The organism is Marinobacter sp. NSM (assembly GCF_052380025.1).
Lineage (GTDB): Bacteria > Pseudomonadota > Gammaproteobacteria > Pseudomonadales > Oleiphilaceae > Marinobacter.
On the sequence record NZ_JBQTCK010000005.1, the window covers coordinates 1 to 55,719 of the forward strand.

At 57.8% G+C, this 55,719-nt stretch carries 59 protein-coding genes and 2 pseudogenes (1 of these 61 only partly in view); 28 read left to right on the forward strand and 33 right to left on the reverse strand.

The features are described from left to right. Positions 1–217, reverse strand: a pseudogene (locus tag ACTZWX_RS11910) (type VI secretion system tip protein VgrG); the annotation flags it as partial. Positions 218–385: 168 nt separating this feature from the next. Between ACTZWX_RS11910 and ACTZWX_RS11915 the strand changes: the two are divergent. Beyond that, positions 386–814: an SRPBCC family protein gene (locus ACTZWX_RS11915; RefSeq protein ID WP_444714124.1), complete on the forward strand. Its 429-nt coding sequence runs from the start codon at positions 386–388 to the stop codon at positions 812–814. Between the two features lie 189 nt (positions 815–1,003). Continuing rightward, on the forward strand, positions 1,004–1,804 hold the full coding sequence (locus ACTZWX_RS11920; RefSeq protein WP_058091691.1) for an oxygen-binding di-iron domain-containing protein: 801 nt from the start codon (positions 1,004–1,006) through the stop codon (positions 1,802–1,804). Between the two features lie 25 nt (positions 1,805–1,829). Here ACTZWX_RS11920 and ACTZWX_RS11925 read toward each other — a convergent pair whose 3' ends face one another. Then, complete coding sequence (locus ACTZWX_RS11925; RefSeq protein ID WP_444714125.1) at positions 1,830–2,252, reverse strand: tetratricopeptide repeat protein; 423 nt, start codon at positions 2,250–2,252, stop codon at positions 1,830–1,832. A 182-nt stretch (positions 2,253–2,434) separates the two neighbouring features. Here ACTZWX_RS11925 and ACTZWX_RS11930 point away from each other — a divergent pair, with 182 nt between their 5' ends. The 5 genes from ACTZWX_RS11930 to ACTZWX_RS11950 all read left to right on the forward strand — a co-directional run bounded on the left by ACTZWX_RS11930 (position 2,435) and on the right by ACTZWX_RS11950 (position 6,919). Further along, a complete protein-coding gene (locus ACTZWX_RS11930; protein WP_444714126.1) occupies positions 2,435–3,163 on the forward strand; it encodes a YebC/PmpR family DNA-binding transcriptional regulator in 729 nt (242 codons plus the stop codon). 15 nt (positions 3,164–3,178) lie between these two features. Next, positions 3,179–3,922, forward strand: a complete 744-nt coding sequence (locus tag ACTZWX_RS11935) for a glutamine amidotransferase (RefSeq protein ID WP_444714127.1) — start codon at positions 3,179–3,181, stop codon at positions 3,920–3,922. A gap of 37 nt (positions 3,923–3,959) precedes the next feature. Beyond that, positions 3,960–5,405 (forward strand): phospholipase D family protein, encoded by a 1,446-nt coding sequence (locus tag ACTZWX_RS11940; RefSeq protein WP_444714128.1) that lies wholly within the window; start codon positions 3,960–3,962, stop codon positions 5,403–5,405. A 93-nt stretch (positions 5,406–5,498) separates the two neighbouring features. After that, positions 5,499–5,900 carry a PA2779 family protein gene (locus ACTZWX_RS11945; protein WP_444714129.1) on the forward strand — a complete coding sequence of 134 codons (402 nt, stop codon included), beginning with the start codon at positions 5,499–5,501 and terminating at the stop codon, positions 5,898–5,900. Positions 5,901–5,929: 29 nt separating this feature from the next. Then, positions 5,930–6,919, forward strand: a complete 990-nt coding sequence (locus ACTZWX_RS11950) for a PA2778 family cysteine peptidase (protein WP_444714130.1) — start codon at positions 5,930–5,932, stop codon at positions 6,917–6,919. Here ACTZWX_RS11950 and ACTZWX_RS11955 read toward each other — a convergent pair. Continuing rightward, entirely contained in the window at positions 6,916–7,575 is a 660-nt protein-coding gene (locus ACTZWX_RS11955; protein ID WP_354447554.1) for a class I SAM-dependent methyltransferase, read from the reverse strand. The genes ACTZWX_RS11950 and ACTZWX_RS11955 overlap by 4 nt on opposite strands. Positions 7,576–7,767: 192 nt before the next feature. On the opposite strand from ACTZWX_RS11955, the gene ACTZWX_RS11960 reads away from it, so the two are divergent. The 3 genes from ACTZWX_RS11960 to ACTZWX_RS11970 all read left to right on the forward strand — a co-directional run bounded on the left by ACTZWX_RS11960 (position 7,768) and on the right by ACTZWX_RS11970 (position 11,798). Further along, positions 7,768–8,790: a helix-turn-helix domain-containing protein gene (locus ACTZWX_RS11960; protein ID WP_444714131.1), complete on the forward strand. Its 1,023-nt coding sequence runs from the start codon at positions 7,768–7,770 to the stop codon at positions 8,788–8,790. Between the two features lie 248 nt (positions 8,791–9,038). Further along, positions 9,039–10,853, forward strand: coding sequence for a choice-of-anchor D domain-containing protein (locus ACTZWX_RS11965; RefSeq protein ID WP_444714132.1), 1,815 nt, complete (start codon positions 9,039–9,041; stop codon positions 10,851–10,853). Between the two features lie 102 nt (positions 10,854–10,955). Continuing rightward, positions 10,956–11,798, forward strand: coding sequence for a DUF6160 family protein (locus ACTZWX_RS11970; protein ID WP_444714133.1), 843 nt, complete (start codon positions 10,956–10,958; stop codon positions 11,796–11,798). A gap of 33 nt (positions 11,799–11,831) precedes the next feature. Here ACTZWX_RS11970 and ACTZWX_RS11975 read toward each other — a convergent pair whose 3' ends face one another. The 3 genes from ACTZWX_RS11975 to ACTZWX_RS11985 all read right to left on the reverse strand — a co-directional run bounded on the left by ACTZWX_RS11975 (position 11,832) and on the right by ACTZWX_RS11985 (position 13,903). Next, entirely contained in the window at positions 11,832–12,491 is a 660-nt protein-coding gene (locus tag ACTZWX_RS11975; protein WP_072677818.1) for a hypothetical protein, read from the reverse strand. Between the two features lie 3 nt (positions 12,492–12,494). Continuing rightward, positions 12,495–13,496, reverse strand: coding sequence for a CobW family GTP-binding protein (locus ACTZWX_RS11980; RefSeq protein ID WP_444714134.1), 1,002 nt, complete (start codon positions 13,494–13,496; stop codon positions 12,495–12,497). Between the two features lie 92 nt (positions 13,497–13,588). Then, a complete protein-coding gene (locus ACTZWX_RS11985) occupies positions 13,589–13,903 on the reverse strand; it encodes a putative signal transducing protein (protein WP_444714135.1) in 315 nt (104 codons plus the stop codon). A gap of 85 nt (positions 13,904–13,988) precedes the next feature. On the opposite strand from ACTZWX_RS11985, the gene ACTZWX_RS11990 reads away from it, so the two are divergent. Next, positions 13,989–15,044, forward strand: coding sequence for an alpha/beta hydrolase (locus ACTZWX_RS11990; protein ID WP_444714136.1), 1,056 nt, complete (start codon positions 13,989–13,991; stop codon positions 15,042–15,044). Between the two features lie 7 nt (positions 15,045–15,051). Here ACTZWX_RS11990 and ACTZWX_RS11995 read toward each other — a convergent pair whose 3' ends face one another. The 3 genes from ACTZWX_RS11995 to ACTZWX_RS12005 all read right to left on the reverse strand — a co-directional run bounded on the left by ACTZWX_RS11995 (position 15,052) and on the right by ACTZWX_RS12005 (position 18,623). Next, positions 15,052–17,343 carry a putative bifunctional diguanylate cyclase/phosphodiesterase gene (locus tag ACTZWX_RS11995; protein WP_444714137.1) on the reverse strand — a complete coding sequence of 764 codons (2,292 nt, stop codon included), beginning with the start codon at positions 17,341–17,343 and terminating at the stop codon, positions 15,052–15,054. Between the two features lie 98 nt (positions 17,344–17,441). Next, entirely contained in the window at positions 17,442–17,924 is a 483-nt protein-coding gene (locus ACTZWX_RS12000; protein WP_444714138.1) for a DUF4442 domain-containing protein, read from the reverse strand. 93 nt (positions 17,925–18,017) lie between these two features. Beyond that, a complete protein-coding gene (locus ACTZWX_RS12005) occupies positions 18,018–18,623 on the reverse strand; it encodes a LysE/ArgO family amino acid transporter (RefSeq protein WP_444714139.1) in 606 nt (201 codons plus the stop codon). 88 nt (positions 18,624–18,711) lie between these two features. Between ACTZWX_RS12005 and ACTZWX_RS12010 the strand changes: the two genes are divergently transcribed. After that, positions 18,712–19,611 carry a LysR family transcriptional regulator ArgP gene (locus tag ACTZWX_RS12010; RefSeq protein WP_444714140.1) on the forward strand — a complete coding sequence of 300 codons (900 nt, stop codon included), beginning with the start codon at positions 18,712–18,714 and terminating at the stop codon, positions 19,609–19,611. Here ACTZWX_RS12010 and ACTZWX_RS12015 read toward each other — a convergent pair. The 3 genes from ACTZWX_RS12015 to ACTZWX_RS12025 are packed head-to-tail and all read right to left on the reverse strand — an operon-like array spanning position 19,601 to position 21,452. Next, entirely contained in the window at positions 19,601–20,185 is a 585-nt protein-coding gene (locus ACTZWX_RS12015; RefSeq protein ID WP_444714141.1) for a lysostaphin resistance A-like protein, read from the reverse strand. The two genes, ACTZWX_RS12010 and ACTZWX_RS12015, sit on opposite strands and share 11 nt — an antisense overlap. 3 nt (positions 20,186–20,188) lie before the next feature. Beyond that, positions 20,189–21,043: a crotonase/enoyl-CoA hydratase family protein gene (locus ACTZWX_RS12020; RefSeq protein WP_152437536.1), complete on the reverse strand. Its 855-nt coding sequence runs from the start codon at positions 21,041–21,043 to the stop codon at positions 20,189–20,191. A gap of 37 nt (positions 21,044–21,080) precedes the next feature. Then, complete coding sequence (locus ACTZWX_RS12025) at positions 21,081–21,452, reverse strand: YidH family protein (RefSeq protein WP_058090609.1); 372 nt, start codon at positions 21,450–21,452, stop codon at positions 21,081–21,083. Between the two features lie 71 nt (positions 21,453–21,523). On the opposite strand from ACTZWX_RS12025, the gene ACTZWX_RS12030 reads away from it, so the two are divergent. Further along, positions 21,524–22,495 carry a ribonuclease Z gene (locus ACTZWX_RS12030; RefSeq protein WP_444714142.1) on the forward strand — a complete coding sequence of 324 codons (972 nt, stop codon included), beginning with the start codon at positions 21,524–21,526 and terminating at the stop codon, positions 22,493–22,495. Here the strand turns inward: ACTZWX_RS12030 and ACTZWX_RS12035 are convergent, their stop codons facing one another. Beyond that, the gene (locus ACTZWX_RS12035) at positions 22,496–22,816 is read right to left on the reverse strand and encodes an antibiotic biosynthesis monooxygenase family protein (RefSeq protein ID WP_152437535.1); all 321 of its coding nucleotides are present in this window, start codon (positions 22,814–22,816) and stop codon (positions 22,496–22,498) included. It abuts the gene before it with no gap. A gap of 86 nt (positions 22,817–22,902) precedes the next feature. Between ACTZWX_RS12035 and ACTZWX_RS12040 the strand changes: the two genes are divergently transcribed. Together ACTZWX_RS12040 and ACTZWX_RS12045 are read left to right on the forward strand one after the other, a co-directional pair. Beyond that, positions 22,903–23,322: a universal stress protein gene (locus ACTZWX_RS12040; protein ID WP_444714143.1), complete on the forward strand. Its 420-nt coding sequence runs from the start codon at positions 22,903–22,905 to the stop codon at positions 23,320–23,322. A gap of 42 nt (positions 23,323–23,364) precedes the next feature. Continuing rightward, a complete protein-coding gene (locus ACTZWX_RS12045; RefSeq protein WP_444714144.1) occupies positions 23,365–24,198 on the forward strand; it encodes a zinc-dependent peptidase in 834 nt (277 codons plus the stop codon). Here ACTZWX_RS12045 and ACTZWX_RS12050 read toward each other — a convergent pair. Further along, positions 24,195–24,422, reverse strand: coding sequence for a hypothetical protein (locus ACTZWX_RS12050; protein ID WP_156137785.1), 228 nt, complete (start codon positions 24,420–24,422; stop codon positions 24,195–24,197). The genes ACTZWX_RS12045 and ACTZWX_RS12050 overlap by 4 nt on opposite strands. 23 nt (positions 24,423–24,445) lie before the next feature. Here ACTZWX_RS12050 and ACTZWX_RS12055 point away from each other — a divergent pair, with 23 nt between their 5' ends. Then, positions 24,446–26,638: an OsmC domain/YcaO domain-containing protein gene (locus ACTZWX_RS12055; RefSeq protein ID WP_444714145.1), complete on the forward strand. Its 2,193-nt coding sequence runs from the start codon at positions 24,446–24,448 to the stop codon at positions 26,636–26,638. Positions 26,639–26,653: 15 nt separating this feature from the next. On the opposite strand, the gene ACTZWX_RS12060 is transcribed toward ACTZWX_RS12055, so the two are convergent. After that, on the reverse strand, positions 26,654–27,973 hold the full coding sequence (locus ACTZWX_RS12060) for a serine hydrolase domain-containing protein (protein WP_444714146.1): 1,320 nt from the start codon (positions 27,971–27,973) through the stop codon (positions 26,654–26,656). Between the two features lie 282 nt (positions 27,974–28,255). Between ACTZWX_RS12060 and ACTZWX_RS12065 the strand changes: the two genes are divergently transcribed. Next, entirely contained in the window at positions 28,256–28,534 is a 279-nt protein-coding gene (locus ACTZWX_RS12065; RefSeq protein WP_106693606.1) for an Rdx family protein, read from the forward strand. 113 nt (positions 28,535–28,647) lie between these two features. Here ACTZWX_RS12065 and ACTZWX_RS12070 read toward each other — a convergent pair whose 3' ends face one another. Beyond that, positions 28,648–28,863, reverse strand: a complete 216-nt coding sequence (locus ACTZWX_RS12070) for a hypothetical protein (RefSeq protein WP_444714147.1) — start codon at positions 28,861–28,863, stop codon at positions 28,648–28,650. Positions 28,864–28,902: 39 nt separating this feature from the next. Further along, positions 28,903–29,055, reverse strand: a complete 153-nt coding sequence (locus ACTZWX_RS12075; RefSeq protein ID WP_444714148.1) for a hypothetical protein — start codon at positions 29,053–29,055, stop codon at positions 28,903–28,905. A gap of 50 nt (positions 29,056–29,105) precedes the next feature. Between ACTZWX_RS12075 and ACTZWX_RS12080 the strand changes: the two genes are divergently transcribed. Continuing rightward, complete coding sequence (locus tag ACTZWX_RS12080) at positions 29,106–30,833, forward strand: alkyl sulfatase dimerization domain-containing protein (protein WP_444714149.1); 1,728 nt, start codon at positions 29,106–29,108, stop codon at positions 30,831–30,833. A gap of 74 nt (positions 30,834–30,907) precedes the next feature. On the opposite strand, the gene ACTZWX_RS12085 is transcribed toward ACTZWX_RS12080, so the two are convergent. The 4 genes from ACTZWX_RS12085 to pdhA all read right to left on the reverse strand — a co-directional run bounded on the left by ACTZWX_RS12085 (position 30,908) and on the right by pdhA (position 34,735). After that, positions 30,908–31,405: a copper chaperone PCu(A)C gene (locus ACTZWX_RS12085; protein WP_444714150.1), complete on the reverse strand. Its 498-nt coding sequence runs from the start codon at positions 31,403–31,405 to the stop codon at positions 30,908–30,910. 114 nt (positions 31,406–31,519) lie between these two features. Further along, on the reverse strand, positions 31,520–32,644 hold the full coding sequence (locus tag ACTZWX_RS12090; RefSeq protein ID WP_444714151.1) for a dihydrolipoamide acetyltransferase family protein: 1,125 nt from the start codon (positions 32,642–32,644) through the stop codon (positions 31,520–31,522). 10 nt (positions 32,645–32,654) lie between these two features. After that, positions 32,655–33,659, reverse strand: coding sequence for an alpha-ketoacid dehydrogenase subunit beta (locus tag ACTZWX_RS12095; protein ID WP_444714152.1), 1,005 nt, complete (start codon positions 33,657–33,659; stop codon positions 32,655–32,657). After that, positions 33,656–34,735 (reverse strand): pyruvate dehydrogenase (acetyl-transferring) E1 component subunit alpha, encoded by a 1,080-nt coding sequence (gene pdhA / locus ACTZWX_RS12100; protein ID WP_444714153.1) that lies wholly within the window; start codon positions 34,733–34,735, stop codon positions 33,656–33,658. Before pdhA ends, ACTZWX_RS12095 begins: the two co-directional genes overlap by 4 nt. 250 nt (positions 34,736–34,985) lie before the next feature. Here pdhA and ACTZWX_RS12105 point away from each other — a divergent pair, with 250 nt between their 5' ends. Continuing rightward, entirely contained in the window at positions 34,986–35,705 is a 720-nt protein-coding gene (locus tag ACTZWX_RS12105; RefSeq protein ID WP_444714154.1) for a tellurite resistance TerB family protein, read from the forward strand. A 79-nt stretch (positions 35,706–35,784) separates the two neighbouring features. Here ACTZWX_RS12105 and ACTZWX_RS12110 read toward each other — a convergent pair whose 3' ends face one another. Together ACTZWX_RS12110 and ACTZWX_RS12115 are read right to left on the reverse strand one after the other, a co-directional pair. Beyond that, the gene (locus ACTZWX_RS12110; RefSeq protein WP_058090623.1) at positions 35,785–36,123 is read right to left on the reverse strand and encodes a zinc ribbon domain-containing protein YjdM; all 339 of its coding nucleotides are present in this window, start codon (positions 36,121–36,123) and stop codon (positions 35,785–35,787) included. 40 nt (positions 36,124–36,163) lie between these two features. Beyond that, positions 36,164–36,703 carry a histidine phosphatase family protein gene (locus ACTZWX_RS12115; protein ID WP_444714347.1) on the reverse strand — a complete coding sequence of 180 codons (540 nt, stop codon included), beginning with the start codon at positions 36,701–36,703 and terminating at the stop codon, positions 36,164–36,166. A gap of 299 nt (positions 36,704–37,002) precedes the next feature. On the opposite strand from ACTZWX_RS12115, the gene ACTZWX_RS12120 reads away from it, so the two are divergent. From ACTZWX_RS12120 to ACTZWX_RS12155, 8 genes are all read left to right on the forward strand, one after another. Beyond that, positions 37,003–37,455: a YaiI/YqxD family protein gene (locus ACTZWX_RS12120; protein ID WP_444714155.1), complete on the forward strand. Its 453-nt coding sequence runs from the start codon at positions 37,003–37,005 to the stop codon at positions 37,453–37,455. Between the two features lie 84 nt (positions 37,456–37,539). Beyond that, on the forward strand, positions 37,540–39,342 hold the full coding sequence (locus ACTZWX_RS12125) for an ABC transporter ATP-binding protein (RefSeq protein WP_444714156.1): 1,803 nt from the start codon (positions 37,540–37,542) through the stop codon (positions 39,340–39,342). 62 nt (positions 39,343–39,404) lie between these two features. After that, the gene (locus tag ACTZWX_RS12130) at positions 39,405–40,178 is read left to right on the forward strand and encodes an ABC transporter ATP-binding protein (RefSeq protein ID WP_152437518.1); all 774 of its coding nucleotides are present in this window, start codon (positions 39,405–39,407) and stop codon (positions 40,176–40,178) included. A 43-nt stretch (positions 40,179–40,221) separates the two neighbouring features. Beyond that, entirely contained in the window at positions 40,222–41,106 is an 885-nt protein-coding gene (locus ACTZWX_RS12135; protein ID WP_444714157.1) for an ABC transporter substrate-binding protein, read from the forward strand. Next, positions 41,096–43,126, forward strand: a complete 2,031-nt coding sequence (gene fhuB, locus ACTZWX_RS12140) for a Fe(3+)-hydroxamate ABC transporter permease FhuB (protein WP_444714158.1) — start codon at positions 41,096–41,098, stop codon at positions 43,124–43,126. Before ACTZWX_RS12135 ends, fhuB begins: the two co-directional genes overlap by 11 nt. After that, complete coding sequence (locus tag ACTZWX_RS12145) at positions 43,113–43,943, forward strand: (2Fe-2S)-binding protein (protein ID WP_444714159.1); 831 nt, start codon at positions 43,113–43,115, stop codon at positions 43,941–43,943. The genes fhuB and ACTZWX_RS12145 overlap by 14 nt, the downstream gene beginning before the upstream one ends. Before the next feature lie 68 nt (positions 43,944–44,011). Further along, positions 44,012–46,150, forward strand: coding sequence for a TonB-dependent siderophore receptor (locus tag ACTZWX_RS12150; RefSeq protein ID WP_444714160.1), 2,139 nt, complete (start codon positions 44,012–44,014; stop codon positions 46,148–46,150). Between the two features lie 134 nt (positions 46,151–46,284). Continuing rightward, positions 46,285–47,406: a PQQ-dependent sugar dehydrogenase gene (locus ACTZWX_RS12155; RefSeq protein WP_444714161.1), complete on the forward strand. Its 1,122-nt coding sequence runs from the start codon at positions 46,285–46,287 to the stop codon at positions 47,404–47,406. On the opposite strand, the gene ACTZWX_RS12160 is transcribed toward ACTZWX_RS12155, so the two are convergent. Then, on the reverse strand, positions 47,407–47,820 hold the full coding sequence (locus ACTZWX_RS12160) for a GFA family protein (RefSeq protein ID WP_072677847.1): 414 nt from the start codon (positions 47,818–47,820) through the stop codon (positions 47,407–47,409). A 92-nt stretch (positions 47,821–47,912) separates the two neighbouring features. Continuing rightward, complete coding sequence (locus ACTZWX_RS12165) at positions 47,913–48,683, reverse strand: glutathione S-transferase N-terminal domain-containing protein (RefSeq protein WP_444714162.1); 771 nt, start codon at positions 48,681–48,683, stop codon at positions 47,913–47,915. 266 nt (positions 48,684–48,949) lie between these two features. Here ACTZWX_RS12165 and dacB point away from each other — a divergent pair, with 266 nt between their 5' ends. Then, complete coding sequence (gene dacB, locus ACTZWX_RS12170; RefSeq protein ID WP_152437512.1) at positions 48,950–50,524, forward strand: D-alanyl-D-alanine carboxypeptidase/D-alanyl-D-alanine endopeptidase; 1,575 nt, start codon at positions 48,950–48,952, stop codon at positions 50,522–50,524. A 23-nt stretch (positions 50,525–50,547) separates the two neighbouring features. On the opposite strand, the gene ACTZWX_RS12175 is transcribed toward dacB, so the two are convergent. From ACTZWX_RS12175 to ACTZWX_RS12210, 8 genes and pseudogenes are all read right to left on the reverse strand, one after another. Beyond that, on the reverse strand, positions 50,548–51,132 hold the full coding sequence (locus ACTZWX_RS12175; RefSeq protein WP_444714163.1) for a NapC/NirT family cytochrome c: 585 nt from the start codon (positions 51,130–51,132) through the stop codon (positions 50,548–50,550). Further along, on the reverse strand, positions 51,132–51,602 hold the full coding sequence (locus ACTZWX_RS12180; protein ID WP_444714164.1) for a nitrate reductase cytochrome c-type subunit: 471 nt from the start codon (positions 51,600–51,602) through the stop codon (positions 51,132–51,134). The genes ACTZWX_RS12175 and ACTZWX_RS12180 overlap by 1 nt, the downstream gene beginning before the upstream one ends. Before the next feature lie 12 nt (positions 51,603–51,614). Continuing rightward, positions 51,615–53,977 (reverse strand): annotated as a pseudogene (napA, locus tag ACTZWX_RS12185) (nitrate reductase catalytic subunit NapA). Further along, positions 53,974–54,297, reverse strand: coding sequence for a chaperone NapD (locus ACTZWX_RS12190; RefSeq protein WP_444714165.1), 324 nt, complete (start codon positions 54,295–54,297; stop codon positions 53,974–53,976). Before ACTZWX_RS12190 ends, napA begins: the two are co-directional and overlap by 4 nt. Further along, the gene (locus ACTZWX_RS12195; RefSeq protein WP_444714166.1) at positions 54,290–54,511 is read right to left on the reverse strand and encodes a 4Fe-4S binding protein; all 222 of its coding nucleotides are present in this window, start codon (positions 54,509–54,511) and stop codon (positions 54,290–54,292) included. Before ACTZWX_RS12195 ends, ACTZWX_RS12190 begins: the two co-directional genes overlap by 8 nt. Before the next feature lie 6 nt (positions 54,512–54,517). Then, complete coding sequence (locus ACTZWX_RS12200) at positions 54,518–54,787, reverse strand: 4Fe-4S dicluster domain-containing protein (RefSeq protein WP_444714167.1); 270 nt, start codon at positions 54,785–54,787, stop codon at positions 54,518–54,520. 8 nt (positions 54,788–54,795) lie between these two features. Then, entirely contained in the window at positions 54,796–54,972 is a 177-nt protein-coding gene (locus tag ACTZWX_RS12205) for a periplasmic nitrate reductase, NapE protein (protein WP_319635457.1), read from the reverse strand. Positions 54,973–55,116: 144 nt separating this feature from the next. After that, a protein-coding gene (locus ACTZWX_RS12210) for a DUF4397 domain-containing protein (RefSeq protein WP_444714168.1) crosses the window boundary here: on the reverse strand, positions 55,117–55,719 show its final stretch. It continues 795 nt past the right edge of the window; 603 of the gene's 1,398 nt are visible here — the last part of the coding sequence; the start codon falls outside the window, past its right edge — the gene reads right to left on this strand; the stop codon is at positions 55,117–55,119.

Consider the following 55,719-nt stretch of genomic DNA (forward strand, 5'->3'; position numbering starts at 1 on the left):
AACGCCGCAGGGGTTGGCCGTCTTGCCACACCACCAGGTCCACTGGCTGTTCCAGGATATCCGCCGCTTGTACGTGCGGGTCGGTACTGGCCAGGTGCAAACGGCCCTGGAACAGCTGAGAGAGGCTTTCGGTCAGCGCGAAGCCGACAACTGCGAAGTGATCTGAGGGGAATTCGCCTACACGGGCGGTAAACTGCAATCCGCTTGCCTGGGGCATGACTTCGGTCCCTGAAGATTAATAATGAACTGCTTACTCGTCCTGAGCGTGCCTGAGTATAACCAGTGTGGATTGTAAGGCCAACCTTGCATCTGCCCACATCTACGACTTTTGTTGAACACTGTGAACAGTTACTCTTGTAGCAACGATTACAACAAGAGAGCAACCATGGCTATGTACACCATTGAAATCAATGAGACTATTAATGTCCCGCGCAGAAAGGTTTTCGCCCTGTTTGCAGACCACCAACGCTTCGGGAAAATGCTTGGCGCACCCGTAAAACGCATCAAAGACAGTGACCAGGCAGACCCAAACGGCCTGGGCTCCGTACGCAAGATCGGCATCGGCCCCCTCTTTCTCGAGGAGACCGTACTGAACTTTGAGCCCGACTCGCTGATTGAATACGCCATCACCAGCATGAGCCCGATCAAGAACCATCTGGGCAGAATTCGCTTTTCGGAGACTCCGGACGGCCAAACCCAGCTGAACTACACCATCACCTTTGAGGACATAGTGCCATTCTCTGGAAAAGTGGTGAGCGTCGCTCTGGAACAAGGTCTGCGTCGCGGTATTAAACGGGTGCCCAAACTGGCCTGATGCCAGATAACACCCCGCTAAAAGTACCTAAGCAACAAACCGTTACTTGATGAATATCAGATAATTGACCTGAGGCAACACTTCACATTTGTCAATTCTGTAACCTCCCGCGCAGCTTGCAATATCCGGCCATCAGTAAGCCTGACTCGGCTTTCTGATGGCACAACCAATCCTCTGCGGGAGAGCGAAATGGCGGCTGAACCGATTGTGCTTTTCGACAACGGACACCACAAGTGCCTGATGTTTGATTCACTGGTGACTGGCGAAGGCGTTCAGTCGAACCAGTTCCTGGTTGTCGACGGCAAACATGAAGCCCTGATTGATCCCGGCGGAGACCTCACTTACACGCCACTGTCAGTAGCCGCCTCGAAGTATATGAACATCCGCGACATGGATTATGTCTTTGCCTCTCACCAGGACCCGGACATCATTGGCGCCATCGACCGCTGGATTGTTCATACCCGCGCCAAGATTGTGACCTCCAAGCTGTGGGCCAGATTCCTTCCACACCTGGTGTCCAGCTATGTCACCAATCAGCTCAGCGGAAGCGTTTACGACCGCATCGTCAGCATTCCTGATGGCGGCGCTAACGTCCGGTTCGGTGACAGCTACCTTCAGTGCCTGCCTGCGCACTTCATGCACTCCGTGGGCAACCTGCAGTTCTATGATCCGGTCTCCAAGATCCTGTTCTCAGGCGATCTTGGCGCCTCTATGGGCGGTGAAGATGACCACGAGCCGGTCAAGGATTTCGACAAGCACATCCCCAACATGATCGGTTTCCATCGGCGCTACATCGCCTCCAAGAAGGTGTGCGGCCTTTGGGCCAATATGGTTCGCGGCATGGATGTGGCCATGATCGTGCCCCAGCACGGCAAGCGCTTCGAGGGCCCGGTGATGGTTGACCGCTTCCTGAACTGGGTCAGCGAGATGGACTGCGGGATTGATCTGGTATCACAGGATAACTACCGACAGCCGGTGGAATACGTCTGATTCGCTCGGTCTATAGTTACGTGAATCACGGCTGGCGCGCAGCCTGTGCTCGTGCCAGCCATTCATCGGCCAGATTTTCATCTATGGGCACACCCAGGCCCTGGCGATAGGCACTGGCCACTTCCTCCATGCCGATGGCATCGCCAGCTTCCGCGGCTTCCAGATACCACTCGAACGCCTTTTCCAGGTTCTTCTCAGTTCCGAGACCGGCAGCATACATGTTGGCCACGTTCAGCATGCCCTGGCTGTTGCCCCGCTCGGCAAGCTCGCAATAGCGATCAAAGGCTTCGTCATATTGCCCCATTTTGTATACGGCATAGGCCTGCAACGCCTTGACCATATCCCGGGCTATGCGGGTTTGTTCATCATTTTCCTCGGCATTGATCCCCGTAACGGGTGCCAAGGCCATGGCAATGACCAGTAAAACCGTTGGCCGGATAACATTCATAGCGAAACTCCACCGAGACTGACACACCATGACAACCTAACAGCCAGTACCAGCCAAGTCGCCGCTACCAAAGCACCATTCAACTGGTACCTTCGAACCACCAGCCGGCAAAATAGGCTGTCACCCAGGCCGCTAGTTGAGTAAAATCCGTCCTTTTACCGAGAGCACGAGAGGCACCACAGATGGGCAGAGCCTACCAGAACCGCAAAGAATCCATGGCCAAGACGGCCGCGGCAAAAACCAAGGTCTACAGCAAGTACGGCCGGGAAATCTACATGAGCGCCAAGTCTGGCGGCACAGATCCCCAGGCCAACCTGTCGCTTCGCGGGCTCATTGAGCGGGCAAAGAAAGACCAGGTTCCCGCACACGTGATTGAAAAAGCCATCGACAAAGCCAAGGGTGGCGCGGGCGAAGATTACTCCCCGGCTCGTTATGAGGGTTACGGCCCCGGCAACTGCATGGTGATTGTCGACTGCCTGACCGACAACCCCAACCGCACTTTCGGCGATGTGCGCCTGGCCTTCACCAAAACCAAATGCAAAATCGGCACCCCTGGTGTTGTGGCACACATGTTTGACCATTGCGCCATTTTTGCCTTCTCCGGCCAGGATGAAGAAGCCGTTCTGGAAGCGCTGATGGAAGCCGATGTCGATGTAACCGACATCGAAAATGAAGATGGCAAGATCACTGTCTTTGCCCCCAACACCGAATACGCCAAAGCCAAACAGGCCCTGGAATCGGCGTTTGAAGGCATTGAGTTTGATGTCGATGAAATCCAGTTCCTGCCCAAGACCACCACAGTAGTGCAGGGCGACGATATTCCCCTGTTTGAAAAGTTCCTCGACATGCTGAACGATCTGGACGACGTACAGAACGTGTTCCACAACGCGGAACTCCCGGAAGAGTCATAAGAGTTGGAGCTGACTATGGCTGGAACAGAAGCACCCCACAAAGCCCGCGTGGTGATCCTGAAAACCGGGTCTACCTACCCGCAGATCAGGGATCAGTTCGGGGACTTTGATGCCTGGTTTTCGCGGGCGCTTTCCAGCCAATTAGAACTCACGATTGCAGACGTCACTCAAGCACCGCCGCCTGGGCAACCTGGCGACTGGCAAGGCATCGTCATTACTGGTTCACCGGCGATGGTGAGCGAGCGTGCGGCCTGGAGTGAAACGACGGCAGCGTGGGTTCGGCAAGCGGTTGAAGCGGGCGTTCCGCTTCTGGGCGTGTGTTATGGGCATCAATTATTGGCCCACGCGCTTGGCGGCAAAGTGGATTATCACCCAGACGGCCGGGAAACCGGCACCCAGGCGGTAACCCTGTTTGACAGCGCCCAGGACGACCCACTGTTCAGCCAGCTGCCGAAACAGTTCCCGGCCCAGCTGACTCACAAACAGTCGGTAATAGAACTGCCTCCGGGCGCTGTGCTTTTGGGCCGCTCCACCTTTGAACCCCATCAAGCCTTCCGGGTTGGCAAGAATGCCTGGGGCGTTCAGTTCCACCCGGAGTTCAACGAACAGATCATGAAAGCCTACCTGGAAGTCCAGTACCCTGATCTTGAGACCGAAGGCCTGGACGCAAACGCCTTGCTGAGTTCCGTTCAGCCAGCACCCACGGCCAGCCAATTGCTCCGGCTTTTCGCCGACTGGGTGATCAAACAGCAGCACTGAACCAGCACCCATGCCCATTCGATGGAACGAACCCACCATGATCCTCAAGTTCATTGTCGGCGTTGTCCTGCTCAGCCTGATCGGCCTTGGCCTCTGGCATTCCTTCAAGCCCCTGCCGCCCGGCATTCGTTATCAGGGCGATGCCGCACCACTGGAAGACGCTGAGCTGCTGACAGACACCACCCGCCATTTCAGTGATGGGCAGTCAGCGCTGGATCATGAGATATTCGACGAAATCTTCCGCCTGATCGAACAGGCAGAAACCTTCATCTTGCTGGACATGTTCCTGTTCAACAGTACCGGCCCCGAGGACATCCACCTTCGCCCCCTGGCCGAACAGCTCACCCAGGCTTTGCTTGAGCGAAAGAATGCTCAACCAGATATGGATATTGTTCTGATTTCAGACCCCTTGAACACCTTTTACGGGGGCACCCACTCACCTCACTTTGATACCCTGTCTGCCGCTGGCGTTGAGGTTGTTGTCACGGATCTGCAACCGCTGCGCGACAGCAACCCGGCCTGGTCATCCCTATGGCGATTGTGTTGCCGGTGGCTGGGCAACAACCCGGATGGTGGCTGGCTGCCCAATGCCCTTGGCAACCAACCCGCCACCATCCGAAGCTATCTGGCGCTACCGAATTTCAAAGCCAATCACCGGAAGCTTCTGGTGGCCGACGAAGGCGACCGGTTCCGGGCGGTTGTCACCTCTGCAAACCCCCACAATGGCAGCAGCCGGCATAGCAATATCGGGCTGGCCTTCAGTGGCCCCGCGGTTCTGGATGTCATCCGAAGCGAACAGGCTGTTATCCGGATGTCCGGTGCCGACAGCAGCACACTCGAGCGCTGGCTGGAACGGATGACTCAAGACAGCCAGCTGCCCGACCCTTCACAGGGCACCATCAAGCTTCTTACCGAGTCCGCCATCCGGGACGCCGCTCTGGATATGATCAATCGAAGCCAGCCGGGGGAGCAGTTAGACATGGCCATGTTCTATCTGTCGCACCGTCCAATCATCAACGGGTTGCTGGAAGCACAGCACAGGGGCGTCGAGATCCGCCTGCTGCTGGATGCCAACAAGGATGCCTTTGGCCACGAGAAGAACGGCATTCCAAACCGACCTGTTGCCCGTGAGCTGCACGAGGCCGGCATTCCGGTTCGCTGGTGCAACACCCGGGGCGAGCAGTGCCACAGCAAACTTGTCATCTACCGTGGGCCGAATGAGCAAATCGAACTGCTGCTGGGCTCCGCTAACTTTACCCGTCGTAATCTGGATGACCTGAACCTGGAGTCCAACGTGTGGCTGGCCGTACAACAGGATGACCCTGTCGCGCAAAAGGCCAACGCCTTCTTTGACGACTACTGGACACACGGCCCAGACAAAGAACAGGCCCTGAGCCTGCCCTATTCAGCCTGGGCCGATCACTCGAGGCTGAAGTACTGGCAATACAGGGTTATGGAAGCCACGGGACTCTCCACATTCTGAGCTTTAGCATGAAAGCGTGAACGTTTTGTATGTTGAATCAGTACACATTCCCATCTAAGGTTTTTCGATAACCCAAGAACCAAGGATTCTGATATGAACAGCCTGAGACGACACATGAAACGGCTTTCCCTGATCATGGTCATCTTGATGTCGTTCGCGACCACCTTCTCCGTCTCGGCCCATGCCGGCATGGTGGGCACGGGCGAGCTGATTCAGCAGCAACAGACCGACCTTGACCGCCAGCAACTGCTGGACATGCTCGATGACCAGAACGTGAAGGACAAACTGGCGCAGATGGGTTTCAGCGAAGCTCAGGTTGCCGAACGTATCCAGAACCTGACACCGGCCGAGCTGGCAGACTTCGAGCAACAACTGGCGGAGGCCCCCGCCGGGGAAGGCGTTGTCGGCGTTATCGTGCTGTTCCTTCTGGTATTCATCATCACCGACATGCTGTGTGCCACGAACCTGTTCTCCTTCGTCAATTGCATTCGTTGATACCCTACGCCCCCATCAACAAGTCCGGTTTGGCTGGCAGGTTTGCAGCCCTTCTGGGGCTGATCCTGCTGGCAGGCTGTGCCAGTACACCGCCCTGGCCAGAGACTGCAGCCCCTGCGCAACAGGACAGCACAACGCTGGACCAGGCGTTGCTGGATCACGTCCCTTTCTACCCCCAGGAAAAGTACCAGTGTGGGCCGGCCTCATTGGCAACCATGCTGAACACCCAGGGCCTGGCAACGGACCCGGAGATCCTGAAAGAACTGGTTTACCTGCCCGGCCGCCAGGGTTCACTGCAAGTTGAAATGGTCGCGGGCGCCCGCTCCCACGACATGGTGGTGTATCCACTGAAGCCCAACCTTGAGGCAGTACTGGGCGAGGTGAATGCAGGCAACCCCGTTCTGATCATGCAGAACCTCAGGTTCAATTGGTGGCCACAATGGCACTTTGCGGTAGTGGTGGGCTACGACAGTGAAGAGGAAATCCTGATTCTGAATACAGACACCCGGCGCCATTACCGGATGCCCTACAAGGTGTTTCACGCCACCTGGAACCGGGCCGACCGTTGGGCGGTGGTCGTTCTGCCGCCAGACACACTGCCCGCAACAGCGGAAACCCTGCCCTACCTGCGAGCGGCCCACGATCTGGAAAGCACCGGCCACACCCGGGCCGCTCAGCAAGCCTACCAGGCCGCCGAACAGCAGTGGCCAGACCAACCCGCACCGATCATGGCCCAGGGTAATCTGGCGTACGACCAGGGCAATGCTGAGGGCGCCGCATCACACTTCCTGCGCGCCGTTAACCGATTCCCCGGATTCTCGGAGGGTTGGAATAACCTGGCTTACGCCCTCAGCGCCCGGTCTTGCCCGGAGCAGGCCAGCAAGGCTCTGGCCTGCGCGGCCAACCTGAACCCGGAACGTTTTGGCCAGGCGCCTGAGCTGCCAAAAGGCACAACCGGAGGCAGCCGAAGCTCCTGCCCACCGATACCGGATTGCCCCGCTGACACGATAGAGCGCTAGCCCGGCTTGCGAATCAGTACCACGTCTTTACGAGGCACTTCATACTGCCAACCGTAGCGGTCAGCCAGCCAGGCGAACGTCTGTTCCCGGTAAAATACCACGTGGGTTGGGTCGCGCCGATAGTGCCAATGATCAAACCGATCATCATCGGTCTGGAAACACGTCATAATCCCCAGCCAGCCCCCCGGCTTGAGCAACGAATCCAGTTGCCTGAACACCTCAGCAGGGCGGTACAGGTGCTCTACCACCTCGGTACAGGTAATGAAATCGTACTGCTGCTCGAGGGCCGACGTGGCAGGGTGGAAGAACGGATCGTACAGCGCCATGTCAAAACCTGCCTCCCGCATCATGTCCGTAAGCGCCGGCCCAGGCCCGCAGCCGAAATCCAGCCCCCGGGCACCATCAGCCAGCTTCGCCAACAGGGGCTCTGACAGCTTCGACAGAAACCGGCGATAGCCGGCGTCCCCGGTGTCATTGTTATGCAGCGCGTATATGGCGCGCTCCTCATCTGCCGTCAGGTGACACTCAGGGGCCATAACCGTTGCCAGGCATTGCCCACAGCGCAGGTAGCGTTTTTCCATAACCGTGCGAAACGGCTGCAAAGTGCCCGATTCACACACCGGGCACAGGAGCCGGCCGCCATCACCCTCTACCATTTTGGCAATTCCCAACCTATCGAAAGTTTCATTGTCATATCCGGCCATGAAACCAGTTTGTGACCAGCTGCCGGAAAGCCACTCCCTTACGGTGCCTATACTGGCGCCTGAAGCAGCCTGTAATAGGCATGAATGATAACAACTGTATGGTTTATGACGAAACGCCGGGGTAATCCGGCCCAGAGACAAAACATGGATACGTTGAACAGTCTTGCCCTGGAAGTGCCAATTGTGTCGGCCCGCTATGCTTACCGGTTCATCCGGTTCATGGAAAACCGGGGCGTAAAGCGCCACACCATTCTTGAGGATACCGGCGTTACTGAAGACATGCTCGAAAGTCCGGAGGCCAGCCTGTCGATAAATCAGGTTCTGGCGGTGCTCGGCAAAGCGGACTGGTTAATGACCGATGAACGAGCCGCCTTCGAGTTCGGCCAGCAACTGGATCTCCCAAGCCATGGGCTGCTGGGGTTCGCGGTACTTGGCCAGGAGAATCCGAGGCGGTTGATCAGCATGATCGTGCAGTATCTCCGGGTGGGGCTGCCATTGATGGATATGGAACTGGCTTCCACCGGCTCTACCTTTCGAATCCGGCTGATAGATACCTGGGGGCTTGGGAGCCTTCGCCCCTGCCTGACCAAAATTTACATGGGTAGCATTCACCGGGTATCCAGCCAGGTGTGCAGCCATTTCAGCTTCCAGTTCGACTTCCCCAGTGTCATACCCGAAGAGGACTGGAAACGGCTCGCGCCCGGCTGCGAGTTTGAATTCAATGCCAACGTAAGCCAGGTAACCATGCCGCTCAACGGACTACCGATCCGAAAAGACGACGCCAGCCTGGAATTCCTGGTGGCCCGCACCCGCCACGACCGCAATCAGCAAACTCTGGAGGCCGACGAAACGGTTATGCAGGTACGGGAACTGATCATGAGCCAGCCAGGCCGCCCCTGCACCACTGAAAACATTGCCCGGCGCCTGGACATCAGCCCCAGGACGCTCAGGCAACACCTGGCCAGCGCAGGCACCTCGTTTCGCGAACTGAGAAACGACATCCGGGAAAGCTTTGCCACGCTGTACCTGAAAGACACCAATGTGCCACTGGAATCGATTGCGGAAAAACTGGGCTTCAGTGACCAAGCCGGCTTTACCAAAGCGTACCGGTCATGGACCGGCAATACGCCCGGCGACGTTCGTCGCAAGGCCCGCAAAAAAAAGTGAACAGGGTTCAGCTATTAGGTTGATGCTGTTCACGCTTTAGGCAATCCCTCCCTTCTTCTCCGTTTTGGACAAAAACCCTGCCGGGGCAAGCAATGACCCGCGCCACCCCAAGACCGTTAAATGACCCTGCACTCATGCGTGCCCTGCACGTGTGGCAAAGGGATCTTTGCAAGTCCGATCGAGCTGTCCGTCATCGGTGTTGTCTGCAACCCAACTACAACAACTACAGATAGACAGAGGACGAACTCATGAAACTCAGGAACCTCAATACGAGTGTCCGCAAGCTCGGCCCGGCCGTTGCGGCAGCGGCCTTGTTAGCCGGTGGTGCAAGCAACGCAGCGGCAGAGCCGGTATCCATTGAACTGGCGTTCGAATGCCCGTTCCCCCTGATCGGAACCCAACCCATCCGCGCCCAGATCAGTGCAGACATTCCCACGGTAGCCAACGTTGGTGAGCCCACCCCGCAGTTTGAAGTCACCGCTATTACCGTAGTGAACGACGACGCCCGCACCGGGCTCAAGCTGGTTGGCTCGGAAACGGTCGAAGGCATCGCAACCAGCTTCAACACCGTGGTAACCGCCAATCGCAGCCTGGAACAGATTGTCGAACTGACGATTCCGCCCACATTCATTCCTAACGTAAGCGGCGAATTCAATGTTCCAGCCTCTGGCCTGGCACCTGAAGTGCTCTTTACCGAAGACGATATCGGTGAGGCTGAGATTCGCGTCGGCGGGCTTACCCTTGACCTGACAGCCCGCACCCCGAATGGCGATATTGCGCCGGCTCCCATTGGCGAGATTCTCACCGACTGCGTGCAACTTCCGGATCAGGACAACCTGCTGCAAACCATTCTGGTTAGCGGTGAGGTGTCCGAAGCACCGCGTATTGGCGTCAACCGGGAAGACCTGGCCTTCGGAAACGTACAGGCCGGTTTGACGGCAGAGCAAACCGTCACCGTTTCCAACACGGGTAACGCTGCCCTGGGGATCAATAACGTTACCATCAGCGGCACCGATGCCGACGCGTTCCTGCAGACCAACAACTGCGCAAGCCTGGCTCCGAGTGAGTCCTGTGACGTGAACGTAACCTTCGCGCCGAGTACCGAAGGCACTCGCAATGCAACCCTCACCATCGAGTCGACCGATGCCGACAACCCTGCTGTTGATGTGGCATTGACCGGCCGTGGTGTACTGGCCCCGACACCTGAAATCGGCGTTAATCCAGACGCCGTTGACCTGGGCCGAATCCAGCTGGGCCAGAGCGCATCGGCTGAAGTGACCATTAGCAACAGCGGTAACGAAGTCCTGCTGATTGACAGCATTGCGCTAGAGGGTGCCGGCGCTGCAGACTTTGTTCAAACCAACAACTGCACAACCATTGCCGCCAACGCAAGCTGTACCGTTGAGTTGAGCTATACCGCCAACGCGGTGGGCGTCAGCAACGCCAACCTGGTGATCCGTTCAGACGACCCGGAAACACCGGAAGTCAGCGTTCCTGTCTCCGCAGAGGCCTTTGAGCAAACCGGTTCAGAACTTGAGCTGCTGCTCGGCCTGGAAGGCTCTACGTTCATCAAGTCCTCGGGCGGCACCTTGCCCCTGAACGGTTCCATTGCCACCCTGCTGGATCTGGCGGCGGGCACCTTCGAAGCCGACCTGGAACTGGACCCAACCTATGGCAACTTTTCCATCAAACTACTTTTCAGCAGGCTGAATGCCTCAGCCAATGTTGAATTTGAACAGGCAGGCGTCACCACCGGCACGCTGATTAACGGCAAGCTCACCGCCAACTCACAGCTGTACGTGAAAGTGCCCAAGGTGGCGATCAAGATCTTCGGCCTGCCGCTCCGGGTTGGCGGGGGGGCCGAGTGTATGACTCGCGAGCCCGTCAGCATCGACCTCGCTTCGGTTGAAGGCTCCAACTTCTCGCCAGCGACCGGCGGCACCGTCAACGGTGTCTACGATCTGCCACCGCTGGAGAACTGCGGACTGCTGACCAGTCTGCTCAACCAGTTCCTCACCGGTTCCGGCAACACCATTGAACTGGAGTTGACCCCGGAACAGTAAGGAAATCCGGCTTAGCCGGATAACACAGCCACAGCTGGCGATCGCCGGCTGTGGCTACGTCGTTGGAAACGTCGAATAACAAATCCAAAAAGGAACAATACAATGAAAAGCCTGAAAAAAACTGCGTTAGTGCTGGCCATGACGGGCTTGCCGTTTGCCGCACAAGCCGACCTCAAGCCTCTTGACGACGCCCATATGGGCAACATCACCGGTCAGGCCGGTGTCACCATTGAGCTGGAAACCCGGGTAGACATCGGCGAATTCCGGTACACCGATGAAGGCTCACTGTCCATCAAAGACATCAAGATTGGTGGTGCCAACCGTACAGATCTGTTCGAGGAGATCACGGATTTCCGCGACGCCCTGTTCGGTCAGACCAGTGATCTGATCGACAACATCAAGATCGACATCGACATCGCGGATGACGGTGACGCACTGATCAATATCTTCCCGATCACCGCGGCGCCGATCGATTTCGGTATCAGCACCGGTGACTGGACCCTTGAAGGTCACACCGATACAACCTTGCTGGCCAGCAACTTCAACATGGCGGGCGCCTTCACCAAGGTTGGCATCCGCGTTGATACCACCACCGACACCCTCAACCTCAATACTCAGGTAGGCATCTCCGAGCTGAACGTTGATTTCGACTTCCTGGCCTTGGGCATCCGCGGCCTGAAGATGACCGGCGCTGACTACATGGGCACCCGGCTCGACGGCTCCGCCGCGAACCCGGGCGTTCTGACTCTTGGCGCCACCATTGATATGGACGTGTACAAGGGTACCCGCCTGGGTGGTGCCGGCGACGCCCTGGCCATCGATCTGAACACCTTCGCGGCAGATATGTCGATTGACCAGGTGCTGGTGGGCGGCACCTCTATCGGCTCGGTGATGATGGACAACCTGGTGGTTCAAGACACCACCATGCGCATCTACGGCCATTAAAACCGAAAAGCCCGGCGCTTGCCGGGCTTTCACTCACTTCCTGAAAAAGCGTGGATTACGCTCGATAAACGAATCAATCCAGCGCTCCAGGAACGAGTTCCGCTCAGGGTTCTTCAGGTATCGCCAGCCAAGGATCGAAATAATCAGCGCGCCCAGCGCGTCAACGATCAGATCCCACATGGTATCGGTCAGCCCCGAGGGATCGCCCAGCATCGGCTTCTGCATGTTCATGCCAAACAGGCTGTCCATGGTAAATTCGAAAATCTCCCATAGGGCGCCAACGCCCAGCGCGAACATAAAGGCAAAGAACGCTACAAACCCGGGCTTCATGTGAACATGGATCTTTTCGGTCTCGTTCATGATGTGAACCAGCAAGAAACCGAGTATCCCCAGAAGGAAGCCAGACATGGTATGCAGCGCCATGTCCCACCACCAAAACCGGTTGTAGTAGTCGTGAATCTCTCCGAGAAACAGTGACGCGAACACGAACCCGATGGCCGCCAACTGCAGTTCCGGGGGAATGTGAATCCGGAACCGCCGCTCAAACAGTATCGGAAACAGCGTGATCACAATGATCATGCTGGTCAGGAAAGCGGTAAACCAGCGCTGCCCCCAGATCGCAAGCACCGCCTCAAGCAACAGAATGGATTGCAGAAACAGGGTGATTCTCTGGTGAGTAATCCGAATTCTCATACCTTAATCCCGGTCGGTCAGCCCTGCTGCGGCCCGCAGCAGCTGGTCCATTTCCGAGGCATCCAGTGCCTCGGCTGAAATCAATTCCACCCGGGAAAGCTCCCTGGGCTCGCCGGGCAGGATAGTAACCGCGCCGTCCACAACGTTCACAACACGCCAGCCATCCCGGGTATGAACAACGGCCTTGAAGCGCAGCAGCCGGTCATCCATGGCCATCGCCAGTATCGCATTTTCCTCCAGCATCAACTCCGGATGAATCCGCCAGCCTATACTATTGTGCCCTTGCCCCCGGTTAGTGACCAATTGCCATGGGCTCTCATCAACTGACGGTGGCGGGGTATCCACGATCTTGCCATGGTGGTGATGGTGCGCATGGGGTTCAGACACCTCGGGTAACGCGGCCGTGCCATCAAGCCAGCCAACCGAAAGGTGGCCATGGTTGGTGTGATACACCGGACGGCCTTCCGGTGCAAGTCGGGCCGCCCATTGATCAAATGCGTGCACCTGGTTGTTAGTGCACAAGTCCGTCTTGTTCGCGACCAATATATCCGCCGCCGCCACCTGGTCCCCGAACTGAACGTTGTCCAGCACCCTGGGGTCTTCCAGTTTACGGGGGTCAACCAGGGTAATCACCGGGCCCAGTTTCAAGACGTCCTGATAATACTCGCCCGTCAGGGTATCCAGAATCTGGGAGGGATGGCCAAGACCGGTGGGTTCGATCAACAGCCGGTCGGGCTTGGCCCGGGCAATCAGCTGGTTAAGGCCAATCTGCATGGGCAGGCCGGCAACACAACACATGCAGCCGCCGGGAATTTCCCTTACCACGGCTCCCTCGGTCTCCAGGATGGCGCCGTCGATCCCAACCTCACCAAACTCGTTCACCAGAACCGCCCAAACCTCGCCTTCCGGCTTCTGACGGAGCAAATCAAGGATGGCGGTGGTTTTGCCTACACCAAGAAAACCCAGGATCAGATTGGTAGGAACAGGACGGACGGGATCAGACATGAGTGCGGCCTCAAAAGTGTTACAACATAACAAAAATGAGGCACCCAGTACCAGTGCGGGCGCAACAACAGACGCCAAACCATCCGATCAGTTCAAAATCGCCACAGAAACCAGACCAAAGCAACGATTGCAACAATAAACCAGCGAGCATAATGATCCGGCTTGTCCTGCTCATCGCGTTGCGAGGCAGCTACCGCCCGGTCGGATTCGTACTCATCAATCAGAACTCTGGCTCGGTAAACATCATCATCGTCCACATGAACATTGCTGAACCCGGCAGCACCAATTTCCCCCATCGCACCCTGCAGGTAGTGCCCACCCACATAAGCTTCGATGCCATTGGCCTCCAACATGCCGGCAACAATGTGTGCCTCGGTGATATCCCGGGCCCGATAGGCTATTTGCAAGATGACTTTCCTCTGTATGCTTGGCCATGGTACGAATATAGTTTCAGCATAGTTCCCTTTTTACAGGGCCCCAAAAGGAAAACCCATGCTCTGGATTCTGCTCGCTGTTGTTGCGCTCATCGTTCTCTCAACCTTCTTGCTGTTCCGGGTGCATGACCTTTCCCACTACGATGGCGGTGACTGGGCGGTGCGGGAAGTGGCTCCGAACCCTGCTCACGACGAGGTGATGGAACGCATCAAAGACATGGGGCGAGCGTCCCGGGGACTGAAGGGCAAAGCCCGCCTGATTGCACTGAGAAACCATCTGGACAGTCTCGGTGAGGGTGTGGAGGTTACATCCGAGATTCGCCATAGCGACCACCCCCGGGGCGAATGGGTGATTGCACCCAGTGCCGATACCCGCCGCCGGGTGCTCTACATTCACGGTGGCGCCTGGGCCGCAGGAAGCCCCCGCAGTCATCGCGCCATTACCGACCGGTTCTCGCAACTGGCCAATGCGGCGGTGTTTGCGTTGGATTACCGATTGATGCCGGAACACCGTTTTATGGACGGCATTCGCGACTGCCGCCAGGCCTATACCTGGCTGCTGAACCACGGCCCGGCTGGCGAAGAGAAGGCGGAGTTCATGGTGGTAGCGGGCGATTCTGCCGGCGGTAGCCATACCCTGTCTCTGCTGGCCTGGATTCGGGATAATGGGGTGCGCCAGGCCGATGCCGCTATTGCCCTGTCACCGTCCACCGACCTCACTCTGACCGCCCCCAGCAACCGGGAAAATATCCGTACCGATCCCTTACTTGGGCCGGTTTTCGGGGGCTTGTCGAAGATTCCGCTACCGGTGCTCTGGTGGGGTACCCTGGCAGCGTTTCGCATTTCCCCCACCAATCCCGTGGCGTCGCCCCTGCGCGGAAACCTTAACGACTTGCCGCCCACGCTGATTCACGCCAGCAGCACGGAGATGCTGCTGGACAACGCCACCCGATATGCCGCCAAAGCCCGGGCCGAAGGCTCACCGGTACAACTTCACACATGGCAGAACATGGTCCATGTATGGCACATCTTCTCCCCCCTGTTGCCGGAAGCGGAACAAGCCTTTGAAGACATCGGGGAGTTTCTGAGCGAGGTGGAGAAGCAACACGCCTGAGGCTGGCTCAGACGGAGGGCGTAGCCTTGTCATTGCACTGACGAACCACGGAAGCCACGTTGCTCGCCGGCACCGGACGGCTGAACAGGAAACCCTGGAAGCGGCCGCACCCCATCGCTACCAGCTTTGAAAACTGGGCTTGCTCTTCCACCCCCTCGGCAACCAGCAGCATGCGATGATTCTTGCCAATGGCAATGATGCTCTCGACCATGTTTCGGGCGGGCTCGTCATCAATGATGTTATCCACAAAGCTCTTGTCGATTTTCAGTTCATCAATCGGCAGCTTGCGCAACAGGCTCAGGGACGAATAACCGGTACCGAAATCGTCCATGGACAAACTGATGCCTTCGCGCCGAAGGTGTTCCAGCACGGGGATGACCTGGTCAAAACCTGCCATGAAAACCGTTTCGGTGATTTCCAGGGTCAGGTAATGGGGGTGCACGCCATGCTTTTGCAATTCAGACAACGCCAGTTCGGCAAAGCCTGACTGCATAAACTGCATGGCGGAGATGTTTACCGACAGCTCCAATGGCATTCGCGCCTGGTCAAGAATCGTCCGGAAGTCTGAGAGACTCCGGCCCAACACGTAGTTGCCAAGCTCCACCATCAAGCCACAGGATTCTGCTACTTCAACAAATTCATTGGGTGGCACATACCCGAGCTCTTCATCATCCCATCGGGCCAGCGCCTCAACGCCCACTACCCGGCCACAGGCGTCCAGCTGCGGCTGGTACTCCATAAATATCCTTCCCTGGTGAATGGCCCCACGAAGTCGCTGTTCAATGTGTACCCGCCGCAAATAGCCTGCCTCAAATTCGTTCCGGTACAGGCACACATCGTTGCGGGTCCTCTTGGCCCGGTATAGCGCCAGGTGGGCACTTCGAATAACGCTGTTGAATGAATCTCCGTGGTCCGGAAACGCAGCAGCCCCCACACTGGCGCCCAATTGGAGCCCCAGCGGGCCGGTGGCCATATGGCGGGCCAGCCCTCGCAGCAGATCGCTACAGAACGCCAGCAGCTTTTCAGGCTCACGGATACGGCTGATCACTGCGAACTCATCACCGCCAAGTCGCGACGCGCCGTATTGTTCACTGGTCAGCTCACGTAAACACCGGGCGAACTCGTTCAGTACCTTGTCGCCGTGTTCCTGCCCGAACCGATCGTTGATACCTCGAAAATTATCGATGTCGAGCAAGACAACGCCAAAGCCCTCGTCGCGATTCACAAGCTGCTGGATCTGGTCAATCATGCCTACCCGGTTGAGTAACGACGTCAGATCATCATGACGAGATTGATACATCAGGGCCGAGCGGCGTTTTTTCTCTGCGCGCTCGATCTGGCGCACGAGATAGAAGAGCAGGAAGAATAGGGCGACAAACACCGCCAACAACACCAGGGCACGATCCAGAAAGGTACTCCAGACCGAACGAATATTGGATTCCGAGACAATCCAGAGTTCATAGTCCGGGGAATACCAGGCGCCACCAATGAACGTATCACCGTCTCTATGGCTGAAATAGATACTGGGTTCCGGGCTTACTTTCAGTTCCTCAAGAGACGCATCATTGGCCGCTATCAGGCCTTGCCTGTCCTCTTCACGCTGTTCCGGTGTCCGCTGGATGTGGGCGTACATATCCGGCGTGACGCCTTCGCTGGACATAAACTGCAAATAGCCATCGTGCTCCCGGAAGATCATCACAGAGTCGTCCGCGCCGGTGTGCAGATTGCTCCCGAACACCCCTTTTTCGCCATCGGCGCGGATTCCGGCAGACATCACCGCAATCACTTGGCCGCTGGCATCCCTGATGGCTTTGCGGGCGGGAATAATCCAGGCCCCGACCGCCGGCAAATAGTAGGTGCGGCCCACCACCAACCGATCAGACTCCATAGCACGCTGGAAGCCGTCCCGGGATTCCTCCTGCTCCAACAGGTTCGGCATCAGGCTGACATCCACAGTGGAGGTCACTTTCACCAATTGCCCATCCGGCAAGGCCATACCGAAACCTGCGAGCGCCGGGCTGGCCTCCATGATATTGTCGAGAAAAGGCAACACCTCTGGAGTGGCGTTGACAAGATCCTGGCGCACAAGCTCAGCGGCGGCTACGTCCAGGATCAACTCCTGGGTACGTAACACGTTGATGGCAGATTGACTGATCAGTTGAACGCGGGACTGATGGTGAGCTTCCTGGGCACGCAGTGTGGATTGCCAGATACTGGTCAGGATAAACGACAGAACAAGCACACCAACAGCAACAACCAGCCAGAACAACATCCAAAGATTGCGCTTGAAGATTCCCAAATTAACTCCGCCAGAGTGGTTGTTGTTAAAGCTATTCCTCTATTACTGACGTGAGTATAAGCAGAAAAACAGACTTCGCGAGCACCGCCCCCGGCCGATCAGGTAACCGGTCGATGTTTCTTTCGGACATAGAGAATTTTGTGAACTCGCGCAACAATCTCACCGCTGTCATCCACGATATCCACTGTCCATTCCGGCAAGTATTTGTCGCCGCTGGCTGTGGCGTTGCGGATTTCCTCAAGCCGATCGTCGGTCAGCTCAAACCGGGCCTGCACGCGACCCTTGCCAGGGCGGATAAAGTCGATACTGGCGGCTTTGTCCCAGACTAAATAGTCGTTGCCCAGACGCCGCATCAGCAACAGCATGTACATGGGGTCTACCATGCTGTACAGGGAACCGCCGAAGTGTGTGCCGACGTAATTGGTGTTGTACCAGTGCTGGCGCATTTCGACGGTTGCGGACGAAAAGTCATCAGCAATCTTCGTGACTTTGACGCCCGCGCCAAGGTATGGCGCAAACGTACTCATCAGACGGCGCATAGCGCCGGCACTGGCAAACCAGCGGCGAACAGCAGCGTTCATAGGAATTCCTGAGAAAGCGGGTGAATATATAGCCTGCTATGTTGTTCCAGGCCGACACAAGTTTCAACAAGAATTCATACGATCGTTTGAAATTTACAGACCAGCGAACGCCAGTTGCAGAGCGATGGCGAGCATCATCAAACCGATAACACCATCGATAACCCGCCAGGCGCCGGGTCGAGAGAGCACAGGGGCCAGCGAAGAGCCCAGCCAGGCCAGCCCACCAAACCAGATCACCGAGGCGCTGCTTGCCCCCGCAACAAAGCCGGGCGCACTGGATTGCTGGGCGCCTACGGCCGGGATCAACAATAAGGTATCCAGGTAAACCTGGGGGTTGAGCAGGGTGACCGCCAGAGTAGTCAACAGCACTCCTTTCAGACCTCTTCGGGCCTCTGCCCCAGCTTCAAGCGCGGCCCTGCCCCGTCCGGCCCGCACGAACGCCTGAATCGCCAACCAGCCCGGGAATACCACACCAAGCCAGCGCAAAACCTCAAGTGCCTCTGGCATGGCCATCAAGGCCGCCGTTACGCCAAACATGCCGAGGGTGAACAGCAGGATATCGGACGTCATGCACACACCCGCAGACCACCAATGATGCTCACGACGAATCGCTTGGCTCAGCACGTAGGCATTCTGTGCACCAATTGCGACAATAATACCGCCACACACCAGCAAGCCGGTCAGATAACTTTCAAGCACGCCCGTTCCTCCGAAGATTGAGGGGCCAGACTAACCGCAAACCTATATACTTTAAATTCATCCTGCTAATAGTGAATTAATTTTACTTATGATTGATTACAAGCTGCTGGAAGCACTGGCAACCGTGGTTGAATACGGCGGATTTGAACGTGCCGGGGACACCCTCGGGCTCACTCAGTCCGCCGTTTCCCAGCGCATTCGTACACTGGAGATCAGACTGGGCCAACCGGTGCTGGTTCGCAGTCCCACGCTCGCGCCAACCCCCGCCGGCCGGCGGCTGCTCAATCACGTTCAACAGGTACAACTACTGGAAAGAGACCTGGCCAGAACTTTGCCAGCTTTGACCGAGCGAGCCAGCCGATTACGCATTGCGTTGAACGCGGACAGCCTGGCGACCTGGTGGGCGGAGGTCATCGGCAACGTATGCAGGGATGACGAACTGTTACTGGATCTGGTGATTGAAGATCAGGATATTGGCCTGCGACGGATGCGGGAAGGCGATGTCGCAGCCTGCCTTTGCAGTAGCCCACAACCCCTTGCCGGCGCTCGATGCGTTGCGCTAGGCACAATGCATTATCTCCCCCTGGCAACACCCGACTATGTCCACCGTTATTTTCCGGAAGGCATCAATCCTCAAAGCCTGAAACAAGCCCCGGCAATTGTCTTCGGGCCAGACGACCTGCTCCAGCGCCGTTTTCTTTCGCAATGTGGATACAGTGGCGCCTTCCGCCATCACCTTTGCCCGTCATCGGAGGGTTTCGTGAAGCTCGCCTGCGCGGGCCTGGGATACGGCATGATCCCGGAGATACAGGCAACCCGGGAGCTGAAATCTGGAGAGCTGGTCAGTCTCGCCACGGGACAATCACTGGAGGTGCCACTCTACTGGCATTTCTGGCGTCATAGCGGAGAAGCTCTGGAACGCCTGACTCAGGCACTTACCAACAACCGATTACTTGAGAAAAGTCCTCACACGCAGGTCAGGCCCTGACACCAAACCAGTGCGGATACCTCAGCAGACAGTATATCGCCAACATGTCATAAACCGCATGCCACACCATCACCAGCTCAAGACTACCACTGAGCTGGTAAGCAGTCCCCAACACCAGGCCCAGGCCGGTGGCAACCAGAAAGTAAGTGAATGACACATTGTGCACCAGTCCGAACAGCACCGAGGCCGCCAGTACCGCCGTCCAGGGCCCCGTGTATTGCAGTAACCAGCCCTGTATCGCGCCCCGGAACAGAAGTTCTTCACCGACGCCAGCGAGCACAGCCAATGCCAGCAACACCGGCCATCGATAACCGGAGATAAAATCATAGAGCGCTTGCATCTGGCTGCTGAGGTCATCGGGGAACAACCAGGAGTTCTGGGTCAGCAACAGCAACGAAAGATAGGTAACAGCAGCACCAATCACGCCAGACAAAACCGCCCCGGCAAGGCTTAGGCCGCCCGACAGTATCGGAATACCAAACAGCCAGATAGCCAGAAGGCCAACCACACCAATGCCGCCCTGAAACAACAGGGCGGCGGATGTTGAGATTGAGGAGTTACGGCGGTCAGGCATGGATCAGTTAGAGAACAAATCCTTGACCGGGAACAGGTCATCGTAGACAGGCGCCTGTTTCTGGGCCTTCGCCTGGAAGGACTTCATCATATCGGTGGGGCGGAACATGCCAGACTGCCAGGTAGCCATGTACTTGAGGCTGTCTTCCACACTGTGATCGCGGCTGAAGTTGATCATTTCCTTGCAACCGGTCACCGCCAGGGGTGAATTGGCCGCAATCTGCGCCGCAATGGCCATGACACCTTCCAGCATCGCTTCCTGAGATTCGTATACCGTGTTCACGAAACCAAGGCGGTGAGCTTCCTCTGCCCCGAACTTGCGCCCGGTGTAGGCCAGTTCCCGCACCACGCCCTCGGGCATCAGCTTGGGCAGGCGCTGCAGGGTGCCCACATCTGCAGTCATGCCCAGTTCGGTTTCCTTGATGGTGAAATAGGCATCCGCGGTGCAGTAACGGCTGTCGGCCGCACACACCAGATCCAGGGCACCGCCAATGCAGCCGCCATGAACCGCTGCCAACACCGGCAAACGCACCCTCTCCAGAGACGTGAGGGTATCCTGCAGCTGCAGCACCACCCGGCGGAGGTTCTCCGCCATCCGGCCCGGATCACCGCTCATGGGCACAGATTTGGGATCGGAGAATACGCCCAGATCCATACCGGCGGAAAAGTGTTTGCCGGTGGAGGAAATCACAATCACTCGGGCATCGGTATTGGCTTCGATGTCCTGCACGCAGCGGGGCAGCTCCAGCCAGAATGCCTTGTTCATGGTGTTCAGGGCTTCCGGGCGGCTGAACTGCACGTGGGCAATCTGGTCTTTTACTTCGATATCGAAGCTTTCGTAGTTCGCTAGTTCAGACAAGGTGTGACTCCTTTGATTCTGTCGTTCTTGGATTGTGTTAGTACTGGCTGACAAACAGGGCGGCTGCCAGTGCCAGGCTGAGGAACGCCACGATCAGGTTGATGGTCATTCCCCAGCGGGCGTTATAGCCATTGGGAAATTCTTCCGGGCTCAGGGTTTTCAACACCGCTGCAAACTGGCGGGTGGCGTAAAACGCTGTTGCGGCACCCAGCAGAATGAACAGCATTCCCAACCAATACATGGCCACCAGGTTCATACTGTTGCCCGTCTCCGGAGCTAATGCCGCCAGCAGCAAACCCGCCCGTTCTACCAGAAAGCCGAAGGCTGTCAGCCCAAGGCTGGTGCGGTTCCAGGCCAGTAGAGTGCGCTCTGCGGCGAACAGTACCCGGGGGTCTTTCAGGTCGGACATGGTGCGGCACGTATCCTCTCGGCAAAAGGTTTCGTATCATCAGGGGGCACATTACCGCGAAACGAGGCATGATGGAATTTACTTTCCTAGGCACATCCGCCGGAACACCAACCCGGTCACGCAATGTCACCGGACTGGCTCTGAGCCGCTCCGGCCCGAAACCCTGGTACCTGATCGACTGCGGTGAGGGTACCCAGCACCAACTGATGCGCACCCGGTATTCGGTGATGCAGCTACGCGCCATTTTCATCACTCACATCCATGGCGACCACATGTTCGGCCTGCCCGGTCTGCTCACCAGTGCCTCCATGCTCGGCCGCACAGAACCATTGGATATCATTGCGCCGCCACAGGTGCGCCGCTTTATTGATACCGTGATCGAAAACAGTGATTCGAGCCTGAGCTACCCGCTGAACTTCATCAACTCCGAGGCGCCGGATTTCTACTGGCAAGATGACCATATGGGCGTTACCAACGTGGCGCTCTCCCACCGCGTGGCCTGCCGGGCCTATGTCTTTACCGAAAGAAACCTGGAGCGCCAGCTAAAGCAGGAGAAACTGGCGGCGGACCACATAGAGGCCGGCCCGGCCTGGGGCGATCTGCAGAAGGGCAAAGACGTGTTGCTGGATGACGGCCGGTTGTTGCAGAGCGATGACTACACGCACATACCCAGAACTGCCCGGCGCATCATTGTGGGTGGCGATAACGACACACCGGAGCTTCTTAAAGAGGCCAGCCAAGGCACTCATGTACTCATCCACGAAGCCACTTATACACAGGACGTGGCCGACCGGGTTGGCCCCTGGCCCCAACACAGCTCAGCCCAACAGGTAGCCCGATTCGCCCAGAGCGCGAAACTGCCTAACCTGGTGCTGACTCATTTCAGCTCACGCTACCAGTCGGTACCTGGTGGCACGCCCCATATTAATCAATTGGCAGCGGAGGCGTTACAGCACTACAGAGGCCACCTGTTTCTGGCCAAAGATTTTGATACATACCGGTTGGAAAAAGACCTGAAGCTGAACAAGCTCGATGGCCATTGATTACCCGTTGTCCCCGGGCGGCATCACCACCCATTCCGGGTCTTCAAATTCACCCAACGGCCGTATCTCCACAAACGGCGCCGCACTTTTGATGATGTCCATAATCCGGGGGTCCTTGGTTGCGTCCATGGCATCCCGGTCTGCCTTGCTGTCCCAGCTGGCGATGGCAATCAGCTTGTTCGGCTCACCGATCTTCCGGTGCAATTCCGTGCCGCGAGCCCCGGGGGCCTGCTGAATCAGCTCGCTGGCTCTTACCCAGGCATCTGCATAATCCTCCGCCGTGTGGCCGTCCTTCACGGTGACTTCAAAAATATACTTCATAAAACTGCCTCTGATTTGCCGACCTGTCGTTTCATGGTCCAGGCTTGAAGACATAAGTTCAAATTCTGAGCGATGGAGACTGAACCATGTACAAAAAAATACTCGTACCTGTGGATCTTTCTCACATGGACAAGATTCCCAAAACCCTGAGAACCGCCATCGACATGGCGAAGCACTATCAGGCAAACCTGTGCTACGTGACGGTCACCAATAGCACGCCCGGCGCCGCCGCCCACAACCCGAAAGAGCTTGCCGGGAAACTAGCCGAGTTTGCCCATGAGCAAGGCCAAGCTCACGGCATAAAAACAGACGCCAAGGTACTCGAGTCTGTCGATACGGCGGTGGAACTGGATTCCGAGTTACTGGGCGCCATCAAAGATACTGGCGCAGACCTTGTTGTGATGGCATCGCACACGCCCGGACTGGGAGATAAGCTGCACCTGCTGCGTTCTAACGCCGCTGAGATCGTAAAACACAGCGACATTTCGGTCTTCGTGGTTCGCTGATCGTTGAGGTAGACTGGCCAGACACGCCTGGGGAAGTTGTTGATGTCTGCGCCTGTCATTTTTGCTGTCTTTGCCACCACTCTGCTTGCCGGGTCGTTGTTTTACCTGTTTTTCTATCGCACTTGGCGGCGAAAGCGGGAGCTTCAGCAACCCTTCCCCAAACCCTGGCGCAGCTATCTGAGAAAGCAGGTGCCTGCATACAAAAGGCTGGCACCACATCAAAGAAAACGCCTTGAGCGCCTGGTGCAGCTGTTTGTCTCAGAGAAGGACTATTACGGCTGCGATGGATTTGAGGTAGACGACAGAGTACGCGTAACCATTGCTGGCCATGCCTGCCTGCTGATTCTGGAACGGCCGTTTTCAGACTACGATGAAGTGCAGAGTATTCTGGTGTATCCGGACGTCTACCGGGCCCAGGGTACTGAGAGTGACGGCCTGGTGGTAAGCCACAGTGACCAGGTCCGCGCCGGCGAAGCCTCCTCCCGTGGCCAGGTGGTACTGGCCTGGAGCGAGTGCGAAAGCGCCATCGAAGAGCCACACAGCCCCCATAACGTGATCCTTCACGAATTCGCCCACCAGCTGGACTACCTGGACGGCACCGCCGATGGCGCACCACCACTGTATGGCGAGCAGGCCCGGAACTGGCAGGAAACCATGACCAAGGCCTGGGACCACCTGCAACACCGCCTGGTACACCACCACAAGCCCTGGCTGGACCCGTACGGCGCCACCGAACCGGCGGAATTCTTTGCGGTACTGACCGAAACCTTCTTTCAACAGCCCGAACACCTGCTCGAAGCTCAGCCGGATGTTTACAAAGCGTTGTGCGGCTATTACCGGCTGGACCCGCGTGACTTCAGTAGCCACCGCCCTTAACGGCCATCACCCTTGACCCCAAGCCGGTCCAGGTACAGGTGCAGCTCCTGCTCGCTGATGTTCACGTACTCCAGCACCCGGCCATAGAGCATCACCGTGGGCACGTTGCGACCACCCAGCTCCTTCTGGGTTTCGCTGAGGACGTAAAGTATCGTCCTTTCGGTTTTTGTGAGACCATCCCGCGCATCGGGGATCACCTCGTTTATTCCGCGTAAACTGTTCATATTCTGCATCCGGTAAGCTGCCCATGGAAATCAAAGTCAATTATCTCGACAACCTGAGGCTTGAGGCCAAATTTGACGATTTTACCGTCGTCTCCGACCAGCCCGTCCGCTACAAAGGCGATGGTTCGGCACCCGGCCCATTTGACTATTTCCTGGCCTCGTCAGCCATGTGCGCAGCCTACTTTGTAAAGGTTTACTGCAACGCGCGGGACATCCCCACAGACAACATCCGCTTGTCGCAAAACAACATTGTAGACCCGGAAAACCGCTACAAGCAGATTTTCAAAATTCAGGTGGAGCTGCCGGAAGACATTTCCGACAAGGACCGCCAAGGCATCATTCGTTCCATCGACCGTTGCACGGTGAAGAAGGTGGTGCAAACCGGCCCGGACTTCCAGATTGAAGTGGTCGAAAACCTGGACGAAGACGCCCAGGCACTGCTTACAGTGAAGCCGGAAGGCGAAGCGAATACGTACATCGAAGGCAAAGACCTGCCCCTGGAAACCACCATTGCCAACATGAGCGGCATATTGGCAGACCTGGGCATGAAAATCGAAATTGCCTCCTGGCGCAACATTGTGCCCCACGTGTGGTCCCTGCACGTGCGCGATACTGCTGCCCACATGTGCTTCACCAACGGCAAGGGCGCCACCAAGGAGGCCGCCCTGTGCTCGGCCCTGGGCGAGTTCATTGAACGGCTGAACTGCAACTTCTTCTACAACGATCAGTATTTCGGCCAGGACATCGCCAACAGCGAGTTCGTGCATTACCCGAACGAGAAATGGTTCCAGCCCGGCCCGGAAGGCGAGTTGCCCGAGGGCATTCTCGACGACTACTGCCTGGAGATCTTCAACCCGGACGGCGAACTGCTGGGCACCCACCTGTTCGACACCAACTCGGGCACGCCCGAGCGCGGTATCTGCAGCATTCCCTATGTGCGCCAGTCAGACGGAGAAACGGTTTACTTCCCCTCCAACCTGATAGAGAACCTGTACCTGAGCAACGGCATGAGCGCCGGCAACACCCTGCAGGAAGCCCAGGTACAGTGCCTGTCGGAAATCTTCGAGCGGGCGGTGAAGAAAGAGATCATCGAAAACGAAATCGCCCTGCCGGACGTGCCGGAGAGCGTGCTGGCCAAGTACCCAGAGATTGTTGAAGGCATCAAGGCCCTGGAAGAACAGGGCTTCCCGGTGCTGGTAAAAGACGCCTCCCTGGGCGGTCAGTTCCCGGTGATGTGCGTCACCCTGATGAACCCGAAAACCGGCGGTGTATTTGCCTCCTTCGGCGCGCACCCAAGCTTCCACGTAGCACTGGAGCGGAGCCTGACCGAACTTCTGCAGGGCCGCAGCTTTGAAGGCCTGAACGACCTGCCCGCCCCTACGTTCAACTCCATGGCGGTGACCGAGCCCAACAACTACGTTGAGCACTTTATCGATTCCAGTGGCGTGGTGTCCTGGCGTTTCTTCAGCGCCAGATCCGACCACGATTTTGTCGAATGGGATTTCTCCGGCAGCAACGAAGAAGAAGCCGCCACCCTGTTCGGCATCCTCGCCGATATGGGTAAGGAATGCTACATGGCGGTGTTCGAAGACCTGGGTGCTCCGGTGTGCCGCATCCTGGTGCCGGGCTATTCCGAGGTGTATCCGGTGGAAGACCTGGTGTGGGACAACACCAACATGGCGCTGGCATTCCGGGAGGACATCCTCAACCTGCACCGTTTGGATGAAGACGAACTGGGCGATCTGGTGCAACGCCTGGAAGAGGCCGAGCTGGACGTGTACATGACCATCGTCACCCTCACCGGCATCGAGTTTGATGAGAACACCGTGTGGGGCCAGCTGACCATTCTGGAACTGAAACTGCTGATCTACCTGGCGTTGGGCGAACTGGAAGAGGCCCAGGAGCTGGTGGATATGTTCCTGCAGTTCAATGACAACACCGTCGAACGGGGCCTGTTCTACCAGGCCATGAACGCGGCGCTCGAAGCCACGTTGAACGAAGAACTGCAGCTGGACGACTACCTCTACAACTTCCGCCGTATGTTTGGCAACGAGGTGATGGACGCCGTGGTCGGCTCCATTAACGGCACGGTGCGCTTCTATGGCCTGGAGGAAACCGGCATGGACCTGCGCGGCCTGGACCGGCACCTGAAGATGATCGAGAGCTACAAGAAGCTGCATGCGGCCAGGGCCCGAAAGGCCGGCCTACAACAGTAGGCCGGATACCGGCTTTCACTTGGCCATCAAGTACTCAGCCAGCGCCTGATACGCAGGCAATGAGGTGGGATCAATTTGAGCGTTGGCAGCGCTCGGGAACGAAGCAAACCGCACAATCACCATATCCGCCGTAGGGTCCACATAGATGGTCTGGCCGTGAACCCCGCGTGCCGCAAAGGCGCCGTGATTGTTGTGGAAGACCCACCACATACTTCGGTAGCTGCCGCCAGCCAGGGTTGAATAACCCGCTTTGGCGAATGCCTCCCTGTCACCACCCGCACGGATGTTGTCGACCACTTTGCGCGGGAACAGCGCTTCACCATTGATCACACCACCACTCAGCATCAACTGGCCAACTCGCCCCAGGTCTCTGAGGCCGGCACTCAAGCCGCCGCCGGCAAACGGAGTGCCTTTGGCATCGACCGTCATATAGCCGTCTTGCTCGGCCCCCATTCGGCTCCAGATTCGCTCAGAGAGCAGATGCGTAACATCCTTCCCGGTAACCCGCGAGATAATCCAGCCAAGCGCATCGGAGTTGATGGTGCGATATCCGAACGCATCGCCATGGCTTCCGTCCTGTTTAACGGTCTGCAGGTACTCGAAGTATCCGTTCGGTCCCACATAGCCCTCCGGTTTCGGCAACGGACTGGCTGCTTCTGAATACACCCAGATATCGGCATTCGGGTCGGCGTAGTTTTCGCTGTATTGAAGGCCCGTGGTCATATCCATTACCTGGCGCACGGTCGCACTGCCAAAGGCGCTGTCTTCAAGCTCGGGAATAATGGAGTCAACCTTTGCGCCCTCGTCCAGGCGGCCTTCAACCACCAGGATCTCCGCCAGCAAAACGGTCAATGACTTGGTCATCGACATGGCTGCGTGCTTGCCGGCCTCTCCCAAACATCCTGAGTAGTACTCGTACACGATCTTGCCGCCGTGCAGAATAAGCAACCCATCCGTGTAGTTGGCCGCCAGCGACTCGGCCCAACTCATTTCAGCTTCTGCTCCCATTGGAACGAAGCTCACCGAATCAATTCCCCGGTCCAGGGCATATGTCAGGGGTACTGGCCCAGACAATCCACGGCTAACCTGTTTGGTCGGCATCAACTCACGGATATGACACACGGTCCAGCGCATCTTCGGAAAGCTGAAAAAATCGGATTCCGGCTGCATAACCAGTTTATCTGCCGGAGGCGGAAAGCCTTGCATCCAGCCGAGACGCGCAGGGTCAGAGGCTTCCGCAGTCAAAGCTATTTCGCCGAGCGCAGGACTCCCTGATAGCACAGCACACAGCGCCAAGGTCTTAAAGAAGCTCGAAAACAAATAACGATCAGCCATATCCTTCACCCTGCCCTCAAAGCCATCCTTTTATCCGGTGATGAACACCGCGTTACCTGAAATCCTAGGCTATTTAAGGGCAGAGCGAACGACATTTACGGATCTTCTTCTTGGCTCGTACTATCCGCTGGGCCAGGGTGGCCGGCTTTTATAGTTGGCCGATTGCCGGATAGTCTGATGACATTGATTACACACTGCCGTCCATTGCCTTGAGCGAAGGAAACACCACACATCATTTGATAGCATGACTCACAGATTTTTCCATGCAGGAAGCATTACCAAATGGCAACGCGAATCACCTTACACTACTGCACCGGCTGTAACTGGATGCTGAGGTCCACCTGGATGGCCCAGGAACTGCTCACCACCTTCGACGGCATGGTTGACGAACTGACACTGAAACCCGGCACCGGTGGCATCTTCGAAGTCTGGGTAAACGACACCCGTATCTGGTCCCGAAAGGAACAGGGAGGCTTCCCGGACATCAAGCAATTGAAACAACTGGTACGGGATCAGATAGCGCCAGAGCATTCACTCGGACATTCAGACAAACCGGCCTGATTCAGGCCAGAAAAATTAACGATGGAGCTTCTTGGGAACCCACCACAAGAATAATGCCATACCAAAAAGCTCCACCAAGGATTGAAACACCACCAAGGCCAACAAGGGTACAGTCAGCCAGCCAAGCTTATCCGCAACGCGAAGGTGATAAACCAGTCGGTACATGGCACCAGCAAGACCAGCAGCAGGCCCAACTGCACAGCCGGAATATCCGGGCCAAGAGCCATCAACCCCCAGACAATGAACGGCAGTATAATGAAGTTGCCAACCACTGCCGCCAACAGGTAACGCGGTGTTGCAAAGGCATCGCCCAGACGCGCCAGCGGCACCTAGGTAAACGTTGTGTAGAGCAACACGCCCAGAAGGGGTCACACAAGCGGCTCCAGGTAGCCACCACGATCGGGCGCCAATACCCCTTCCAAAAGGCCCAGGCAGACAGCCACCAGATAGACGAAGACCTGATACTCTTCCATCACTTCACGGGTCAACTGCAAAGGCTCCTGATTCATTAGTCTCGACATGTGCAACAGTTACACCCGCGACCAGAAATAACAACATCAAGGATCTCGTTATGCCCCGTATCACCGGCCTGTTACTGAGTGTTTTCCTGATCACCGCCTGCAGCCAGTCCGGTATCGACAGCCCACCAGTATCAGGAACCCTGTCACCGGAGGCTCTTGACCGCCATGGCGAAGAATTCAGGGAAGACGTGATTGAAGTCACCGACGGCGTTTATGTTGCCATTGGTTTTGGTATTGCCAATTCCATCATGATCGAAGGGGATGACGCCGTCACCATTGTCGATACCATGGAGTCGCTGGAAGCGGCAGAACGCATCGCCGAGCGTTTCCGGGCAATCACTGACAAACCGGTGCGAGCCATTATCTATACCCATTCGCATCCGGACCATATCCATGGGGCGCCGGCTTTTATCAACGATGGCGATCCGGTCGACATCTATGCTCACCGCTCTCTGGAGAAAGCGGTTGACCAGACCGTGAGTGTACTCCAGCCCATCATCACCCAGCGTTCTTTTCGTATGTACGGCAGCCGACTGCCCGATGCCGACCGGACAAATGTGGGTATTGGCCCATTCGTGGATTTGCAGGAACACAGTACCCTGCAGATCCTGCGACCGACTCAGACCTTTCAGGACGAGCTGAACATCACCGTGGGCGGCGTGGAGATGATCCTCAAGCACGCTCCTGGCGAGACCGACGACCAGGTGGTGGTGTGGCTGCCAAAACAGAAAGTGCTGCTGCCGGGCGACAACTTCTACCGCGCCTTTCCCAATCTCTACACCATTCGCGGCACCAGCTACCGGGACCCGAAAACCTGGGCTGACAGTCTGGAAATGATGCGGGATCTGGAGCCGGAATATTTGGTACCCGGCCACTCACGCCCGGTGACAGGCAGAGCGGAGATCCGCAAGCACCTGACCGATTACCGGGATGCTATTCGCTACGTCTATGATCAGACCATCCGAATGATGAATGCCGGCAAAACGCCTGATGACATTGCACATGAAATCCGCCTGCCGCCCCGCCTGGCGCAGTCCCCGTTCCTGCAGGAGTTTTATGGCAAACCGGAGTGGTCGGCCCGTATGGTCTTTGGCGGAACACTTGGCTGGTTCGATGGCAATCCCAGTAACCTGCACCCCACCCCGCCCAGAGAAAAAGCAGAGCGCATGGCCCAACTGGCCGGCGGTGAAGAAGCATTGATGACGGCTGTGGAGAAGGCTGCCGGTAACGAAGACCATCAATGGGTGCTGGAGCTGACTGACTATGTGCTGCGGCTGAGCCCGGAACACCAGGCCGCCACCGAACACCGCATAGTCGCCTTGCAGGCCCTGGCGGCCGCAGAAACCAATCCCGGAGCCCGCCATTACTACCTGACCTCCGCTGCCGAACTGGCGGGCAACATCACCCTGCCCCTGATGGCGGTAACTCCCAACGATACAATGCTCGAAGGTATTCCCATCAGGGCCTTTTTCGACGGTATGAGTGTCAACCTGGAAGGTGACGCCGCGTGGGACATCTATCAATCCGTCGTGTTTGAGTTTCCCGACCTGAAGCAAAGCTTCACGCTCACGGTGAGAGGTGGCGCATCAGAACTCCGGAAGGGCGCCTCGGAAGATGCCAGCATCCATGTGCGTATTGACAGCCTCGACTTCAAGCGAATGCTTGCCGGCATCCGCAACCCGGCCTTGGCCATTCTGTCGGATTTCGAGTATGTCCAAGGGGGGCGGATTGGCTTTACCCGGTTTATTCAGTTGTTTGAGCCGAATCTGGAAACCTGATTCAACGCAGAACAGTAACCACCAGGTCACCGCAGACAGAGGCAGACATCATTTACCGAGAGCGTGGCGTAAAGTCAGTGATGATGCATCCCGGAATGGTCCATTGCCTTTTCTTTGCCGTCCAGGGGATGCACCTCCAGCTCTACGGCCATGGCCTCAGCACCGTCGAAAGCCAGTTCTACAGGAATGAGCTCACCCTCCGCCAGGGGCTGGGTGAGCTGTTCCAGCATTAGATGGTAGCTGTGAGGTTTCAACTCAACGGTCTCCCCGGCGGGAATCACCAGCCCGCCTTTGACCGGGCTCATGCGCATCACGCCGTCGTGCATGTGGGTTTCGTGGATCGACACGTTACTCGCCCGGGGTGATTGGGCACTGGTGAGGGTGACATCCTGATTACCGTGATTACTGATGACCATGTAACCCACGCCCATGGGCGTGCCGGGGGGTGTTGGTCGGCTCCAGGGGTGTTCTATGTGAATGTCGCCCTGGCTGTAATCGTGAGCCAGGACAGGAGCAGCCAGTGTCGTGGCAGCGAACAGGAGGCCGACGCTGAGTAAATGTGTACGGTTCATGGGCACTAACTCTGTTGTTATGTGGTCTTGAAGTCTTTTCGAAGTAAGTGTTGCCATCACTTGCCGTGATGGCAAGTGTGTTTTAGCCCATTTTCATCAAATAGTGGTGGCTGGTCACGATGCGTTATTCAGGGCCTGGACCATCGCCCCCAGAAACCGCGAGGCTTCCCCGCCGGTTGCCGCCCGGTGGTCGAAGGTCAATGACAACGGCAGGATGCGACGAATGGTCGCAGTGCCATTGTATGGCACAACCTTGTCCCGGATTCGCCCGGCCCCCACGATGGCCACTTGTGGCGGGCTGACAATGGGGTTGGCGTACTGGCCGGTCATGGTTCCGAAATTCGACAGGGTAATGGTGGCGCCCTGCATCTCTTTCGGCGGTATCTTACGGGTGGCCACTGCCTCGCGCAGGTTCTCCAGGCCCTGGCGCAGGTCTTTCTGGCTGCGATGAGTGATGTCCCGCAACACCGGTACAAACAGGCCGTCCGGGGTGTCCACGGCGATGCCCACATGCACCTCGTTCAGGAGTTGCCGGCTCAGATTGTCGCCATCAAACCAGCAGTTGAGCTCTGGCACGGCTTCACAGGCTTTGCCGATGGCCTGCACCAGGCGCATGGTGATGTCGGTGCCCTTTTTCCAGTCACCGATATCCACGTCCTCAAAGATAGATACCGGCACCACTTGGGCGTGTGACAACGCCATGTTTTTTGCCATGGTGCGGCGGGTACCGCGCAGGGGTTCGGCGTCGCCCAGTTGTTTCTGGTGGCTGGCCTGTTTGTGCACATCGTCCGTGGTGATCAGACCACCGGGGCCACTGCCCTTGATGGATTCCAGGCCAACGCCCAGGCGTTCTGCCAATGCACGCACACCGGGGGTGGCTCGATTGGCCCGGGCCCGCTTGCTGGAAGGGGCTGCGCCGACGATAAACTGGTCCTGCTGTGCACCGTTGCCATCGCCTTTTCCGGAGGACTTCAGCTCACCCACCACGGTACCGGTGTCGTCCCCCTCTCCTTCAAAAGCCAGCAGAGGTTCGCCGGTGTGGATGATGTCCCCGGGCTCGCCATAGAGTTTGGCGATGGTGCCGGCCTGGGGGGACGGCACTTCAACGATGGCCTTGGCGGTTTCGACGCTGACCAGTACCTGGTCCACATCCACCGTGTCACCCACCTTGATATGCCAATCGACAATTTCGGCTTCGGGCAGGCCTTCGCCCAGGTCTGGGAGTTTGAAGTTTTTCATGGTTAGCCTCCTAGAGCGCGATCACCTGTTCGACGGCTTTAACGATGTCTTCTACCTGCGGCAGGTAATACTGCTCGTTTCGGTAGTAAGGCATGATGGTGTCGTACCCGGTGACTCGCACCACCGGGGCCTGAAGATCCAGAAAGGCGCCCTCGGCGATTGAGGCCGCTACTTCGGCACCGACACCGCCGTTGCGGCAGGCTTCGTGAACGATCACCGCACGGCCGGTTTTAGCCACCGAGCACAGCAGGGTTTCCCGGTCCAGAGGGCTGACGGTGGCGACGTCGATCACCTCGCAGCTGACGCCCTGCTCCGCCAGCTTGTCGGCAGCCTGCAAGGTTTCCTGCACACAGGCGCCCCAGGTAATCAGGGTGACGTCATCCCCTTCGCGCAGGGTGAAGCAAGTATCCAGCGGTAGCGCCTCACCGTTGTCCTCCACGCTATGGGTAACTGCCCGGTAGATACGCTTGGGCTCCAGGAAGATCACCGGGTCCGGATTGCGGATGGCCGCCAGCAGAAGGCCATACGCCCGTTGCGGGGAGCTGGGAATAACCACCCGCAGGCCGGGGATGTGGGCAAACAGGGCTTCGGTGCTTTCCGAATGATGCTCGGGCGCATGGATACCGCCACCGAACGGTGCCCGAAACACCAATGGGCAATGGAGGCGGCCGCGGGTGCGATTACGCATGCGAGCGGCGTGGCTAACAATCTGCTCCATGCCGGCGTAGATAAAGCCCATAAACTGGAATTCCGCAACGGGCCTCAGGCCTTGCGTAGCCATACCAATGGCCGTGCCGGCGATCAGGTTTTCCGCCAGGGGTGTGTCCATCACCCGCTTGAAGCCAAAGGCTTCTTTCAGGCCTACAGTGGCCCGGAACACGCCGCCATTGGTGGCAATATCTTCGCCCAGCACCACCACGTTAGCATCGTCTGCCATTGCCCGGTGCAAGGCCATATTGACGGCTTCCACCAGGGTCACGTCTCGGGTTTCAATGGATCGCTTTGCCTGGCTCATAGGTCACCTCCCCGGTATTTGCTGGCGATCTGTTCGCGCTGGGGCTGCAGCGCAGCAGGGAGGGTTTCAAACAGGTAATCCAGCATGGCGGTGGGTGGCTCGGCCTGCATGGCCAGGTACTTCTCAACGGCCCGTTCAACGGTTTGCTTGCATTCCGCCTGCAGGGATTTTTCTTTATCCGGGCTCCAATGGCCGTTGTCATGCAACCAGTTCTGCAGGCGTTTGATGCCATCTTTCTCCCAGGCGCGCTTGAGATCTTCGGCGGTTCGGTAGCGGGTGGCATCGTCGGCGGTGGTGTGGTCGCCCAGGCGATAGGTGACGGCTTCAATCACCGTCGCGCCTTTGCCGCCGTGGGCACGGTCCAGGGCGGTGTCCAGCGCCTCAACCGTAGCGAAATAGTCGTTGCCGTCCACAATATGGCCCGGCAATCCGGCGCTGATGGCTTTCTGGGCAATGGTCTCCGCGCCGCTTTGCAGGCTGCGCGGCGTGGAAATCGCCCATTGGTTGTTGATCACCACAAATACAACGGGTAAATGCCAGGCGCCGGCCAGATTGATACTCTCCAGAAAATCACCCTTGGAGGTACCACCATCACCGATGCAACAGACCACGGCCCGATTCTCATCGCGAATCTTCATCGCCGCCGCCACGCCCACGGCGTGGCAACACTGGGTGGCAATGGGCACCGAGATCGGCAAGTCTTCCGGGCAATTCAGCCAGGCGCTGCCACGCTCATCACCGCCCCAGTACAGCAGTAATTCCGTGAGACTGACGCCGCGAAGAAGATGGGCGGCCTGATCCCGATAGTAGGGCACAAACACATCGGACTTCGCCATACCCTGGCCAATAGCTGTACCCACCACCTCGTGCCCGAGCACAGACGGGTAGGTGCCGCACTTGCCGGTGCGTTGCAGGGCAATGGCTTTGGAATCGAAGGTGCGCGTCAGCACCATGTTGCGGTAGGCGGCCAGAACCCTGTCAGTGTTCCCGGCCTGGGGCGGCAACTCACCCAGCGGTTTGCCGTGGTCATCCAGATAGCGGGTGCTATCCACATGGAATTCGTGGATTTGTCTCATCCCATCCTCCTGTCCCCCGGCCTCGCGGTAAAAGCCTGGCTGCACAGAAAGCCTGCTTTTGGCGGGCAGCGGCAGCCTTGGGGTGGTTGGCACTCTGTTTAAGGTTTAGTCGACGGCCCGGAAATGATCAAAGGAACTTTACCGACATGCGCCTGACAATACGTTCACCCCCGGTTCATGTTGGGTATGGCTTACTGGGGCTAGAATCAACAGAGTTGCTTTGAGCAACAGCGTCATCAGGAGATGAGCAATGAATGTCATGTCGGTACTGAATCAGATCATGGGCCAGGCTCAAGTTGGCCAACCCCAAAGCGGTAGAGCAATGGACGTCAAAGGCCTCATGGGCGGTTTAGGTAATCAGCTCTCTGGCGGCAAAGGTGGCGGCAGCGGTGTTGACGTGAAAAGCCTGTTGGGCGGTGGCGCCCTCGGCCTGATGCTGGGCTCCAAACGAGGCCGGAAAATGGGTGGCACGGCGCTAAAATACGGTGCACTGGCTGGCGTTGGTGTGCTGGCTTACAAGGCTTACCAAAATTATCAGACCAATGCTCAGGGAGTGCCGCAGCAAGCGCCCGCCCTACAGGGTCGGCCGTTGGAGCAGCTTCATGGCGCAGATCAGGAGAGGCGGGGACTGGAAATACTCCAAGCCATGATCATGGCCGCCAGGGCCGATGGCCACATAGACGCCAATGAACGGGCCTTGCTCACTCAGGAAATAGAGAAATTAGGACCAGACGACGAGTTACACGCCTGGATACAGCAACAGTTCGACGCCCCCCTGGATGCGAAAGCCCTCGCAAGAAACTCCGATTCGCCGCAAGCAAGCCGCGAGATCTACGTAGTCAGCGCCGTGATGATCAACGACCAGAATCCAATGGAGCGGGCCTGGCTTGACCAACTCGCTGCTGCCCTGAAACTCGAGCCCAATCTCGCCAAAGAACTGGAGCAACAGGTTCAAGCAATCTCAGGCTAAAGCCCGCCCGGGACAGTGACAAGAGACGCCAGCGCTCCTGCCAGAGCATTCGGCGCCTCTCTTAGGCTTTCGAGCTAACTCAGGCTTTCTTCACGAACTCCGACTTGAGTTTCATAGCACCAACGCCGTCAATCTTGCAATCAATATCGTGATCGCCATCCACCAAGCGAATGTTCTTGACCTTGGTGCCTACCTTAACCACCAGGCTGGACCCTTTAACCTTCAAGTCCTTGATCACAGTGACCGTATCACCATCCTGAAGTTCATTACCGTTGGAATCCCGAACCACCTTACCGGCCTCGGCCTCAGCCTGTTCCGCCGCAGTCCACTCATGCCCGCACTCGGGGCAAACCAGCTGAACGCCGTCTTCATAGGTGTATTCAGAATTGCACTGGGGGCATGGAGGCAATTGGGACATTATCATTTCCTGTTAATCGAATGAGCACAGGATTATACCACTACCGCCCCGGAGACACCCTCGCCAGAACCGTCGGATTCTCCGACAGCGGCAACGCCAGAATCACAGCCTCATTAGAGGCCGGAAAAACCCCGGACAGCGCCGTCACATTCACCTGATGCGACACCAGAATCACCGCCGCCCCCGGCTCCAGCTCATTTACCAACGCAATCGTTTGCCGCGTTTGGGTATCACCATCACCCCGATTCCGGAAAAACGAATTCAACGCCGGCCACTCCGTCACCTCCCCCATATCCATTTCCCGCGCCGTATCCATACACCGACACCACTGGCTGGAAAACACCCTGGCCTCGGTAATACCCCGAGACGCCAGAAACGGCCCCCACGAACGCGCCTGTTCCCGCCCGACCGAATTGAGATTGCGCTGGGTACTGCAATCCTCCAGATCAAACTCACCGGGATCGCCCGTGCCTGGCGCCAAAGCATGGCGCATCATCAAAACCGCCCGGCCCTCGCGGAGGGCAGTCCAGGCCTGATCCTCCGAGGCGACACCTTTGACCGGCACTAATCCAAGAATCATAAGAAAAAAGACCAACCTGGTTTTCATACCCCTTCCCTCGAAATCAGCAAAATAATCGCGGAGGTACTGATGTTGTTAATAAGCGTGTTTAGGGATGGCTTCCAAAAAATTTCGAAGGCCAAGGATGGCCTGAGAGAAGCGCACATGGATGTGCTCGTAGCGGTTTTTTGGAAGCCATCCCTAAACATGCCAACACCAAACCGCGACGGCACAAACGTAAATACGCGGAGCAAACCTAACAAGCCCACCCGATGAAAGGTTAAAATACACCAACCACAAGCCAACAAAGGAAAACCGACATGCCAATCTGGGTCGACGCCGACGCCTGCCCCGTCCCCATCCGGGAAATACTGTGCCGCGCCGCCGCCCGCTGGCAAATCCAGACCACCTTCATCGCCAACCACGCCATCACCCTGCCACCCAGCCCATACATAAGCCGCCGCCAGGTACCCCAGGGCTTTGACGTGGCCGACAACGAAATCATGGACCAGATGACCAAAGGCGACCTGGTGATCACCCAGGATATCCCCCTGGCCGCTGAAGCCATCGAAAAAGGCGCTGACGTGTTCAACCCCAGAGGCCAGGCCTTCACCAAGGAAAACATCCGCCAACGCCTGGCCATGAGAAACTTCATGGAGGAGATGCGCAACGCCGGGCAAGTCACCGGCGGGCCTGCTCCCTTCGGCCAGGCAGACCGCAAAGAATTCGCCGATCAACTGGACCGCTGGCTGCAACGCAACGGTCGCAGGTGATAATGATTCTATTTTAACTCAGTCAAAAATCCGCTAACCTTCCCGCCTTCAGTGAGATCAGCCACGGCGAGAAGGAAGCGGAACATGGCCACAAGCAGCCAACACACCAGCAGCTTTGCGGCACTCGGCCGCCTGTTACGTTATGCCCGGGGTTATCGTCGGCGGATCATCGCCGCCACCACCTGCTCCGTCATCAACAAACTGTTCGATATTGCTCCCGAAATCCTGATTGGCGTGGCCATCGATGTGGTTGTGAACCAGGAACAGAGCTTTGTCGCCCGGCTTGGGTTCGAGACCGCCCAGCAACAGATTACCATCCTGGCGGTACTGACCTTTTTCATCTGGGCAGGCGAATCCCTGTTCGAATACCTGTACCAGATCCTCTGGCGCAATCTGGCCCAACGCCTGCAGTCGGATCTTCGGCAAGACGCCTATGAGCACGCCCAGCGTCTGGATATGAGTTTCTTTGAAGCTCGAAGCTCCGGGCAGCTGGTTGCCACCATGAACGACGACGTTAACCAGCTTGAGCGTTTTCTCGATGGCGGTGCCAACGCCATGATTCAGGTGGCCGTCACCGTGGTGGCCGTGGGTGCAGTTTTCTTCGTGCTGTCCCCACTGATTGCCCTGCTGGCGTTCACCCCTATCCCGCTGATCATCTGGGGAGCCTTCTATTTTCAGCGTAAAGCCGGACCGCTGTACGCCGATGTCCGTGAAAAAGTCGGTGACCTGTCCAGCCGCCTTGCCAACAATCTGGGTGGTATTGCTACTATCAAAAGCTTTACCGCTGAGCTGCGCGAAGCCCGCCGCCTGAAACAGGCCAGCGAGGCCTATGTGGAAGCCAACCGGCAGGCGATTCGTATCAGCTCAGCGTTCATACCCGTGATTCGAATGGCGATTCTCGCCGGGTTTCTGGCGACCTTTACCGTCGGTGGCATGATGGCATTGAACGGCGACCTCAACGTCGGTGCCTACGGCGTGCTGGTATTCCTGACCCAACGCCTGCTCTGGCCCCTGACGGGCCTCGCTGAGGTTATTGACCTGTTCGAGCGCGCCATGGCCAGCACCCGACGAATTCTCGACCTGCTGGCGGAACCGGTCAACGTGCGGGACCAGGCAGGAAAAGACCTTGAACAACCGGTTCAGGGCAGGGTGGCGTTTGACCAGGTGGGCTTTCATTATGACAGCAGCGGTGCCGGTGTTAACGGCATCAGCCTGGAGGTACCCGCCGGCAATACCCTGGCCCTGGTGGGTGCAACCGGTTCTGGCAAATCAACCCTGATCAAACTGTTGTTGCGATTCTATGATCCCACCCACGGCGAGATCCGCCTGGATGGCCAGGCTATTGGGGAAGTGAGCCTGAAATCCCTGCGAGATGCGATCGGTCTGGTCAGCCAGGATGTCTACCTGTTTGAAGGCAGCATTCGCGACAATCTGGCCTACGGTAAGCCCGAAGCTACCGATGAAGAGATTATCGAAGCGGCCCGAACAGCAGAGGCCTGGTCGTTCATCAGCCAGTTACCCCAGGGCCTGGATACTCCGGTTGGCGAACGCGGGGTGCGCCTCTCCGGCGGCCAGCGCCAACGGCTGTCCCTGGCCCGTGCCCTGTTGAAAGATCCTCCGGTTCTGGTACTCGATGAAGCCACCAGTGCCGTGGACAACGAAACTGAAGCGGCAATTCAGCGCTCGCTCCGGCGCATTGGCCAAAACCGAACGGTGATCATGATCGCCCACCGATTGTCGACCATTGTTGACGCGGACAACATCGCGGTGATCGACGGAGGCCAGGTGGTCGAACAAGGCGATCACAAGACACTGCTGGCGCTAAACGGCGCCTACGCTGCGCAATGGCGCGTTCAGACCGGCCAGGTGAACAATGCCAACACCTGATATATATTGATAGTAATTCGCATTTAGATTATCCTGCACGCCAAAGCCAAGGGAGAGTCTGAATGCCAGCGTTTTTTGAAGTCGACCAACTGGCGGTTCGCCTGGGTGACACCGCCATATTGCACAATGTCAGCCTGGCATTTCAAGAAGGCGAGGTAACGGCGCTGCTCGGTCATAACGGCTCGGGCAAATCCACCTTGTTGAAGACCCTGGCCCGGCAGATATCGCCCTCCCACGGCGAAGTCCTGCTCAATGGCCAGTCTTTCCGGGCTACAGGTACCCGAGCATTCGCAAGAACCGTGGGCTACCTGCCACAACATCCCCCGGCAACCGACGGACTCACAGTGAGAGAGCTGGTCGCACTCGGACGCTATCCCTGGCGCGGCCCCCTCGGCCGTTACACTGCGGGCGACCAGACACTGATTGAACAGGCCATCCATGACACCGGCCTGGCACGATTCGCCGACCGCGCGGTCGACACCCTGTCGGGTGGTGAGCGGCAACGGGCCTGGATAGCCATGTTGCTGGCCCAGCAAACCCGCTGCCTGCTGTTGGATGAACCCATTTCCGCCCTGGATGTGAAACACCAGGTGGAGACCCTGCGCCTTGTCCACCGCCTTGCCGAAGAGCGGGAACTGACCGTCATTGTGGTGTTACACGATGTGGATCTCGCGGCCAGGTTCTGCGACCGCCTCGTGGCCCTGAAAGCCGGTCAGGTTGTGGCGGATGGAACGCCCAATGAGATTATGGACAGCGGCATATTGGAATCCATCTACGGCGTCGCCATGGGCGTTATGGAACGAGCGCCCGGCCAATGGGTGTCTTATGTGCACTGAACAACGGGCTTCCCGCCCACTCGCGTATCTCTGCTTAATTGCATTGATAATCAGCCAACCCGCGCACTCCGGAACCTGGAGCCACGAAAACGGCTCGATCACCCTGCCCCGGCCGCCTGAGCGTATCGTTGCCCTCAACTGGGCCGCAACTGAGGCGCTTTTGCTATTGGGGGTGCCCCCCGTAGGCGTGGCAGATCGCGACGGCTACAGCGCTTGGGTCCAGGCCCCGGAATTACCCGGTGGCATTGCCAATGTTGGCACCCGCGTTGCTCCCAGCCTGGAGGCGATTGCCGAGCTGAAACCAGACCTGATCGTTACCAGTGCCGAAATGGCGCCTGCGGCCGAATTACTGGAACGCATTGCTCCCACTTACGTCATCAGCGTGTACAAAGAGGGCTCCGCCCCCTTCACCAAAGCCAGGGAAATGCTGACCACGCTTGGCCAGATGCTGGGCCGCGAAGCCCTGGCCGAGGCCATCCTTACCGATATTGACCAAACCCTCGAGAATCAACGCACCCGTCTGGCCGAGGCCGGCATGAATCAGCAACCGTTGGCCCTGGTCAACTTTCTGGATGACCGACATGTCCGTATCTACGCGCCCAACGGCCTCTATCAGACCACCCTCAACGCCCTGGGGCTGCGCAATGCCTGGCCACACGAGGGTAACTATTGGGGTTTCTCTGTGGTTGGCCTGGAGGCCATTGCGCCCTATCACGACAGTCGTATCGTTGTAATTTCACCCACCCTGCCCGGGCTCTCGGATCACCTGGCCGGCAGCCCCTTCTGGACTTACCTGCCGGCCGTCAAGCGAAACCAGGTATATCAGATTGAGCCGGTGTGGCCATTCGGCGGGGTGTACCCGGTAAAACGCCTGGCGATCTTGCTGGCTGATGCCCTGTTGGAGGGAGGCCGCAACAATGTTCGCTGACTCGGCACGCATACCTGCGACCGCCCCTTCCCTCCCCAAAAGACTTCCGGTTGCCATTGCCCTGCTCTGGCTTGTCGCCCTGGCGGCCAGCTCCCTTCCCTGGCTGAGCCAGATGACACCAGGCGAACTGTTCGCGGCGTTCTGGAGCTATACCGAAGATTATTACCCGTCTGTGCTCGCTCACTACAGCTGGGCCCCCAGGGTCTCAATGGCCGTTCTGATCGGCTGCGGACTGGGCCTGGCAGGCGCCGTTACCCAGCAAATCCTTGGCAACCCCCTGGCCTCGCCCACCACGCTGGGCGTGGAAGCCGGCGGGCAGTTCGGGGTGACCATTGCCACGCTTTTTGTACCGGGTTTGCTGGCCTTCAGCCCCGACCTGGCCGCCGTGGCGGGTGGCCTTCTGGCCATTGGCCTGGTGATTGCGCTGACCTGGCGCCTGGGTTTCTCTCCAGTCACGGTCATTCTGGCGGGGCTGGTGATCACCTTCTTCCTCGGCGCCATGAACATGGCCTTTCTGCTGCTCAAAGGCGAATGGCTGGGCAACCTGTTCATCTGGGGTGCAGGCTCACTGGTCCAGAATAACTGGGGGCCCTTCCTGGAGTTGCTGCCGCGAGTACTGATTCTGGCGGTTGCCATACTGATGTTGATGCGGCCACTGGCACTGCTGCAACTGGGGCAGGCTTCGGCTTCGGCACTCGGGGCCAAGGTTGCGCTGGTTCGGGGCGGCGCCCTGATTCTCGTGGTGCTGATGAGTTCCGTGGTGGTCAGCCGGGTAGGTGTGGTGGCATTCGTGGGGCTGGCCGCCCCGGTGCTGGCCAAGCTACTGGGCGCCCGCACGCTGGGTGAGAGACTGCTTTGGAGCACGATCACTGGCGGCGGGCTCTTGCTGCTGGCAGACACCCTGGCGCACTGGGCAACAACTCTGGGTAACGGCTCCATTGTGCCCACCGGCACCACCACCGCCCTGATCGGCGGCCCCATTATCCTGTTGGCGTTGCAGGGCATCCGAAACACTCACCATATGCCCGGAGCAGATTCGAGCTCGGCCGGGTTCATGCCCACCCGCAAGCCAACAGTTCTGATCGCCGGCATTCTAATGGCGCTGCTGGTGCTGACCATCGCTGTGTCTATGGCCTGGTCGCCCGGCCTGAGTTCCTGGGACTGGACACCCGTGTCGAACTGGAGCGATGCCTGGGTGTGGCGTGGCCCCCGGCTGATGGCGGCCATTCTTGCCGGCATGGCTCTGGGCATGGCCGGCACGCTGATACAGCGCATGACCGGCAACCCTATGGGCAGCCCGGAATTGCTGGGTATTAGCGGTGGAGCGGCTTTGGTGATGGTGGTCCTGGTGCTCACCGGCCTCGACATCAGCCGTGGCGGCCAACTGATTGCTGCCACTGCGGGGGCGGCTGCAGCGTTGGGCCTGTTGATTCTGCTTGCCCGCCGCCATCGTTTTGCCGGCAACCAACTTCTGTTGGGCGGGCTGGCGCTTTACGTCTTTATGGATGCCGGATTGAGGCTGGTAATGGCTTCCGGGGGAACCGTTGCGTCGAGATTGCTGAACTGGATGTATGGCTCCACCTGGCTGGTTTCTGAACCAGAAGCCATTGGTTTGCTGGCACTGGTGCTGGGGCTTGGAGTACTGCTTTTGCTGGTTATACGACCGCTTACCCTCTTGCCGCTGGGGGATTCGGCCGCATCATCGCTGGGACTGCCGGTTGCGCGGGCCCGACTTCTGCTGCTGCTGATGGCTTCAGTACTCACTGCCGCCGCCACTGTGGTGATCGGCCCGCTGAGCTTTGTTGGGCTGATCGCACCCCACCTTGCCAGGGTGCTGGGCCAGCAAACGGTGGGGCGTCAGCTTGTGGTTGCAGCCCTGGCTGGCGCACTGCTGCTGGCCATCGCCGATTATCTGGCGCGGGTCGTCGTGTTTCCCAACCAGTTGCCATCCGGGCTATTAGCGGCCCTGGTGGGTGGCCTGTACTTTCTCTGGGGATTGAGCCGCCATGGCCGTCACTGAGGTTTGTGGTGATCACTGGCTGGCCAGCTATCGCCAACTGTTAACCGGCCATGGTCTGAGCCCACAGAACACGCTGAACAGCGCACTGGCTCAAGACGCCGGGCAACGCCCTGCGCTGTTTTCCCTGGCACAGGTTCTGGCCAGGCCGGAGCTGCTGGAAAACCAGCTGCTGGAGGATTATCCGGACGCGTGCCACCCCAGGATGCACAAGGCCCGCGTGTCGGTGCTACACCAGAGCCTGGCCTTGCAGGTCATCGCCCCCCGGATGCTACAGCTGTTCCGGGATGGAGCCTGCGCCCCCCTGAACCCGGACCTAATTTTCCTGTGCCCGCTGGAACTCGCTGACGCGCCGTCTCGCTGGGTTAACTTGAATGACGGTCAGACGCCGCTGGCACCCGAGGCATTTATTGAGATAACCGCTGATCATATGCAGGCGTGGTATCCGGTCTTCCGGCAGTCCTTCGGGGTCAGTCCCGGCGCCTACTGGAGCAGTGTTGGCCTGGCACTGGGTGCACCCTTTTCTGCGGTCTGGAATCAGGTGGACCCGGAAGCGCTCTGCGCCCTGGCCACCAGCTGGCTGGCCCGGTTTGAGTGTGAGGCAAACCGATACATCGACTGGATACCGGCTGAATTCAGCCAACAGCGCTGTGCACTGCCTCAACGGCGAGGCTGCTGCCTGAAGTACCTGTTACCGGACGGCGGATACTGCGGGACTTGCGGGATTTACCGTCGCGACCGCATGGGCAGCGTTAGGGAATCAGCATCAGACAAGCCATTAAAGACGTTATCAACCACCAAATCTATTTGTAAACGATAACCCTTATCATTACAATCCGCGTTACAAATTTTACATCTGACCCTAACCTATCAGAGGAATACCCAGGAATGCAGTTGCCCACTTCCACCAAAAACAAGGAATACAAGCATTCGCCGCGCGGTTCATGGACCGCAGGGCTCCTTACACTGGCAGTGAGTAGCACACCGGCTCTGGCCCAGGAAACACTTACTCCGATTGATGTCAGTGGCGAGCGTATTGAAGACCCATCTGCCCCGGTAGATGGGTATATTGCGACCTCTAGCCGGGCGGGAACTAAAACCAATTCCCCGATTACCGAAATTCCACAGTCTATTTCTGTGGTTACCGCCGATCAGATGCAAGACCAGGGCGTTGCCAGTGTTCAGGAAGCCTTACGTTACACCGTGGGCGTAGGAGCCGAGCAGTTTGGTCTTGATAGCCGGGGCGACTGGCAGTCCGTGCGCGGCGGCGACCCGGTGATCTTCCTCGATGGCATGCAAAAGACTTTCGGTTTCTATCAGAGCCCTCGCACGGAGCCGTACCTGCTGGAACGCATTGAAGTCATTCGTGGGCCCTCTTCCGTGCTTTACGGCCAGGGCAACGTGGGGGGCCTGATTAATCTCGCCACCAAACGCCCACAGGCAGAACAGTCTACCGAACTGAAACTGCAGGTAGGGAACCACTCCCGAAAGCAGGCAGCAGTCGATTCAACAGGGGCGCTTAATGAGGACGGCACCCTGCTTTATCGTTTTATTGCCCTGGGCCGCGATAGCGACACACAGGTCAACAAGGTTGAGGACAATCGAGTGGTCATCGCACCTTCGATCACCTGGCGCCCAACAGATCAGACCGAGTGGACTGTTATGGCGCTGCACCAGGAGGACCGTTCAGGCACCACCACACAGTTCCTGCCTATCGAAGGGACCCTGAAACCGTCACCATTTGGCCTGCCACAGATCCCCATCGATCTGTTCATCAGCGAACCGGATTTCGACCGCTACAACACCAAGGAAAACGCGGTGACATCGTTGTTAAGCCACCAGCTCAACAACGTCTGGACAGTGCGGCAAAGCCTCCGTTACTCGGAGACCGAGGTAGACTATCAGAGCATCTACCCGCAATTTACCCCTGCCCTCAAGGAGAACGGGGATATCGCTCGGGTCGCCTACGCTAACAAGCCAAACCTGGACACCCTGACCGCAGATCATCAGGCAGAGGCTTTGTTCTCAACGGGCAATGTGGACCACACGGTACTGCTTGGCTGGGATTACCAGCATGCGGTCAGCAGCAGCCGCCGGGCCTACAAGGCCGACATTGGCGACTTGAACGTATTTAACCCCGTCTACGGGAACTATGACCGGCTGACCGAAAGCGACTTCAGCGATACACCGGAAAATACGGTGATCCAGAGTGGGTTCTACGCCCAGAATCAGATGACCATTAATGATCGCTGGATCGCAGTGCTGGGCCTTCGCCACGACAGCGCCCGCAACAAGACCGAGGGCGGCACGGCCTTCACCGACGAGGAGGTCACCGGCAGGGCTGGCCTGATGTATAAGTTCAGCAACGGTGTCACTCCGTTCATCAGCTACTCGGAATCCTTCAAACCGGTCACCGGTCTTGATGCTTTCAACAATCCGTTCGAGCCGTTAAAAGGTGAGCAGGTTGAAGTCGGCGTAAAGTATCAGCCGGCTGACTCCGCGAGCCTGTATACCGCTACGGTATATGATCTGCGCGAAAAGAACCGCCAGGCTCCTGACCCCGTGAATCCAAACAATCAGATCCAGAATGGCGAGACCAGCGCCCGTGGCATCGAATTGGAAGCAAAAGTGGACGTGAACGCACACTGGGACCTGATCGCCAACTATGCCTACACGGATACCGAGGTTGAGGAGGGCAACAACAAAGGTGCCCGACTGCCAAGCATTCCCGCCCACACAGCATCGATCTGGAGCCAACATGACCTGCGGTCAGTTGGTATTCCGGGGCTTCGGGCCGGTGCCGGTGTGCGTTATGTCGGGTCAAGCTGGGACGGCACAGACCAACTCAAGACCCCTGCAGAAACCCTGCTGGACGCCATGATTGCCTACGGTCGTGACAACTGGGAACTGGCTTTGAACGTCAACAACCTGACCAATGAGACTTACCTCACTACCTGCCTGGCTCGGGGCGATTGCTTCATAGGCACCAAACGCACGGTAACGGGCACCTTGAGTTACCGTTTCTGAGTCCTTCCTGACGAACACAAAAAAGCCACCGCAAACCGGTGGCTTTTTGGTGTCGTACACTCTGTTATCGTCTAGATTACTCACTAGTCGTCTGCGTGGCACCACTGACACTACCTTAGCGTGGAGGAGACCTCATGAACCGCCCGACTATCGTCATCGCCGCGGGCTTATCAGTACTGGTAGCATCCCCAGTATGGTCTGACCAGACGTTCTCATCCAACAAAACCGATTTCCGGATAGAAACCGTCGCCCAGGGCCTTGAGCACCCCTGGAGCCTGGCTTTCCTGCCCGACGGCACCATGCTGGTCACCGAACGTGAGGGTCGGCTTCGCCGGATTGAAAACGGCAATCTTGTGCGAGAGCCGGTGAAGGGACTGCCGGAGCTGGTTGCCTCCGGCCAGGGCGGGCTTCTGGATGTGGTGCTGCACCCGCAGTTCACCGACAACCAGATCCTGTTTCTGAGTTACGCACACCGCAACAGTGACGGCATGACTACCCGCGTTGCCCGCGCCACCTACAATGGCGAAGCGCTTGAGAACGTTGAAGTGATTTTTGAAGCTTTACCCCGCTCCAGCAATGGCAGGCACTTTGCGGGCAGGATGGTTTTTGACCAGAGCGGCCATCTCTACGTGGCCATCGGTGACCGGGGTGAAATGGACAGGGCCCAGGACAATCGGGACGATGCCGGTGGTGTTCATCGCATTTCCACCAACGGTGACGCGATTGCAGACAACCCTTTTCTGGATGATGCCCGCACCAACAACACCTTCTACACCTACGGCAACCGCAACATCCAGGGCATGACCCTGCATCCGGACACCGGTGAAGTCTGGAGCCATGAACATGGACCCCGGGGTGGCGACGAGATTAACATTATCAGGGCGGGGAATGACTACGGCTGGCCGAAGGTCACCTACGGCATCGACTACTCCGGCATCCCCATCTCAGACAAGACCACTATGGACGGTGTAACCGATCCACTGCACTACTGGGACCCGTCTATTGCCCCCTCTGGCATGGCCTTTTATACCGGGGACCTGTTCCCGCAATGGCGGGGCGATGTGTTTGTTGGTGCCCTGAGGAGTCAGAAACTGGTGCGTCTGACCATTAACAACGAACAGGTGATTGAGGAAGAAGATCTGCTCACCAATCTCGGTGAGCGAATCCGGGATGTGCGTATGGGGCCGGATGGCGCCCTGTGGCTGCTGACCGATTCACGCCAGGGCAAGGTGTACCGGGTGGTACCGGCCGAGTGATCAGTGTGGATCGTTGGTGCGTTCGGTTTTCTCGAACTGGGGCAGGTTGTCGGTGATATCAAACCAGTCAGACTTTGACCCCACGTAAACGTGCTGGGCGGCCTTTTTTCCCAGGGGTTCGTTGATCACGCCCACCCGCAGTCTCAGGATGCCGGGGATGGCGTCAACGCGGCTGTATAGCTGACTGCCGCAACGGGGGCAGAAAGCCCGGTATTTGCCGGGCCGGGATTCGAATTCACGCACCAGATCCTGTCCGGCAACATACCGGAAGCGCACCGTCTGAACCGGCGCACTGGCGGAGAAAGCACTGCCGTGCGCCCGACGGCACTGGCTGCAATGGCACAGGGCAACCGGGCCAAGCGGGCCATCGTATTCAAACTGGATATCGCCACAAAGGCATTGGCCGGTATACATCGTGCGCTCCTGATTCTGGCTCACAAACTCTGGGCGCTGATCATACCGTGTCGGGCCCGGAATACCAGCCCCGGGCCAATGACTGCAGGCACTCAGCCGCCATACTGACTGTTCACATAAGCCACAATCCGGCCGGATTCAAATAACTGCTGGCCAGTATTGGGGTCTTCCAGGTAAGGCACCTGAACACGGCCGTGTTGCTTGAAAAACGCATCCCGCTTGCCGCCCGGTATAGGCCGGTACTCGCCTGGCTTTAAACGTCGCTTGGCCGGGCCGATTTCGGTCCAGTGTTCCTTGCCCAGGTTATGCAGCGTGTAGGGAATCTCCAGCTCGCAGAGTTTTTCCCGCACCAGCCGTGAAAAGGGGCTGCCCTCAAAGCTCCAGAGGTGTAATCCCTGTTCCGGTCGGTTACCGGAGGTGGCACGCAAGCCGCGCAGTTCACTGGCGGCCGATCCGATTGAATTTAAAGCTGGCTGCCAGGCTTTGGACTGATAGTAGCCGGGCACGGACCGACCGGCATACTGACTGAACAGGTACTCAACAATATCCTCAGATTCGTAGATCACCTTGTCGGTGTTGTGATCCACCAGCAACGGGAACTGTTGCTTGCCGCCCAGGGCTTCGGCTTCCGGGCGGAAGAATCGGCCGCCTTTAGGGCAGGGCCTGATCTCAACATCCAGGTGCAAGGCCGTCAGCACTTCCCGCACGCGGCGACAGTAGGGGCAGGCTTCCATGTCGTACAGAATGAGGGGCTTCTCCGGCTGTGGAACGGCCTTGATCACCAGGCACCCACGCCAGGCGGCAAAAGAGGACGTTGCCACGGATTCCAGTACATTCACCTGATGTCTGAGCGCTTTGAGCATATTGTTCCCTTTGTCTGTTGTGTTCAGTTCACGGGCTCTGGGCGGCATTGTCGCACAATCGCAGCCTATCCCATTGGCTTGCGCGTCACTGCGTTACGGTCAAAGCTAACCCACTGATTCTGAAAGGCACTTACGTGCTGTCACAAAAACTCAATATAAACAACGACTCTACTGCCATTTTTTAACGTCATGTATAGCTTTTCTGCATAGTACAAAACCACAGGATGAGCTATTGTACAAAGAGAACATAAAAACGGGCTGGTGTGATGCTGATTCAGGGTTTGCAGGCGAGGACCTGCGCGTCAAGGTGTGTAACCTCACCCAAGAGGCTGGTTTTGGCCATTGCGGCTGCCTGCACCATGGCAAGCACGCCGGTCCTGGCCCAGGAAAGCAACACAGCTGCCGCTGCCTTTGCCGAATCCCGTCTCTGGGCCAGTCAGATCAAAGACTACGCAAACAAGTCCCTGAATAGCGAGCAGGCCCTCAGTGTTGCAGCCATTCCCCTTAACGGGCCGGGCATTGAGCAGTATGTGAACGCTGACGAACTGATGAGCCCTGGCTCCATCATGAAGCTGGTCACCACCTACGCCGCTCTGGAATTGTTGGGTCCTACTCATCACTGGAATACCGACTTCCTGACCGACGGCACCATGGTTGGCGATACCCTGCAGGGCAACCTGTATGTGCGTTTCGGTGGCGATCCAAAACTCACCCTTGAGCGACTTTGGGGTACCCTTCGGGAACTGCGCAGCATGGGTATTAACCGGATTGAAGGCGATCTGGTTCTGGATGGCAGTTATTTTCGGGTGGATGGTGGTTTCCCTGCCTTTGAAGACAACGGCAACAATCCCCACGCGCCGTTTCTGGTGGAGCCCTCCGCTTACCTGACCAACCTTAACCTGTTGCATTTTCAGGTGCGCGCGGATGAACGGGGTACCCAGGCCTGGACCACGCCCGATCTTGGTGAAGTCACCATTGATAACCGGGTTACCGCCCTGCCGGAAGGTCCCTGCCCCGCCCGCAGCCGCTTTGACTGGAAACCGGTGTTCCATAACGATCACAGGGTAACCGTACAGGTTACCGGTGAACTTCCGCAGGGTTGCCGGACCACAACCTATCTGTCATTGCTGCCCCATGAGCGCTATTCCGCCTCCCTGATCCGTTCGGTACTGTCTGAAATGGGCGTGATTGTCAGTGGCGGCGATCGCTTCGAGACCACACCGGATGAAGCACGCCTGGTCATGCGCACCACCTCACCCGACCTGGTAACCATGGTGCGGGACATCAACAAGTGGAGCAGTAACGTGATGGCCCGGCAAATGCTGCTGACCATTGGCGCCGAATTTCGCAAGGATGATGAACAGGATGACCGGGTGGCGGGCATCCGCGCCATCTATGACTGGCTGGAAGGGCTTGGCGTCAATACGGCGGGCATGGTGATTGATAATGGCGCGGGACTGACACGCCATGGCCGGATTACCGCACGCCAGGGCGCACAGATTTTGCAGCACGCTTGGAACAGTCCCTATTCTTCAGACTTGATGGCCTCCATGCCGATCATTGCGATGGATGGCACCATGTCCCGGCGCCTGAGAAATACCGGCATGGACGGCCAGGGCCGGATCAAAACCGGCTACCTTGAGCATGTGCGCTCCATCGCCGGCTTTACCCGTGATGACAGGAACACCACCTGGGCCATCGTCGGCATGGTCAATAACAACCCGGCCTGGAATGGCCAGGCGGTGCTGGATCGCGTGCTTTACTCCCTGCATTTCCGGCCACCGGTCGGAACGTCCCTGTCCCAGTCACCGGCTGATGGCTCGGGGCCTTCCATCCAGTAAACCCCGCCAATAAAAGCCTGAACCTACCTGGATACCCCGGCCATATCAGGCAACTTGTGCGCGATACCCTTGTGGCAATCGATGCAGGTTTGCTCGCCGTCTGCCAATGCCGTTGAATGCGCCTGGGACGCCCTTGGATCCTGCAGCGTGAAGTCCATCGAATCGAACTCATGGCAATTACAACACTCCAGGGAATCGTTGGCTTTCAGCCGCTGCCACTCCCGCTCCGCCAGCTCACGTCGCTTGGCCTCGAATTTCTCCGGGGTGTTTATGGAGCCAAATATCCAACCCCAGACTTCTTTCGAGGCTTCCATCTTTCGGCCAATCTTGTGAGTCCAGCCGTGAGGCACGTGGCAATCTGAACATTCGGCACGCACACCTGATCGGTTAGTGTAATGGATGGTTGTTTTCAGCTCCTGATACGGGTTGCTATACATCTCATGGCACCCTATGCAGAACTGCTCGGTGTTGGTCACTTCCAGCGCCGTGTTGAAACCACCCCAGAAGATGATCCCGGCAATAAAGCCGCTGAGTGTCAGGAAACCGAGGCTGTAGTGCACACTGGGCTTGCGCAACAGGTTCCAGTAGAGCTTCAGCCGTTTCATCATCAGCGATCTCCTCTGTTGGAGGCACGGATCACCTCATCCACGGCTTTGAAATCTGACTCCACCAGCGGCTGAGCATCGGTTTGGGGTACATGACACTGGGTACAGAAATAGCGCCCCGGCGTTACCTCAGCCCGCACCTGAAAGTGACGATCCATAAAGTGAGTCACACTCACCATGGGCGCACCCGCCTGCACGGCTGCTTCGCGGCTGTGGCAATCCAGGCAACGGTTGAAGTTCTTGTCTACCTGATAGTCGCGGATGGCATGGGGAATCACCGGCGGTTGCTCCGGATAATTACGCACTTCCCGTTTCACCTCTCTGGGATCACCGGTGATAGGCGGTGCGGGCAGATCTCGTCCGAGAGTTCCGCCTTTGCGCAGGCCATCCGGTGAAGAGGGTGACAAATGATCACTCTCGGCATACGCCAGGAAGGCCAGGGAGGCGGCCAGAAAAAATAAAAGCGTTCTCATGGTGACGTCTCCTTAAGCCAGGTTAACCAATTCCAGACGGACAGCGCACTTCTTGAAGTCGGTCTGTTTGGAAATGGGGTCCGTTGCGTCCAGCGTGACCTTGTTGATCAGCTTTCCGGCATCAAAGAAAGGCACATACACCATGCCCTTGGGCATACGAACACGACCACGGGTTTCCACCCGAACCCGGACTTCACCCCGGCGGCTGATCACCTTCACCTCACTGCCGCGCCGCCAGCCTTTGTCACGGGCATCATCGGCGTTCATGTACAACAGCGCATCCGGTACCGCCTTGTGCAGCTCGGACACACGACGGGTCATCGAACCGGTGTGCCAGTGCTCCAGTACCCGGCCAGTGCACAGCCAGAACGGGTATTCGTCGTCCGGAGATTCCGCAGGCGGCTCATGGGGTACCGCGAAGATTCGTGCCCGGTTGTCCGGGTTGCCGTAAAACTGGAAACCACTGCCCTCCGCCACATATGGGTCTGAACCTTCGCGATAGCGCCACAGGGTTTCCTTGCCGGCACCAAACTGGCGGTACTCCTCGAAAATCCCCTTCTGGATGTAGAAACCAAAGTCTTTCGACTCCTGGTTCTCATAATCCGGGTGCAGGTCGTCCAGTGGATAACGGTCCACATTGCCGTTGCGGAATAGCACGTCAAACAGGGTTTTGTCCCGCGCTTCCGGTGCCTTGGCAATCAGATCCTCCGGCCACACATCGGCCACTTTGATACGCTGGGACAGGGCCACGGTTTGCCAGAGGTCTGAGCGGGCATCTCCAGGTGCGTTCACCAGCTGGCGCCAGAGCTGAGTCCGGCGCTCAGCATTACCAAACGCCCCTTCTTTTTCAACCCAACCCGCCGCCGGCAAAATCAGGTCGGCCGCCTGGGCAGATACCGTGGGATATATATCAGAGACGATGATAAAGTTATCGGGGTTACGCCAGCCCGGCAGGGTCTCCTGCATGGTATTGGGACCCGCCTGGATATTGTTGGTGACCTGGGTCCAATACACCTTCAGTTTGCTGTCTTTCAGCATCCGGCTTTGCAGCACTGCGTGATAACCTGGCTTGGCCGGGATGGTGCCCTCCGGCAGTTTCCAGATCTTCTCGGCCTTGGCCCTGTGCTCTGGATTGGCCACCACCATATCGGCTGGCAGGCGATGGGCGAAGGTGCCTACCTCACGGGCGGTACCGCAAGCGGAAGGCTGGCCGGTCAGCGAGAACGGGCTGTTGCCTGGGGTGGCAATCTTGCCTGTCAGCAGGTGGATGTTATAGATCAGGTTGTTCACCCAAACGCCGCGGGTATGCTGGTTTACCCCCATGGTCCAGAAGGTGGTGACACGCTTGTCCGGATCGGCATATAGCTTTGCCAGGCGTTCGAGCCGTGCTTCAGAGACGCCGGAGATCTCGGCGGCCTTCTTCACATCGTACTCACGGACATGCCGGGCAAAATCCTCAAACGACATGTCTTCCCAGTCGTTGGCATTATTGGCGTTCTTGGCATTCTGCTCGCGCGGGTCTTCCGGCCTTAGACCGTAGCCAATGTCGTCTGCAGCACGCACAAACCGGGTATGTTTACTGACGAAATCCCGGTTCACCGCGTTGCTCTGGATGATGTAATTGGCATTGTAGTTCAGAATTGCCACATCGGCGTGGGGCTCCATCACCATCGGCAGGTCGGCCAGATCAAAGCAGCGATGTTCGTAGGTTGAGAGCACAGCCACTTCCGTGCCGGGATGGGACAGGCGACGGTCCGTTACCCGAGTCCAGAGGATCGGGTGCATTTCCGCCATATTGGCGCCCCAAAGCACGAAGGCATCAGCGCTTTCGATGTCGTCATAGACACCCATCGGCTCATCGAACCCAAAGGTCCGCATGAAGCCTGCCACCGCAGACGCCATACAATGGCGGGCATTGGGATCAATATTGTTGGAGCGGAAGCCAGCCTTGAACAGCTTGCTGGCCGCGTAACCTTCCCAGATGGTCCACTGGCCGGATCCAAACATGCCGACGCTTTCCGGGCCGTGCTCCTTGATGGCACTGGTGAATTTTTCTGCCATCACATCCAGGGCTTGGTCAGCCGGTCGCGACCGTAAAGAATCTTCGACAGAAAGTAGCCTTTCACACAGTTCAGACCGCGGTTCACTTCCGATTGCGTGTCGCCATGGGTCGCCACAATCTGATTGTCCCTGGTTGCGACCATCACACTGCAACCGGTGCCGCAAAAACGACAAGGCGCCTTGCTCCACTTGAGCTCAGTGAGCTCGGCATTCGTGATCAGATTACTGGCCGCAGCCGGAATCGACAGGCCGGCAGCAGATGCCGCCATGGCCAGCGCATTGGCTTTTGCGAATTCACGTCGTGTCAGGTTCATGACATTGCTTCCTGTTGTTCTGTTTCTGACTGTCCTGTAGCAATCAACTGTTGCCTCGCCTCTTCGGGCGACATCACTTCGTGGTAAACCAGAATGCATTCCAGAACGCCTGGCGCACTCTCGATCAACTCCATGGCACCGAGCAAATCCTGATGGCTATTACCCTCTGCCAGAACCACCAGTTTCCCAATCGGTTCTCGAGTGCCCTCCTCCAGGCCCGGCGTTTGCTCAAGCAGTTCAAGAACAGCATCCTGAGACTCCGGGCGCACGTGTACCAGAAAACTGGCAATGTGAATTTCGGCTTTCTGCGAATCAGGCATGGGCTGGCTCGCTCTGTTCCTGAGTAATCAGACTGATGGCATCTTCAGGGCACACGGCGACACAGGCACCGCATCCGGTACACTCGTCTTCGGCAATCTCTGGGACGGCGACATGAGCAAGCCTGGGTGGCAATCGGATGGCCATTGGCTCGCAGGCGTCACGGCAGGTCTGGCAATGGATATTGGCTTGGGCAAGGCAGTGATCCCGAATCACCGCACGTCAGGGGAACGCCTCACGGGCCAGGTCAAAGACCGGTTCCGGGCATGACCTGGCGCATTCCCCACACAGTGTGCAGCCTTCGCCAGTAAAGCGGATTTGCGGAAAACCGCCGTCACCACGAAACAGCACGTCTTCCGGGCAGGCTTCAATGCAGCGATCGCAACGGGTGCACTGGTCAGTGATGGCCTGGGTTGTCCAGGGCGGCCGCCACTCAGAAGCAACCGCCCTGCCGCCGCGCAGAAACAGCCGGCGGGACTCGTTCACAGCCATGTTCGCCCCTATCCCCCGGGTGGCCCCGGCGGGCCCATGAATACCTGGGACATCCAGACCAGGAAGCCGTAGCCGCCTACCACAGCAACGGCCAGGATGGGAAACAGGAAGACGATGATGAAGACAAATAACCGGAATTCGCTGCTCTTGCGCTGCTCCGGCGTCAGTGGTTGGAGGTCGTCCATAAACCCGCATTTTCTATGTGTGTATTCATTACCGTAGTCAAACATAGCAAACTTGGCAAAAATCAAATTTGGTATTTCTTTGGAGGTATAGACAAAAAAGCCCCGGACGGGGCCGGGGCTTTCATAGGGGTCTGGAGGCAGGAATCAGGTCGCTGGCGGCACGAAATCGTCCAACAAGGTAACGCCTGCTGTCTGTTCTTCCTCGTCCAAGGCAAGTCGTGCAACTGCGGTATATACACCGCCGGTCTCAAGACTGATTTCACCGGAACGGAAGAGCACCTCGGTACCATCGGCGGAGGTGATAAACACAACATAATCACCGGCCGGCACACCCAGATAGCCCGAGGAGTCACCATAGGCGAAGTCATCCAGTGCCGGCATGGCATTACCCTGGTTAGTACCGGCCTCCGCCGCTGGAACCAGGAATACATCCACCAGCGGTGCTTCTACCGCGCCGTGGATAACCCGGAGACGGGCCTCGGTGGCAATACGCCGGTTATCATCTGCAAAGGCCAGGGCTTCGAGTGTTCCCGCCCCTACGGAACCAGCTGCCAGAATGGTCAGAAGGCTACCGTTATCGAGGGCCAGGTCTTCATCCAACACCGCAGTCAGTTCACCAGTTGCTGTCACCGCGACGCGGTTATCGCCGGTCTCCAATCCCACGTACTCGCCCAGTCTGGCGAACGTCGGCACTGTCTCACCGAAGGCCACGCCGGTAGCGGCGGCGGAACCGTCCGGGTCTTCGTT

Bases quoted from the DNA above. Each gene is read 5' to 3' on its own strand.
- ACTZWX_RS12120 (WP_444714155.1), top strand. From the start codon at position 37,003: ATGCCAATCTGGGTCGACGCCGACGCCTGCCCCGTCCCCATCCGGGAA.
- ACTZWX_RS12085 (WP_444714150.1), bottom strand. From the start codon at position 31,405: ATGAACCGTACACATTTACTCAGCGTCGGCCTCCTGTTCGCTGCCACG.
- ACTZWX_RS12175 (WP_444714163.1), bottom strand. From the start codon at position 51,132: ATGATGAAACGGCTGAAGCTCTACTGGAACCTGTTGCGCAAGCCCAGT.
- ACTZWX_RS12080 (WP_444714149.1), top strand. From the start codon at position 29,106: ATGCCCCGTATCACCGGCCTGTTACTGAGTGTTTTCCTGATCACCGCC.
- ACTZWX_RS12060 (WP_444714146.1), bottom strand. From the start codon at position 27,973: ATGGCTGATCGTTATTTGTTTTCGAGCTTCTTTAAGACCTTGGCGCTG.
- ACTZWX_RS12105 (WP_444714154.1), top strand. From the start codon at position 34,986: ATGAATGTCATGTCGGTACTGAATCAGATCATGGGCCAGGCTCAAGTT.
- ACTZWX_RS12115 (WP_444714347.1), bottom strand. From the start codon at position 36,703: ATGATTCTTGGATTAGTGCCGGTCAAAGGTGTCGCCTCGGAGGATCAG.
- ACTZWX_RS11920 (WP_058091691.1), top strand. From the start codon at position 1,004: ATGGCGGCTGAACCGATTGTGCTTTTCGACAACGGACACCACAAGTGC.
- ACTZWX_RS12030 (WP_444714142.1), top strand. From the start codon at position 21,524: ATGGAATTTACTTTCCTAGGCACATCCGCCGGAACACCAACCCGGTCA.
- ACTZWX_RS12045 (WP_444714144.1), top strand. From the start codon at position 23,365: ATGTCTGCGCCTGTCATTTTTGCTGTCTTTGCCACCACTCTGCTTGCC.
- ACTZWX_RS12160 (WP_072677847.1), bottom strand. From the start codon at position 47,820: ATGTATACCGGCCAATGCCTTTGTGGCGATATCCAGTTTGAATACGAT.
- ACTZWX_RS11955 (WP_354447554.1), bottom strand. From the start codon at position 7,575: ATGGTAGAGGGTGATGGCGGCCGGCTCCTGTGCCCGGTGTGTGAATCG.
- ACTZWX_RS12025 (WP_058090609.1), bottom strand. From the start codon at position 21,452: ATGTCCGACCTGAAAGACCCCCGGGTACTGTTCGCCGCAGAGCGCACT.
- dacB (WP_152437512.1), top strand. From the start codon at position 48,950: ATGCTGATTCAGGGTTTGCAGGCGAGGACCTGCGCGTCAAGGTGTGTA.
- ACTZWX_RS12055 (WP_444714145.1), top strand. From the start codon at position 24,446: ATGGAAATCAAAGTCAATTATCTCGACAACCTGAGGCTTGAGGCCAAA.
- ACTZWX_RS12130 (WP_152437518.1), top strand. From the start codon at position 39,405: ATGCCAGCGTTTTTTGAAGTCGACCAACTGGCGGTTCGCCTGGGTGAC.
- ACTZWX_RS12145 (WP_444714159.1), top strand. From the start codon at position 43,113: ATGGCCGTCACTGAGGTTTGTGGTGATCACTGGCTGGCCAGCTATCGC.
- ACTZWX_RS12110 (WP_058090623.1), bottom strand. From the start codon at position 36,123: ATGTCCCAATTGCCTCCATGCCCCCAGTGCAATTCTGAATACACCTAT.
- ACTZWX_RS11940 (WP_444714128.1), top strand. From the start codon at position 3,960: ATGATCCTCAAGTTCATTGTCGGCGTTGTCCTGCTCAGCCTGATCGGC.
- ACTZWX_RS12000 (WP_444714138.1), bottom strand. From the start codon at position 17,924: ATGAACGCTGCTGTTCGCCGCTGGTTTGCCAGTGCCGGCGCTATGCGC.
- ACTZWX_RS11965 (WP_444714132.1), top strand. From the start codon at position 9,039: ATGAAACTCAGGAACCTCAATACGAGTGTCCGCAAGCTCGGCCCGGCC.
- ACTZWX_RS11945 (WP_444714129.1), top strand. From the start codon at position 5,499: ATGAACAGCCTGAGACGACACATGAAACGGCTTTCCCTGATCATGGTC.
- ACTZWX_RS11935 (WP_444714127.1), top strand. From the start codon at position 3,179: ATGGCTGGAACAGAAGCACCCCACAAAGCCCGCGTGGTGATCCTGAAA.
- ACTZWX_RS12010 (WP_444714140.1), top strand. From the start codon at position 18,712: ATGATTGATTACAAGCTGCTGGAAGCACTGGCAACCGTGGTTGAATAC.
- ACTZWX_RS11975 (WP_072677818.1), bottom strand. From the start codon at position 12,491: ATGAGAATTCGGATTACTCACCAGAGAATCACCCTGTTTCTGCAATCC.
- ACTZWX_RS11915 (WP_444714124.1), top strand. From the start codon at position 386: ATGGCTATGTACACCATTGAAATCAATGAGACTATTAATGTCCCGCGC.
- ACTZWX_RS11980 (WP_444714134.1), bottom strand. From the start codon at position 13,496: ATGTCTGATCCCGTCCGTCCTGTTCCTACCAATCTGATCCTGGGTTTT.
- ACTZWX_RS11930 (WP_444714126.1), top strand. From the start codon at position 2,435: ATGGGCAGAGCCTACCAGAACCGCAAAGAATCCATGGCCAAGACGGCC.
- ACTZWX_RS11970 (WP_444714133.1), top strand. From the start codon at position 10,956: ATGAAAAGCCTGAAAAAAACTGCGTTAGTGCTGGCCATGACGGGCTTG.
- ACTZWX_RS11925 (WP_444714125.1), bottom strand. From the start codon at position 2,252: ATGAATGTTATCCGGCCAACGGTTTTACTGGTCATTGCCATGGCCTTG.
- fhuB (WP_444714158.1), top strand. From the start codon at position 41,096: ATGTTCGCTGACTCGGCACGCATACCTGCGACCGCCCCTTCCCTCCCC.
- ACTZWX_RS12040 (WP_444714143.1), top strand. From the start codon at position 22,903: ATGTACAAAAAAATACTCGTACCTGTGGATCTTTCTCACATGGACAAG.
- ACTZWX_RS12065 (WP_106693606.1), top strand. From the start codon at position 28,256: ATGGCAACGCGAATCACCTTACACTACTGCACCGGCTGTAACTGGATG.
- ACTZWX_RS11960 (WP_444714131.1), top strand. From the start codon at position 7,768: ATGGATACGTTGAACAGTCTTGCCCTGGAAGTGCCAATTGTGTCGGCC.
- pdhA (WP_444714153.1), bottom strand. From the start codon at position 34,735: ATGAGACAAATCCACGAATTCCATGTGGATAGCACCCGCTATCTGGAT.
- ACTZWX_RS12155 (WP_444714161.1), top strand. From the start codon at position 46,285: ATGAACCGCCCGACTATCGTCATCGCCGCGGGCTTATCAGTACTGGTA.
- ACTZWX_RS12180 (WP_444714164.1), bottom strand. From the start codon at position 51,602: ATGAGAACGCTTTTATTTTTTCTGGCCGCCTCCCTGGCCTTCCTGGCG.
- ACTZWX_RS12050 (WP_156137785.1), bottom strand. From the start codon at position 24,422: ATGAACAGTTTACGCGGAATAAACGAGGTGATCCCCGATGCGCGGGAT.
- ACTZWX_RS12150 (WP_444714160.1), top strand. From the start codon at position 44,012: ATGCAGTTGCCCACTTCCACCAAAAACAAGGAATACAAGCATTCGCCG.
- ACTZWX_RS12190 (WP_444714165.1), bottom strand. From the start codon at position 54,297: ATGCCTGATTCGCAGAAAGCCGAAATTCACATTGCCAGTTTTCTGGTA.
- ACTZWX_RS12035 (WP_152437535.1), bottom strand. From the start codon at position 22,816: ATGAAGTATATTTTTGAAGTCACCGTGAAGGACGGCCACACGGCGGAG.
- ACTZWX_RS12200 (WP_444714167.1), bottom strand. From the start codon at position 54,787: ATGGCTGTGAACGAGTCCCGCCGGCTGTTTCTGCGCGGCGGCAGGGCG.
- ACTZWX_RS12090 (WP_444714151.1), bottom strand. From the start codon at position 32,644: ATGAAAAACTTCAAACTCCCAGACCTGGGCGAAGGCCTGCCCGAAGCC.
- ACTZWX_RS12015 (WP_444714141.1), bottom strand. From the start codon at position 20,185: ATGCCTGACCGCCGTAACTCCTCAATCTCAACATCCGCCGCCCTGTTG.
- ACTZWX_RS12165 (WP_444714162.1), bottom strand. From the start codon at position 48,683: ATGCTCAAAGCGCTCAGACATCAGGTGAATGTACTGGAATCCGTGGCA.
- ACTZWX_RS11990 (WP_444714136.1), top strand. From the start codon at position 13,989: ATGCTCTGGATTCTGCTCGCTGTTGTTGCGCTCATCGTTCTCTCAACC.
- ACTZWX_RS12075 (WP_444714148.1), bottom strand. From the start codon at position 29,055: ATGTCGAGACTAATGAATCAGGAGCCTTTGCAGTTGACCCGTGAAGTG.
- ACTZWX_RS12125 (WP_444714156.1), top strand. From the start codon at position 37,540: ATGGCCACAAGCAGCCAACACACCAGCAGCTTTGCGGCACTCGGCCGC.
- ACTZWX_RS12095 (WP_444714152.1), bottom strand. From the start codon at position 33,659: ATGAGCCAGGCAAAGCGATCCATTGAAACCCGAGACGTGACCCTGGTG.
- ACTZWX_RS12205 (WP_319635457.1), bottom strand. From the start codon at position 54,972: ATGGACGACCTCCAACCACTGACGCCGGAGCAGCGCAAGAGCAGCGAA.